Genomic DNA, 57,671 nt, shown 5'->3' on the forward strand with positions numbered 1-57,671 from the left:
CAGAGAAATTTGTGCCGGTAATCGGCTGAATTGGAGTGCCGTTTCATCGCATCGTATTCCATGGACGCCACCCACCCCCCCCGGCGTTGGACCGCTTGGATGTTGTGGGCAAACTGGTCGGAGTCCGTGTCGTCGTAATACTCCGGGTTTTGCCGGTAGTGCGGTTTATACCCCGTGCCGATGTCCCGGTACCCGTAACCCAGTTCCAGTCCGGGAAGCAGGACCCCCGTCGTCCTGGCGGAGGTGCGCCAAAGGTGGCCCCCGGCGCGATAGGCCGGCTCAATGAACCGCGAGAAAACGGGGTTGAACGAGTCGGTGAAGTTGCCCTCGGCGTATTGGACGTAGCTGTTGTAGCCGTAGGTGCCTTCCAGGCGGAGGCGCTCGTCAAACAGCCGCCCCAAGGCGGACAGGTTGTACACCAGGTCCTGGGCCAGCCGTTCCAATTTCAAGGTGTTGGGATCTCCGGCGGGCTGGAGGCTTCCGTTCACGATGGTGGTGGCCGACGGTTGTCTTCCGGTCTGTTCCCAGTAGACCCCGTTGGCTTTCAACTGCCACTGCGGCAGATAGTAAACCCCGCGCCCCCCCAACGAGTAGCTGTTTTGGGAATGTTTCAAAACGAAGGCGTTGTAGTTGAGCCGGTCCACATCTCCTTCCGCCGAAATCCCCTTGAACCCGAACAGCGGGGCCATGACGTCCACGCCGTAATCAATGAATTGGTTCCCGAGGGTTACCAGCGACAGCGCCGGATGGAGGTTGGTGGCGAACACCTGGTAACTGGGGACTTCCATCTTCGCGGGCCGATTATCCGTGGACGTCACCGTGGACCCGACGTAGGCCGACGCCTGCCCATATTCCTGGGACTCCGAAGCGAACTCCACGCGGGCGCTGAAGTTGCCCAATTTCCCGGTGGTGACCAGCTTCACGTTGCTGTTGACCTGGCTTTGCTCTTCCGGGGTGTGAAAATATTCCGTGTAGGCGATCAAGCTGAAATCCAAGTTGCCGGCGCCCAGCCCTTGCGGTGGAGTCGAGGGAGCGGCGGCCGGCGCCACCGGCGGCGCGCCCGCGGGGGCGGGACCCTTGGCGGGAACGATGCCGCTTCCCCGCAACCGTTCCCCCGTCACGAACAGAAGGTCCACCCAGATTCGTCCCCCCCGAGGATTTTGCCCCCGCCGTGGTGCTGGAGGTGGGGCTCACGATCCGCAGTTCGAACGACTTGATGCCGACCAACTTCGGCGCGACACCGCGAGCCTTTTGGTCCGCCAAAGTGAAGTCGCGGATCGGAAACGCCACCAGCGTCCAGCGGTTGCTCGACAAGACCTTTTTATCCGTGTTCTCCCAAACCTGGCCGTCGGCTTGGGTGAACCGGAACCGGAAATAATTATCCGAACCGTCGCCTTTCACCCACACCTTCACCGCGTCCACCCCGGACCAATCCAACGGCTGGGCGGGGGCGCGGAGGGCGGAAACCCAGCTCCCCCAGGAACTCTCCGTCAGAAGCTTGTACTGGATCTCCATGGAATAATCGCCGTCGTAGAGAATACGGGAGGAAGCCAGGTTGATCTGGGAGGCATCGCCGGAGAACGTCCGATAGGCGGTGTCCGGGTTGGTGCGGTCAAAACCGTCGACCACCACCTTGTTGGCCACGTCGCCCGTCACCGGGACCGCCGGGGAACCAACCGCTGTCGGTGCGGCGGAGGGGGCCGCGGCGGCGGGGCTTTCCGGCGCGCCTTCGAAAGCGATGTTGTCGAAGAAAACCCGCCCTTTCAGTTTGGACCCAAAACCCAGGTTCAAATTATCCAAACTCGCCAGGTTCACGCCGGCGAAATCCGCCAGGGGGACGTAGACCCTCTGCCAGGTGGTCGGGGTATCCACATAGAGGGAAATCGCTTTTTTCCGTTCCTGCCCCTGGGTGTCCCGAAGACCGAGCTGAAAAATTTCCCCGCCCTTCTCGCCCCGCAGATCGAAAGCCAGATAACGATATCCAGACACGTTGGCGCCCTTCAACACCAAACCCCAGCCCCCCCAGCCCCCGGCGAGAATATCGTATTTGATCCCGGCGACCTTCCCTTTCTCCGGGTCGGGGTAAGCGCCGCTGGTGTTGAGGAGACTGCCCTTTTCGTCCTTGAACGAAAACACCTCCGGGGTCACCGCGTCAAAGTCGGCCACCACCAGCGAATCCGCCGCCCAGGCGCCGCTTCCGCTCAAAACCAACAACGCCAAAGCCCAGAAGCGAGCGCGATTCATTGCAACACCAACCGACCCACTTTCACGCGGGCCGTGCCCACGCTTCCGATGCTCCAGGTGAGCTTGCATTCCGGCGTTCCATCGAGCAAGTCCCGATCATGAAAAGCCACCGCGAACCCCATGTCACGGTTGACCCCGGGCGTCACCCCGAGGAACGACCAAGCGATGGCCGCTTCCATCACGTTCCCCTTCTTGTTCCAAACCACTTGGGTTTCTTTGTCGGTGGGAGCCCGCCGCTGAAACCAGGCCCAGCGGGCCGGGTTCCCCGCGCTCGACGTCGGGGCGAAACCCAGCTGGAAGGCGGAGGGATCACCCCAGGCGAACTCACGCCCGTTCGGGCTCACGTAGATCTCCACGCAGTCGTCCTTCCACAACCCGTCGCCGATTTCCCGGTTGACCACTTCGTTGTCCTTCAAGGCCACGGCTACATAAAGGTATTGGGCGTCCCAGCGGACCGCCCAGCGGGCCGAGGCGTCGGCCTTTCCGCTCCGGGCCCCCTTTTCCACATACTCACTATCGGAAATGTCCCGCCATCGTTTCCGCGGCCAGTCGTTGATCGCTCCGTCCACGGCGGGGGCTTGGGCGCCGCGCGCGGCCGCGTAGGACTCTTCGGGAATAGAAATATTTTGCTCGGCGGTTTCGGAGAAATAGAAGTCGTCCAGGTAAAGCGTCCCGTCTTTTCGGGTCACGTCGCCCTGGGCGAAAACAAAAACCAGTTCTTTGACGTTGGCCCAATCCTTGATGTCCCTGAATTCACGAAGCGGGACGGCGTAGCGCCGCCATTGATCGGTGATCCCGGTCACCCGATAGCCGGCGTAGGCCGTGTTTTGCCCGTCTTTCAATTCGATTTTGAATGAACGGGTGAACCCCTTGTCCGCATCCCCCTTGACCCAGAAAATCAGGTGAGTGTAGTTCGTCAAATCCTGCGGCGGGAAAAGGGAATAATAGCCGTTGAAGGCCTGGTTGTCTTTGGTGGCCGGATTGGAGACGGAATAGTTGGTGGGCACTTTGACGTTTTCCCGCTGGCTGTCGATTTTATAGTCCAGCCTCAAGCTCCGGCCCGCGGCGCCGAAAAAGACCTTGTCGTCGTAGTCGGCGTTGCAGAATACGCTTTTGTCCTCGGGGTCGAACCACGTGCCGGTGGCCCCCCCCAGGGCGTTGTCTTTCTTGGCTTCGTTAAAGTTGTCCAAAAGGATCGGAGCCGCGCCCGCCGCCAGGGGCAGGAACATCACCGCCGCGCCCGCCAGAATAAGTCGTCTCATTTGCCGAACCTCATGGCCAGGGAAAGGGTTTGGGTGTTGCCCAGTTGGTCCGTGGTGTCCCAGGCATAATCGAAATCAAAGTTTCGGTAGCGGAGCCCCCCGCCCAAGGCCAAGTTCCATTGATCCTGGTCCCCGGACCGGTGCAGGCCCCCGCGGAGGGTGATGGCCTCGCCCAGAAACCGCTGGGCCGCGCCCGCCCGCCAAACGGAGGGCTCGGCGTGGCGTTGGTCGAATTGAAGGGAAAGGTCCGTGGCTTTGGCGAGTTTCCACGCGCCGCCCAAGCGAAGCGTGTAGGGGAGGCTGTCCCGGGCGCCCGTACTCCAGCTGATCCGGGGGCGGTTCAGGTCCTGCCAGGCGAAAGCCAAACGAAGCCGGTCGTTGAACGGGCGGAAAAGAGCCCCCACATCGAACCCCAATCCCGTGCCCTTGACGTCGTCCCCCGTCGCGGCGTAATAGCGCATTCCGACGCCCATACTGAAACAGTCCTGGCAGAACTTCCGGCCGTAGGCCAGGAGGTAGGTGCTCTCCGCGTAATTAAAAAAGGAGGCGTCCCCTTGGGTGTCCAAATGAAGCAGTTGGGCGCTCAACGTTCCCTTCCCCACGTCCGGCTGGGTATAGCCCACGTTCGCGGCGCGGAGGAGATCTAACCCGTAGGGGATTTCGTAGGAAGCGGTGAACTGGCGCGATTTCACTAGGGCCAGCCCCGCCGGGTTCCAATAGGCGGCCGTGCCGTCTTCCGCCAAAGCCACGTAAGCGCCCCCCATGCCCTTGGCGGCCGCCCCGTACCCCATGGGCTCAAAAGCGGCGCCGAAGGCCGACGTCCGCAGAAACAGCGGCATCGCGAGGAAGAAAAGGCCGAGCGCGCGGAGGAGTTTCATCGCATCACCGCCACGACCTGCTTGACCGTGTCTTTCCCGGAAGCGGCGCCTTCCGCTTCCACCACGAAAAAGTAAAGGCCGTTGGCCACGAGCCGCCCGTCGTCGCCGACCCCGTCCCAAGAGAAAGCCCGGCCCCCGGCCGCCTGGGTTCCGCCATCGATGGTTTTGATCGGCACCCCCTGAAGATTGAACACGCGGAGGACCACTCGGGCGGCCTCGCTCAAAGTGAAGTTAAACGCGAAGGTGTCTTTCGTTCCGTCGCCGTTGGGGGAAAAGGGATTGTTGGGGGTTGAATACTGCGTGAGCACGTTCCCCACGCCGGATTTTTCAAGAGCGATATCGGGAACCGACTCCAGGGTGTCCAAAAGGAGAACCCCGGGTTTGGCCTCCCCCCGGGAGATAACGAATTCCACGGCCGTCACACGGCGGAGGTTCAGGAGCGCGTCGCTCCCCACGGCGTTGAAGGAAAATTGATCCACGGGGATGGACGCGGTCTTCCACGTCCCGCCGGTGTCCGTCACGTCGGTCACTTTCTTCACGTAAACCGTCCCGTCGACGTCCACGAGCTTCACCTCCACCGTATTGTTTCCCCCCGTGCCGTTGAACCCGAACCGGACCATGGGCTCGGCCAGAAAGTTGGCGTTCAGAACTCGGACGAACCCGCCGTAGTCGCTTCCGGTCGCCAGGGTGTAGTCCACCCGGCCCACCTGGTTCCCCGAGGAAGCCCCCGGGGCCGTGTTGTCGATTTCGATGGACAAGGGGAAGGGCACGCCGGGATTCTGGGACCATTCCAAATACACCACCTCGTTCTTAGGAAGGGAAAAGGTTTCGAAAGACCGCACAACGTTCCCGCCTCCGTTCACGAACTCAAAGTTGTCGAGAAAAACCGACCCCGTCCCGTCCGAGCCGACCCCGCGGGCCACCACGAAGATAAACTGCGAAATCTCTCGGTTATTGAAGGAACCGTTCCCGGGAAGGCTCCAGGTGGAATTGGTGATGGTGGAGAAAGAAGCCGTAGAGAGGGTGATCGAGCGCCAGACGCCGTCGGCAATCGGGGTAAAAAAAGCTTTGGCTTTGTCACACCCTGCGTCCTGGGCATTGTCCCCATCCACCAGCTCAATTTCCAGTTGCCGGGCCGGTCCCGTCATACGGTATTGGAAGCGGAGGCCGGTCGCCCCCAGGGCGACCAAATCGTAGCCTTTCACCCCCAGGCGGATCCCGGCGAAGGACCCGCCGGTCAAATCGTAGGTGAGTTGAAGGGCGTTTCCATTCATTCCCACCGCGCCGGAGGAAACGATGGTGGCCCCCCCATCTTGAAAAGTCGTTAAAAGGGGAACGTTCTCGAAATCGTGCAAAACGCCGGCATGGAGAGAAGACGCGGCCAGGACCGCCGCGAAGAGCAAGGATCGTCGACACAACACCGTTGTTGGCACCCGTTGCCTCATTGGTTGCGAAGGTTCGCTCGAACCCGGCCCCGCTATTTTAGGGGCCTTGGTTCCTCATCCATGTCCGCGATCAAACGGCTCGCTTTCGCGTGCCAGCCCGCGCGGGCCACCACGCGGCGAAGAGCGTCCTTCGAGAGCGCGTGGTAAAAAAGGTTCTGGTTGAGGGAAAGAGCGCGGCGGTTTAAGACGCCGCCCGTCCGGGGGTCCACGGCGTCCGGAAAAGGCGCCGCCCCCGCGAGGGATGGAGAGGATTGTACGAATTTATGGAAATTTAGCAAGGCCTCCTTTTCTCCGACGGTGGCGAGCAAGGCGACGGCGTAGGGGCTCACGACCTCCGGGTGCGACAACCCGTATTCTTGGTACGTGTCCCCGGGACCGTAACAGGGGGCCCACCCATAGAAGCGAAACCCTCGACGGAACGCGATCCGCCGCGAGGCTTCCACGTAGCGGAGGTGGTGGGCGCCCAGGGTGCAGGGGGCGATCGCCGCCTCGTCGAAATAGATGTTCCCCGCCAGTTCCACAAAGGCCGACAGTTTCCAGCCGTCCGCCACGGTGAGTCCCTCCACCTGGACCGTGTCATAGGTCATCGCCCGCCAAACGTCCGGCGGGATTTTCCCGGCCGCCGTCAGAAAAACGATCAAGAGACGGGCCTCGCTGTTTTTGTTGTCGTAATCGTAGGGCCACGCCTCCGCCACCGAGTCGTCGTCGGCGAGCACCGTGACGCCGTGGCGGAAACGGCGGTTGTCGTCGTGGAGAAAAAGGGAGTAGTCGGCCGCGTCGACCTGTTTTTCCATGGCGCGGGCGAGGGCGGGATCCACGGGGCGAAAATAATGTCCGGCCACGCTGAGCGCGAAGTGGAGCCAGGCGGAATCCACCGAGGAGTAACGGATCCGACCGTCCGCCACGTCCGCCACGGCGCCGTCCTCGTTTAAATGAACGTATTCGGGAAAAATGCCGCGGTGGGTGCGGAGCGTCGAGAGGCCTTGGACGACCCGACGGACATGCTCCAGGCCGAGGAACGGATCCTCTTGCCCTTGTTCCAAGGCGGCCACGGTCGAAAGAAGGTCCAGCCCGATGTTGGTGGATTTCGTGTAGGTCCGGCCGCCCGGGCCCGTGTTGTCGACCGGGAACTCAAACTGGCGGGCGGGAGCCCGGAGAGTCTTCAGTGCCTGGTAGACCGCCGGAGCCATGCGGTCCAACACCCGCCCCGACCGATTCGGGGGAGCGTTCACCAAAATGGAAACCATCAGCAGAACGCCCGCCCAACGCAAGAAATGGAGACGAGCGCCCATGGGGGATCTACTCAAAACGGGGACCGGAGGAGGAGCGGACGATCAATTCGCCCGGAACCCGCACTCGCTCGGGATCGGGCCGTCGGCCGGACCGGATCCACCCCGAAAGCCACTCCCCGGCCAGACGGGCCATGGAGGAAAGAGGCTGGCGGACGGTGGTGAGGCCGGCGGTGGCCGCTTCGGGGATATCGTCGAACCCGGCCAGAAGAACGTCGTCCGGCACCCTCCGCCCTCGTTCGAGAAGGACGTCCCGGGCCCCCAGGGCCATGTGGTCGTTGGCGGCAAAGACGGCGTCCGGGCTCTCCTCCAAAGCGAGAAACCGTTCCATGGCCCACCGGCCCCCGGCCCGCGAGAAATTTCCCGTTTCCACCCGAGCGGGATCCCAGGGGAGGCCCGCTTCCTCCAAAGCCCGCTGGTAGCCGGCCTGGCGGGCCGCGCCGTTGGCCGTTTCCAATTTCCCGTTGATCAAGGCGATCCGACGGCCGCCGTTTTTTAACAGGTGCGACACGACGGCGTGGGCGGCCGCGGCGTTGTCGAGGTCCATGGAAGGAAGCCCCGCTCCCTCGCCGTTTAGGATCACGGCCGGGAGCCCCGTTTCCACCGCCCGCGCGAGACAGGGGTCCTGGGCGCCGGGCGCCAGAAAAAGGAGCCCGCTCACGGGCGTTTCCGTCGATGGATTTAAAAGGAAATGGGGGATCGTCTGCCCCAGGCCGGACAAGGTTTCAGCGAAATAGGGGGCCGAAAGGTCCGGCGCTGGATGCGTGACGACGCCGATCGGATGGATCACATCGCCTCGACTAGAAAAACACCTCGTCCCGAAGGAGGTCCAACTGCTCTTGAATGGGGGGATAGCTCAAGAACCGTTTTTGAATGGCGCCGTTCTTCAAATAATTGACGATGGAAATAAAGGTCATGCTTTGGTCCAGGGCCAGAAACCGCGCGGAGGCCCGACCCGTTCGGACGTTGACGCTGTCGTAAAAACCGTAGGGCCCATAGAGGCCCTTCATGCGGGCCAGACGACGGATGTTTTCGATGGCCTGGGGAGCGTCGACCATTAAGGCCAAAAAACTCACGTGGGGGGTGACCACTCCTTCGTCGGGATATCCCTTGGCGCCTAGATAGGGCACCCCGTATTCCTTATACCCCTGTTGGCTGTCCGGCGTGGCGCAGGGGGACATGCCCCAGGCGGGATAACGCCGCTCCTGCAAAGCGTAATGGATTTGGGCGTTCAACGCGATCAGGTTGTTGGCGCCCAGGCCCCGCTTGGAAAGTTGTTGCTCGTCCAAAACGAGGTTCGGCATGAGGAACTCAAAGAGACTGCCGCCCCAGGAGGGAACGTAGCGGATCCCATTGTGGGAGTAGGTCCCGTAGAACACGTCCTGCCCGCCGATCGTGCGGAGCTGGCCCTGGGGCTTTTGGTTTTGCCAGTCCCATTCGTCCGGAAGAACGCGGAAGAGCCGATACCAGTGTTCCCGAGGAAGGTCGCCCTTGGCGATGCCGATGTAGGAGGCGATGCGGGGTTCGGTGCAGAGGAGCCCGTAATGGTTGGTGGAGGGCTTGTTTTGGGCCGCGTCAAACCCCCCCCACAGCTGGCCGATCTCCGGGTCGTAAAAGCGGGAAAAATCCATTTCCTCCAAAATCCGATCGATATCCTGGGCGAGGGTCGGAAAGGACTGCCGCGCCACAATGAGCCCCGCCGCCAACCAACCGTTGTCGACGGAGGAGGCAAACCGGCGGCTGACATCCAACGTGATGGTCTCGTAATAATTGAAATATTGGCCCCGCCAGTGGTCCAGCTTGTTGAGGGTGAGAAGGACCAAGCGGATCCGGGCCTGAGCCTCTCCGGGAGAAATGAGCCCAAACTCCACGGCGCCCGCCACAGACATCAGGTAGAGCCCGATGTTGGTCGTCGAGGTAAAACTTCCGACGCGGGATTGGGCTCCGGCCACCAAAACGTTATCGATCGGGATGCCGTTCTCCCGGTCCACCAGGTCCCGGAAATAGACCCAGGTATCCTTGGCGATGGCCTCCAACAGGGCGTTGTCGGGCAGGGAGAGGTCCAGCGATTTCGAATCCTCCGGCTTGAACGCCAACAGCCGAGCCTGCTGTTGGGCCTCCGGAATGGGCGGCTTGGCGGCCAAGGCGTGCGCCCATGCCGGCAGGAACGCCAGAAAGAGGAAACATTTCTTAAGGGGGTTCGAATTCATATTTAACGTTTGAAGGCTTCGGGGAGTCTAGCAAATCAACTTCATTCGGGGGAGACCGCGTGTTTCACATAGCGGAATCATTCAGACTGTGGGACGGCGCGGACGCGGGTTCCCTTGGGTCCGTCGCGAGCTTCTCCGATCAGAAAACCGCTCTCTCGCGCCGTTGCCGATCGCTCCCCTGGTGGGATTTCCGGACGGATCTGGACCGACCCCTGAAATTCCCGTAAATTCCCCCCACCCGCGCCCCCAAGCCATCTCGCCTACGTTGCGCTCGTTCCGGATCTTGGTTTTCGCTTGCAGGCGGATCAAGGCCTCGGGTTGGGCCGCTCCTTCCAGGGCCTCGAGCGGGTTTTTGAGCGCTTTCAGGCGAACGGCACCGTGACCGCCGGGTTAAGTTGGTGAAGGAATTCTTCACAGGGGATGCAAAGAATTTTTCCGAACCGTAGTTTCTTGTCGCCACGATAAAGCAAGTACCCTTTCGCCTCCGGATAATCCTCCAGGAAATTCTTGAGCCCCCGGAGGTCTTCGGCCCGGATTCGGTTTGTATTCTTGACTTCAATGCCGAAAAACACGTCGGGCCCATAGACCACGAAATCGACTTCTAATCCCCATCGGGTTTGCCAAAAGAAAAGGTCCGCTCCTCCCCGCCGATAGGCCGCCCACGCTCTCAAATGCTGGGCGACCAAGCCTTCCAACGCCAAGCCGTCGATTTCCTCGGGCCGGTCCAGGGGGCCTCTCTTCCTCAAGGATCGAAAGACTCCCGCATCAAAGTAATAGAATTTGGAGTGGGAAATCAGGTCCCGTTTTGCCCGTTTGGAAAAAATGGGAACCCGAAAAGCCAACAGGAGGTCCTCTAATATTTCCACGAAGGATTCGACCGTCTTTCTTTCAACCCCGCACTCCCGGGAGACGTTGCTGATGTTTAATGGGGAGCCGTGGGAAAAACCAATGGCCTCCATGAATCTAGAAAAATTTCCCGCGTCCCGCACCAGCCCTTCCATTTTGACCTCCTCCTTAAGATAAACCCCTGAGTAGGCGGCCAATGTTTCTTCAGGATGCTTTGAACTCCAGACCATGGGTAGCAAACCTTGATCCAGAGCCTTTTGCATTTTGAAATCCTTACCCAATTCAACGGCCATAAACGGATGAAGGGTGCAATAGAGAGCTCGACCACCAAGGAGGTTGGCCCCCCCGCGTTTCAATTTACGGGCACTGGACCCCGTTAGGATGAACCGTCGGTCTTTTTTTTCCTCGATAAGTAAATGCACCATGTCCAACAACGCGGGAATTTTCTGGACCTCATCAATCACAATGTCTTTGGCTTCGGGGTGGGCGTCAACCCATGGTTTAAGGTTTTCAGGATGGGCCCCGTAGGCATGTTCATTGGCCGCATTCAGGAGGTCGAGCCAAAGGGCCTGGGGAAACATGGATCGAACCCAGGTGGATTTTCCCGTTCCCCTCGGCCCGAAAAGGAAAAAATGTCCGTCGGGAGGCTCAAATAATCGCCGTATCGTTTCCATATAAGCAGGCATTATGGAACAATACGGCCCGAAATGTCAACGCACTCAGGCCGTTGTTGGGTCGGTAAGTCGGCTTACGCTTGCAGGCGGATTAAGGCCTGGGTTTGGGCTTCCCCTTCCAGGACTTGGAGCGGCGTTTTGAGGGCTTTCAAACGGATGTTTTCTCCCTCTTTTTCTCCCAGGCCTTCCCGGCGGGCCATTTCGGCCAGGTCGCCGGTGAGAACCACTTCGGTTTCCACCGTGAGCGCGTTCAGGAAAGCGACCAGGACCGATAAGGTCACCCCGAGCCCGGCCCAGAAGGGGACGCCCTCCCGGTCGGTGATCACTTGGACCCGATGGGTGGAAGAGAGCTCGGCCAGCCTCGCCCGGATGGCGTCTTGGTTTCCGGAGAGGACCTCAAAGCGGGCGCGTTTCATGATGGAAAGGTCCATGCCGCGGCCTGCCAGAACATTTCCCAGAGCCTTCGAAAGGGCCTCGGGGTTCAACAGGCCGTCCGGGGATCCGGAGGGCAATCGAACCTCGACCACCAGACTCTCCGAACGGTCCTGATAATCCCGCCCCAACTGGGCGATCTGGGCCGCGAAGGCCGTGCCGATGGCGGTGGGGATTTCCAAGACGCCATTTTTCACCAGCGCCCGATCCAAATCCAAAACCACGGCGCGGCCGGAAGGCAAATTCGCTTCGTGGCCGAAGAACCCGCCGATCTGGATCGGAAGTTTCGTGGCCGACTCAAAAACCGCCGCGCGAATGGCCGCGCCGATCCCCGCTTGGGTTGGCGTGGCGGCGATCGCCATGCCGAACAACAGGGGCATGGCCAGCTTGGCCGCCCCCACGCCGGTCGCCGCCGCACCGGTGCCGCTGACAACCACCGCCGCCAGCGCCGCCACTCCGAGCGCGATCAAAACGGGCGCCGTTAATAGTTTTTGCGTCGCCCAGGCCCCGACGCCGGTGACCGCTTTCCCGAGCCGGGAGAGGGCGGCCTTCGCCGGACCCCAGTTTTTGACCACCCCCTCCCGCAGGGACGCGTAAGCGCCCGCCAAAACCGAGCGGTTGATCGCCAGGGCCCCGATCAGCGCGAGGGCGCCCAGGGCCGGGTGAAAGAGATAGGCGATGGGCACCGCCGCGAACGTGGTTTGCGCCTGGGGCGCTAGGCGCGTTGCCGCCCCGCCCTGCCCGGCCGCGAACCGCGCCCTTCGCCTCGGCCCATTGATCCCGGGTCAACCCGACCACCGCGAACCGATCCTCGATGTCCGCTTTTGTCATCCGGTCAAACCGGTCTTTTTCCGACAACACCATGAGGCCCGTGATCTCAAAGGCCCCGAAGGTTCGGCCGAAAGCCTCGCTCAGGGCGGGTTCCGTGCGCCGTGGCATCACGACCACGCGGATCCCCTCCGGCCGATGGAAGGCCAGGAAGCTGGCGCCCTTAACGTCCTCCAAGCCCGGCACCGCCGCGTTCATCTTTCCAAGCCCCAACGCCTTTAAAACCTCCGAAATCGCCCGAGCCAAATCCGTCCCGGAAGAATCGGTGGTGATGACGAACCCCGGCGCCGGCCAGTCCGCGAGGGCGGACACCCGGGCGCGCCCCACCCGCCCGAGGAGTTCCGTCGCAGCGTCCTCCACGGGCATCCGCCCCGTCGGAAGAACGGCGCCAAGGGCCGAGAGTGGAACGAGCTGGTTGTGGTCGTGCATCGGAACCGAAGCCCCGGACGACAGAGGGTCGGTCCCCTCGTTGCGAACCACGAGATACCCCGGCGCCGCCGCGATCAACCGCGCCAAATGGGCCACCCCTTTCGGGTCCAATATCTGGTCCTGGGCGGTCAGCGCCACGTCCAACAGGTGCCCGTCGAAGATGGGGTTGTCGTTGCTCCGGAAGAACCTCCCCTCCTCCGCATCCACGATCCGACCCATGGCCGGATTCAAATTCTCAAGCGCCAGGGGGTTCTCCCTGTAATTCTCCGCGCGAGCCTTCGCCCGCCCAGGGTTCCACATCGCCGCGGCCGCAAAGGACCCCAACGGAATCGCGCGGGCCTGAAGACCGGCGTTCACCGACGGGACCAACCCGTGGTTGCGGTCCTGGGCCGCCAGGGCGCCCAACCGGGTTGGGTCATCTGACGGTTTCTTTCTGCGGCCAAATATCCACGGGGCGGTGATGCCAAAAAGGCCAAGACCTTCCAGTCCCTTCCCAGCCAAGGGTGACTGGGGGACCTCCATAAAACTCACGGGTTTCATGGCCGGGAGGGCCTGGGGGGGAAGGAACCCCGGGTCCTCGTCCATTCGTTTCAACTGATCCGAGGCAAAACCATACCATTGCGTCTTCTCGACCAATTCCCGGACTTTCAGATAATTGACGCTTAAGTAGAGAAGGTTGTGGTCCCAGGTGAGGGAATCGCGGTTCAGGACACGCCCCGTTTGCGGGTCCAAGGCCGACGGCGTGGGCCGGCCATCCTGCGGAAGGGATTGAAGCACCTTGGACAAATTGGCCTGCGCACCAGGCTCCCCGGTGGTGGCCAGGAGAGCCGCCCCGTAGGGGGTCACGACGCGCGGTTTATCCAACCCGAATTCCTCATAATGCCCGGCACCCAAAGAGGTCGGGGCGGATCCGTAGAGGTTTTGTCTCAGACGGGCGGACTCGGCCTGGGCGAATTGGACGTAATGGCGATGGCTTCCCCCCAACGTCTTTGGGGCCAGTTTCATTTCATCCATGAAGAGATTTCCCGTCATCTCCACGAAAGCGCTTTGACCGAACCCTTCCGCCACATAATTTTCCCCGCGCCGAACCCATTGGTAGTACATGTTGTTCCAGGCCTCGATCGGCAGTTTTCCCATACCGATAAGCCCCAACACCACCGTGCGCGCTTCGCTGTTTCGGTCGCCGTAGTCGTAGGGCGACAGCGCGAGCACTTTGCCGGTGGTCGCCTCCACCTCAATGCGGTGGTTCATCAACCCCTTGTTCATGAAAACCCCGTAATCCGCCTTTTGAATCAGCGCATCCGCCGACCGGGCAATCCCGTCGTCCACTCCTTTGTAATTGTCGCGCAGAACGGCCAGGGCTTTTGTGTGCAAGAACCCCGAATCAATGGAGGAGTAAAATATTTTCCCGTCCTTGACCTCAGGCCGAACGCCCCCTTCCAGTTTGATGAATTCTGGAAAAATGCCATGGTAGGTGGGCAACGTTTCCAGAACCTGGAGGACCTCCCGGATGTGGGAGCGGGCCGCCTCGGGGGACGCGTGTCCTAATTTCTCCGCCGTCAACGTCGACAGCAAATCCAAGGCGATGTCCGCGGGTTTCACGTAGGTCATTCCAGCGGGCCCCGTGTTATTTCCCACCAAGGGTCCGCCACCGGAGCGCAAAGAAGCCACCCCTTGGTACAAACCTCGGTTGACCGTCTCCGAGAGGACGGCTTCCCCCCCGGACACGGCGGAAGGGAGGACAGCGGCGACGGGAGCTTCCGCCGATGGCGCCGTCAACGCTTTGTATTCCCGGTACATCCAGGGAACGCGGCGAAGGTTGTTTTCCCAACGCTGAATAATCTCCGGGTGGTCCAACTGGGCCGCTTGGTATTGAACGAGCGGAATCACAGGGGCGATAAGTGCCCCCAGAACAAGGAGACGAATCCCATTTTGCCGGACCTGGGCGGCCGAAAACCGACCCAACTCCCTGATCCCCATACGGAACAGGTGTGGAATTTGGGCGAAGGAAGGCGCCAGAGAGTTCCACGTCGCCACGGCAATGCCTATAACCGTGGCGGCCAACCCCAAGGAGACGCCTGTAAAGAGGATGGCGGCGAAAGCCGCAACGAAATACCACAACGTCCGGATTTGTTCCGCCAAGGAGAAAAAGTAGAACCCCGTCGTTCCATCGGACGTGGGAACGGCTCCGCCGGCAAAGACCCCTCCCAAAAACTCCCCGATATACTCGGGGAAGAAAGCGCCGAGGATGATCATGGATAGGGAGAAAACACCCAAACCGATGGTCATAACAAAGACCACCTGGTTTCCCCAATAGGTCGCCCGATCCGCTGGCATTTTTTTAAACCAGTCCCGGGGATTTACTCCCTGCAACCAGGAAAGGGCCGGCATAAAGAGGAAAGACGCAAACACAATGGACGCCGCCCGCAGGATTGTGCCCAACGGCAAAACCGTGTTCAAAAAGGGCGAAAAGAGGCCGAAGCCAAACACCATGACCATCAAGATGGCGCTGGAGGTTAGAATACGCCGTTGGTCTCCCTTCACCAATTTGGCGGCCCAAAGGTCCTTCCATAACACCGACCCAAACTCTCGCCAAAAAACCGGTTTGGCAAGGGCGAGCACGAAGGAGCCAGGAGTCCCCACTTTTTCCTCCGCACCTGCGACAGCCTTGCGGACCACGGCCGTCCACCCCAATTTGTTGTATCCCAAATGGAAGACCCCGCCCAGGAATAACGCCACTCCAGCCGAGGTGTAGGCGACGGCCGCATAGGGCATGAAGTAGGGCAGGATCGTGACCGAAAGAATGGAAAACCCCACCGCAAAGGGCCAGCGGAACCGCCATAAATAGGTGAAATAGCTGGGGTTCTCCCCGCCGACCACGGACGGAATCCAGGGCGCGGCCGGGGCCAAGGCCCCCAGTTCCGGAGAAAGGTCCCGTTGCATGGCCCGCCAGGTGCGCCAGAGCCGCTCCGCGATAAAAAGAGGCTTCTTGACGATATTGATCATCAAGACCATGTTGGAGGCGACCCATTCCGCCATGCCGAGGAGGACAAATCCCCCGGAGTGAAAGGCCCGAACAATCAACTCCCCCTGGGGCCCCCCCGTCCATAAAACAGGGACCAAGAGCAAGAGGGAAATCCCAATGGCCGGCAAGGGGATAACCCCCAAGGCGGGGACGAGAAGTCCCAATCCGGTCAAAAGGACGCCCCCGATGATCATTGTTTTCATGATACCGCCGGTGGTTTCCCTCACCGAGGAATGGAAGTGGGCGCTCAAGAGGGAACGATTCAATTCGCGGAGTTCCGCGGATGACAACGAACCCCCTCGGAACCCCCTGGTATAGAGGTCCGTCATGGTTTCACTGAAACTGCGGGAAAGATGGAAATCCCCGCTAATGACGACCTTCGGCAACAGTTGGTTTAAGATGTCGCGGAGCTGGCCCGCGCTCGCTTTGTTGGGGTCCGTCACCCCCAACTCCTTCAGGGCCCCGAGCACGACCGCATCGATCCCGACCGGCCCCGCCTCCATCGCTTCCGCTAACTGTTGGCGCATCTTGCCCCAACGGACATCTCCCCAGCGAAAATCACGGCCGCCGACCGATTCCACGTCGAACACCTCGCGCCGGGGCGGCATCCGTTTTCCAACGACCAAGGCCTTGATCGCGGGAGAAAACTTCGGCAGGATCATGAGGACGAGGGTGGCGGTGAGCGCCCACTCCAAGGGGAACGGGAAGAGGATCTCGATCCGACCGGGGAAGAACATCGCGTCGAACATGATGAGGAGCTGGAAGAACCACACCAATTCTCCCACCAGGCCGTAGAGCATCAGGTTGGACTCGAATTTGTGGCCGATCCCGAGGGGCGGCGCCCGTTTCAACCCCTCCGCCTCCTGGCGACGCACGAGGGCGCTGATCTTTCGGTAATCGGCCCCAAACAAAAACCACGTGGCGACACCCGCCGCCAGGGTAAGGCCCACGGCGGCGGGCCACTGGGAAAGGAGCGCTTCCAACCCCGGCACGAGCCCGAAGGCAACACTAAGAACCAACGGCAAAACAAAGAACGCCGGAACCAGCCCCGTCAAAACCGCCGCGAGGTTGGGACGATCGCGCACAAGAGGGGTCCAGCGCATGCCCACGATCTGGGGAATGTCGAACACCGGGATCCACTTGGTCTCCGACCGGTTGGTCTCGGAGGGTTGGTTGTACATGGGATCTTCGCTCATCATCACGTTGGCCAGTCCCATCGTCCCCAGGAGGTTCCCCATGATTTCGTCTTCCCCCTTCAACCGGAGGTCCCCGGACTTCTTGAATGTCCCATCCTTGGCCGGCGGCCAAAGTCTCTCGTAGGCCTGGTTCTTGATGATGCGCTCGAACACCGCATCGGATCGATAGCAGTATTTCCCAGGCGCGCGAAGGGTGCCGAAGGTGTAGTACTGGGCCTCCTGGATGTGGGTCAACATATCCTGGGCGAACCACTTCATGAGGAACGCATGTCCCGTTGCATAAAAATCGTTGAACGTCATTTTGGTCCGCCAAATGACGGTGGGATGGCCGTTGGGATCTTTATTCCGATCGTCCAGAACCGTCCCGGCCCACTTCAAGAGACCGTCGTAGGAGAGCATGTTGCCTTGATCGTAAACAGCCATCGCCCGGATGGGATTGGTTCGCTGTTCCAACGGTCGGCTCACATTTTTGTCGCGAAGGCGGCGCAGATCGTCGTCTTCGGCAGGGTTGCCCCCCACCACGCGTCGGATGCCGTTGGTGTAGGGGTTGCCCTGATTGGGACGCATCGCCAGAATCTGGTTGCGGAATTTAACATCTGAGAGGAGCATGTCCATGAGGGCGCTTCGAAGCTCGGGGTTTGCCTCCAGTTGAGCCTTCACCCCATCGCGCGCCTCGTTGTATCTCGATTGGGCGACCACTTTGCCGAACCCCAAGCCCGCGTCGGGATTTAACCTCTCCCACCCTCCATCGCCGATGGCGGACCAAAGAGAGCGTTCCTCCCCCGAACTCTTTTCCTCGGCGAGGGCGAGGACCTTTGAACGCCAATCCTTGTTCAAAAGAGCCAAAGCGGCCGCATCGGTGTTTTGCTCTATGTCGTCCCGGGCCATTTGGATCATCGTGGCGAGCACCTGGGGATCCTCGAGGGCCGGGCGGAGGTCGGGATCCACGTTCACGTCGGGATCGGTTCGGGTGTATTCGCCTTCTCCTTCCATCATGTAGCGAACGAGCTGTAAATGGGTGAACGGTTTGATCAGGGGGCGGTCCCGAAGCATGAAATAGAGCCGGGATTTGATGGCCTTCGCCGCCTCCTGGGCCTCTTGATCCGTGAAGGGCCGACGGAGAAGCGCGCGCAGAGAATCGGGCTTGAGGTTGTCGTCCACGTATTTCTCGAAGTTCTTGGCGACCGCGTCGAAATCCGCGTCGCTCGGATCCCCCCCGTTCTCGTTCCGCACTTGGATCATTAAAGCGTAATAAAGGTTTTGAGAGGCGTTGGGGTCCTTCTCCTTGCTTTCCTGTGTTCGGCGGTAATCCTCGTAGATTTGCGGGATGGCTTGGGCCAAAACGCTTGGCGTCAAGTTGGCGATGTCCTCGTGGGAGAAGTGGAAGGGATTGCCGTCTTTCGGATTGGCGGTGTTCTTGATGAAAAAGGCCATGGTCGCCAGAGTTTTCGTCTCCTGGGTAAACCGCTTGGCCTCCATCATTTCTTCGTTCACGTAAGGCTCTACGAGGGGGTGATCCCGCTTTCCGATTAGACGCCGGGCCCGGCTGTAAGTGTACATGCTGAGGGCCACCACGGGCGAAAGGACGTAGGGACTTATGAAACCAAAATAGTAGAGGATGTAGCTCACCACGATCATGGGGCCGGCGGAAAGAAAGACCGAAAATGTCCAATTAACCCCAAGGAAAAGCAGACCCGCAAAGGTGGCCGCTCCCGCGGATAAGGTCGCGATAAAAAAGATGGACCGCCGGTGGGGACGCGTTTCTTCCTTGACATGGGCTTCTCGGGGAGCATCTCCGGATTTCGGCCGCAGGGTGAACCGGCGCCAAAGGAGCTTCCCCGCTTGGAACGCGGTGATCGAACCCACGATCGCCGCCAGGAAAGGCAACAGGGTGAAACCATTCTGTTGCCTTTGGAAGAAGCGCCATCGATCAAAACCGTTCATGCCCTTCATCCAGATGGAGGGAGGCATCCACTCGTAAAGACGGTCCCGAACCAAGTGGCTGTTCATCGTCACAACGGACCGCATGACCCGTTTTTCCACGAAATCCCTGAATTCGGCAGGGGTGTAGCCGATCATGGGAGCGAAAACTCGGTCCAAGCCCATGTTCACTTTTTGGTTGGGGTTCATGGCATCCAGAACCAGCAAAAGGCCCAGGCGATTGTTTGACTCGGTTTTACTGCCAAAAATGATCGCTCCCAGTTTGAGATCGTAGGTCCCGCGGGGGGTCTTGGTGATCGAATCAACCGATTTGACCTCATCTCTCTCCCGCGCTTCAGCCAACAACTTTTCCGTTTCAAGCACCCGATCCACCAACAATCGCAGACGCACGGGAGAAATGCGCCGCTGAACCATTTGATCAATCAGACGGTCGGTCGCATCCGCCGGCAAAGTGGCGCCGAGCCGCGAGAGCTCCTGTTGGATCGTGTTTTTGAAGGTCTCCCTGGGGAGAGTTTCTTGGAGAATCTCCGACCGGGGGAGTTTGGCCAACCCCAACTTGAAGTTGTCGGCCCAAAAAAGTGTATCCATGACCCGGTCTTCCCCCAGCGTTACCCCGAGCTTTTTGGCTTTTTCCCGAAAGACGGAGGACAAGGAGAGCCACCCGTGGATGTCCTTTAACTCAATCCCGCCGGACTGCGCATTCGAGGCCATCACGAGCGCATCCTGAGGAGTGAGCGCCCAATTCGCCTCCGCGAATAGTTTCGTCAATCGGTCCGCCATCGCATAACGCGCGGTCATTTGCGCGAGGTCCCTTTGGATCGCCGCATCGAGGCCCAACCCCAGTTCTTTTTCCAGGGCGGCGACCTGGACGGGGTCCGTCACACCGTATTTGCGGAACAGCTCCGACGCGTGCGCGCCCACCACGCCCTTCATCTCATCGTTCTGGTTGATCTCCTCCATCGTGCGGCCCGGGTAAATCACCTGGGCCACACGCTGGCTAAGTCCGACGAAGCGCAGGAGAGTCTCCTCCTCCGAGAACCCTTCCGATTGCATTTGACCTAAATAGAACTCGACCTCGCCACGAGAAACGCTCTTCCCATAAAGAGCGTGCGCTTTTCGAACAAGAGATCGGACGACGTCGCCTCTCCGATCCAGGTTTTCCAACTCCGAACGCCAGTATCCCCGGCGGGCCACCCGCTCCGAGGTCCGCTGTTCCTGAAAGGGCTCCAATAGCGTTTGTTCGCGATGTGCGGTGTCCCGAAGCGCCCGCACTCGGTCGATGCGGGCGTCCTGGCCCGCCAAGAAATCCACCAGGAGGGGCGTCGCTGATTCCTCCAACTCCAACAGGGTGGATTTGATCCCCGCCGCCAAATCGACCCCCGGATTCTGGCGGGCCAGATCCGGAAGGATAAGGTCGGTGAAGACTTCGCGGATTTGGGATTGGAGTTCCGCCATTTGGTGCTGGGCCCCGAAGATTTTCCCTTCCTTGACTCCCTCTCCGCGAAGACGGCGACCCAGATCCTCCCAAGCCCGAGCGATTTTTTCCATCCGAGCCCGGTCGGGCACCTCGCCTTGGGTTTCCTGCGTGACCACCATGACCCGGGCGCGAAGCCCCCACGTTTCTCCCTTGGGCATCGTGTAAATGTCCTGCCGTCCCGTCGCCTCGAACCGACGGCGGGCATAGGACTCGAGGTAGTCGTTCATTTTATCCGCTTCTCGCCGGTAAGGAATCACCAGCGCGTTGACGACTTCGGGCGTGAGATATTCGCCGTAGGTGGCCTTGGCGGCTTTTTGGAGCTTGGCCAAATCTTCGAACCAGGCGCGCAGATGGGGTTCACCCTCCCCACGCTCATGAAGGCGGACGGAAAGGCCGAACCGCTGAGCCTCGCTCATCTGGGGAACGCCGGGAAGGCTCTCGATGTTTCGGGCCTCCAATTGCTTCGCCTGGGCGTCGTAGCGGAAGATGCGCGCGATGTCGCTCCGCGTCTGGATCTTGTTCCGAATCAGATTTTGGAAAGCGGCCAAGTCGCCGCGGGCCAGCTCATCTGGGACCGCGGTTTCCTGGTAGATCCGCTGGTACGCCATATGAACGGCCAAAAGGAAAAACCGGTCTCCTTCCTCCCGCACCAACTCCTCCGGTCCCATCCGTCGAAGCCGCATCCACTGAGACGCCATGTAGACGGCGTCTCCGCCGGCCACCTTGCGGGCGTAAAGGGCCTCGCGGCGAGGGGGAAGGACTTTTCCGTCGGAAAGCGTCACGCTCTCCCCTTTTAAAAAATGGAGGACGAGACGCTTTTCGTCCGCCGTCATCCCCGACGGCCAGGCCTTTGCATTGGTCTCCAAGTCCCGGGCCAGCTCCGCCCCCCCCCGAGCCGTCGCCCGGTAGGCCTGGGAAAGGTCGCTAAAGAAAACGTTAATGTCTTCTTGAAGAGTGAGGCGAGGGTCCCGGGCGAAGGGGGCCTCGGGCCGGAGACTGTTCAAAAGCTCAAAAAAGTACTGCCCATCGCCCGCTTCCAAAGGCACGGAATGCTTCCGGGCCGCTTGGTGGATCCACGTCAATTGCTTTAGGCCGGTTTCCAAATCCTCCCCCGTCAATTTCTCGAAGGTCTTTTGTTTCAGCTCCATCGGAAGCCGGAATATGTTTTCCAGCATACGCGTTCGGGCGGCCAATTCCCCCCAAGCCCGAACGCGCTCGATGGGGTTCTCGCTGTCGATGTCCATCTTCCCCGGCAAGCCGATCAATTGAGAATATGCCTCGATGGGTTTCCGAAGGTTCTTGGCGGTGTAAAGAACCCGCTGGAGATGCGCCCGCATTTCAGCGTTGGACCAGTTTTCTCGCGCCCAGTCCACCGAGAGGGAGGCCAGGATTCCTTGGTTGTCCGCTGAAAGCCAGTTGAGCGCGCCTCCTTCCCGGGAACTCCGGGAGAAACGAATGAGTTCGTGGACTTCCGGCATAGCGCTCAGGGCGTACGCATGGTTCATAAAAGCGTCGTAGGCGGATTTCAGGCGCGCGCGGTTCTCCGGTTTGGAAGCCTCGCGGGGGTCGGTGATGCCGAGGTCGCGCATGAACTGGGTGGCCCAGTAGAGAGAGGTGGCCATGACCATCTTATTTTTTTCCACGCTCAGTTCGATGGCGATCTGGGATTCGAGCTCGCGGATTTGGCCGGCCCGTTCCTGCCGGACGCCCTTGTCCTTGGCGGCCGCATACTCGGCGTGGAGGGCGGCCAAACGCTCATTCATGAAGCGCAAGCGAACGGCGTCCGGTTCCTGGGCGAGTTCCGCCATTCCCACCTTTTCCGTGAAACGCCGGACGGCGGGGGCGAAGACGTCGCTCACCAGGTCCATGAAGGGCTCCATCTTCTTGGAATCCAATCCGTTGGCCACGCGTAGGCCACGAAGGCGCTGGTCAACCTTTCCGTATGAATGTCCCCGTAAAGGAACGATTCGGGCGAAGACCCGTCCCCGTTCATGCCGTTCAGTTTGGCGATGGCGGGGAAGGATTTGTTCAACGAGCGTTGAATGGCCGCGCGGATTTCTGTCCGCTCCCCTTCCGGAAACTTCCGGAGGAGGGCGAGAGACATGGTGTCGGTGATATCCTTTTGCCAGAGGATGTGCTCTTTCCGCTCCGCCGGCGTGATGGACCGGTCCCCGTGGCGCTCCCGGATGCCCAAGCGGATCTGCTTTTCGTCGATGGCCAGCCGGGCTTTCAACCACCCCCGTTCCTGTCCGGGCAAGACTTTCCCGCGCGCCCGCTCCCCCTCCAGCCACATGGCATAAAAGAAGGGAAGGACGTAAAACTCCGCCACGAAGTTGCGGTTCGATTGCCGCCCGACCTCGGCGTCCGCCATCAGGGTGCTGTGGTGGGGGAACCGTTTGTTGTAGGCGGCCTCCAACGGGATGGAAAGGAACGTCGGGAGGTCCCGGGGATCGGTGATGTCTTTGAACCGGTTGTAGACCAGCGGAGCCATCCAGGCGTATTCTTTTAAGGCTTCGGGGGAACGGTAGAGGTCGAGGCCGTCCTTCAAGACGAGGGCCACCTCGTCGGCGTTCAAGAGATGGTCGTCGGTCGCCCGAATTCTGGTCTTCGCCAACGCGTCATCGGTTGTTTTTTTGATCTCCCCCGGGCCCGTGAACTTCAGGTGGTCCACCGGGACGGAGTGACCCCGTGGGTCGGCTGGGGTGGAGATGAAATTGACGGTCCGTGCGCCGATGGCGTTCACGACGGGGACCGTCGGTTCATTCCGCACGGGCGTCAGCTTTCGCGCGAGGGTCCAATCGGCGGGAATCGCGGACACGCCGTCCCGGTTCGAGGTGGACATGGATTGGAGGTCGTTCAACAAACTGTCCGTCCCGGACCCCTCGGAAGGAAAGCCCATCGTATCTAAATGTTCCCGCAAGGTCGGCATCCGGACGTTGTAGGCCGCCATTTGCTGGGAGAACGTGAGGTAGAGGAGCCCCGTGCGCATGACCAGGTAAGATCGTTCCGTCGTTAAACGGACCGCTTCCGCGATCTTGGCGATCACGGGCGCGGATTGAATGCCGCCCTTCTTGTATTCTCGGACCAAGACGTCCAGGGACTGGCCGCCGGCCAGGAGCTCTTTCAACTGTTCTTCCACTCGGTTGAGGCGCAAGAGGACCCCTTCGAGGTCCTTTTTGTATTGTTGGGCGAAGGACTCGATGTTGAAGACCGCCTCCTCCTCCAACAAGCGGACCTGTTCCCCTTCCAAGCCGATGATTTTGATCCGCGGGCCCGCGTCCCCGCCGATCAACCTGGAGCTGAGCGTCAAACGCAGGAGCGTCTCTCCCTCCGGCAATTCGACCTCGATTTTCATGTCGGGAATCCATTGTTTCGTCCGCAACTCCGCGGCTTCAAAATTCAAGGACTCTTGTTGCCGTCGGAGGTTTTGGACGATGGGGCTGAAATCAGGGCGGCCGCGCGGGCCTTCCGTTGTCTGGGCGATTTCCTCGATGGCTTTGATGGTTTGGCGGACTCCGGGCACGCGGCCCAGGAGATAATCCACCTGGGTTTCTCCTAAAGTGGAGGCCAAATTCTTCTTTTCCGCCAAAACGGCCGCCCGGGCCTTTTCGGCCTGCTCGCGCAAGGCGCTCTCTTGAAGTTGCGCGATGGAAACGTCGATGTCTTCGCCCTTCGCCCCGGCCGCGCGGCCCAAGCGGTCTCGGCTCACGTTCGCCATCATGTCATACAACAGGGATTGCACCCAGGCTTGCGTGTAATCCCCGCCCTGCTTTTGAATTCGCGCGGCCTGGGTGTCGGCGATCAGGTCCGTCGCCGCCTGGGCGGCGCCCAAACGGGCGCGCTCCGCGTCCACGGCTCGACCCGTCAACGAATTCCCGCGGCTAAAGAGGTCCGCCGACAGGACCGGGTTGGGGCCCCGGGTTTCAAACGTGGTCCGCATACGCCCCAAGTAACTGGACGCCTCAATGTACTTGAGTCGGGAGGCCTCCGTCCCCTCGCGGAGTTTCGCCAGCCGAGTCTCGAAGGCCTTCCGCGCGCCCTCGGACCCTGCCGAGATCGAAAGTTCCTTGGTTCGGTCCGCTTTGGGGACCGCGGGAAGCGCGTCCGGATCCACCCCGAGGAAGAGAAGCTCTTTTTCCACCCGCTCCAGTTCGCCCCGAACCTCCCGCGTTCGGCGCAGGTCGCCCAAATGGTTGGTTTCTTCAAAGTAATACCGGTTCTCCTCCGCCAGCGAAGCGAATTCACGGAGCGGGGGCAATCCGTTCTTGACCCGCTCTTCCATCACCGCGGAAATCCGGCGAAGGGCCTGGACGTAGGCAATGGTGGCGTCCCGGAGGTTCAGCCATTCCATCTCACGCTGACGGGCCGTTTCCAGGTCTTCCAACGCTTTCCGCGTGTTCGTTTCGATGGCGGCGGCGCGGGCTTCCTTGGATTTCAGGTAGGGGATGAGTTCCCGAACCACCCCCTGGAACCCCTTGTCCTTGTCCGGACTCTTCGAATCGAAGAGAGCGGAGTACAACTGATGGAAAGGAGAAAACAATCCCTCCATGACCTTGGCCGGCAAGGGAAGGGCCGTCGCGATTTCGTCCCGGAACGCGTTGGTGAGGGCCTTTCCCCCCTGGCCACCGGCGGCGAAGAGCGTGATGAAATCGATGTTCAGCTTGAGGGGTTCCATTTCGTTGTCGATGACGGATTGGAGCTGGTGGCCCTCGGCGGATTTCAAGGCGATCCGCTGGCTGATGAAAGGGTCGAAGCGGCCCATGAACGTTTTGTCCCAGGCGTCCGCCATCTGGCGGAGGGCGAACCCCTCCGCGGTCTTCCATTTGAGGGCCGGAGTCAGGGAAGCGATCGTGGCCGACAGTCGAACGGAGTGCTCCGAGAGGGCCTGCAAGCCTTCGATGGGGTTTTTCTGGACCGAGATCCGGGTCTCCTCCATCCTCTCCAGGTGATTCTGGATAAGGATCAAGAGCCCCGCGTCCGTGGAGGACGTCTCCCGGCTGAGAGACAAGAGCGCCGCCACGTATTCGCGCACTTTCGGGATTCCGGCCCCCAGATCCTCCAGGTCCCGGCGGCCTGATTCGGTCAGTTCCGCGCCCCGGGCCGTGATTTCCACCGACCGGTCGAACCGCCGGGCTTCGATTTGTTTTTTGAGGCCCTCGGTGGAAAAATTGTCCTCGAACGCCACGATGTCCCGGCTCGTCCCACCCACCAGGTCCTTGATTCGGCCCTTCAAGGACCGAACCCGCGTGTCGATGTTGATTTTCTCGTCTTCCAGCCGGGCCAGCTCGAACCGGACTTTCGCGATTTCCCGCAGCCGGTTTTGGCCATACACTTCGAACCCTTCCGCATTCAGCAAGCGTTTCTCGGCGGCCCGCCGCTCGGCTTCCACCTGGGGCCGTTTGGCCAACTCCCGGCTCAAATCGTGAAGCAAGTCGGCCAGGCTCGAGTAGCCCTCCTGCTCCGCCTGCGCCACCGCGAATTTCGCCTTGTCCAGTTCCATTTCCGCCAACGACCCCTTGAGGAGCGCCGCCGGGTCATGGAGCGTGAAAGCCACCGTCAGGCCCACGGAGAACCGACCCAACCGGCCCAGGTCCTTCGCCTGATCCGCCCCGGACAACCATCGGAAATAGAGCCCTACTTTTGGATCCCCTGCCGCCGCTTGAGCCGCGCGCTTGCTCTCTTGCTCCTCCACGTAGGCCTTTCCCTGGCGAAGCGTGGGGTTCCGGCTCTGCATGAAGGGGAAGAGCTCGTCCGCCGTCCCGTTCTTGACGGAGAAGGGCGTCCGTTCTCCTGGGGGAAGAATTCGGTCCAATTTTTCTTTCCGCAGGGCGTCCAGCTTGGCATCGTCAGAAGCGATCGCCCGGAGGAGGGTGCCCGGGAGGTCCAGGAGAACCGCGAAAATCGACTCGAGAGCGCGGGAACCGGCGGCCGCTCGGTCCGACTCGGTCAGAACCGCCGGGCGGTAGGGCGCCGCGAAGGAAAGGGCTTCCACTTTTTGCCGGGCCTCTTCCCGTTCCGCCTTCGCCAGGTCCCGGGTGGCCTTGGAAGATTCCCGCAAAAGATCCAACCGGTCCCGGGCGGGGCTGAGACCTTGGAGCATGCGCGCCGCCATGGCTTGGTTTTTTTTCTCCAGCTCCGCCGTTTCCCGGCGGAGGTTTTCGGAGCGCATGGACGTAGAAACAACTTGTAGAGCCGACTCCCGGGCCTTGCGGGTTTCGTTGTTCCGGACTTCCTCGGCCTGGATCACCGCCCGCACGTAGGCCCACACCGACGCCTCCCGAACGGCCTCCCGTTCAGGGTCGGAGAGCGTGGCGCGGGCCAGGAATTCGACCACCAACCCCGCCCCCAGCGTGACTTTGTTGCCCAACAGTTTGGCGAGGCTCACCACCCCGCTCAAGGTCGAGTCTTTGCGGAACTGGTCGGGCACGGCCGCCTTCATTTGTTCCACCTTCAAGTCCGCGATCTGACGGACCCGCATGGACCGCTCGCCGACCTTCGTCTCGACGAGCGCGCGCAGGGCCGCCTCGGCGGCGGGCCCCGGCCCCAGATCGAAACGAGTCTCGTCCGGCGATGGGAGGGCCAAACGACGAGCCAAGTCAAAGGTTTGGCTCCGGCGTTTCGACTGGGCGTCTTCCAGATCCCCTTCCAACGTCCGAATGTCCTGGGTGAGCTCCGCCAACACTTTTGGATGTTCGATCCGTTCGGGGATTCGTTTTTGCTCCAAATCTTCCCGGAACGCCTGAAGCACCGCTCTTTCCTTTTCAATCCGGGCGATCGTCTTTTCCGTATCGTTGATGTCCAAAAGTTCCTGGGCGGTTTTGATGGTGAGATCCAGGCGGTAGAGGTCCGCCGCGATCTCCAATTGTTTCGCGGCGTAGACACCGGCCTTGCGTTGGGTGGCTTGGTCGGAATCCGCCATTTGGAGGCGCGCCAAGAACTCCGCCCGGGTTCCGGAGTCGTTGGCGATCTCCTGGGGCGATTTTCCCCGCGAGCGGGCTTCCTGCGCGAGCACGTTGAAATCGAGGACGAAATAGCGCGAGAGAAGTTCATCGACCACCACCCGGCTCTTCTTGGCGTCCAGATCCTTCAACCGAACGCTCGCGGAACGGTCGCTCTGTTCCATCACCGTTTTCAAATCCACCCGCTCGGCGGCGTCCGCTCCGACCCCTCCGATTGAAAAATGGGCGTCCCCGGGCGCAACCGAATCGTTGACGGCCAAGAGGATAGGTTTTTCTTTTTCCGCCAGGAAGTCCAAGGGACTGAGCCGCGCCAACATGGGGTTCAGAAGGCCGGTCGGTCCCCGCACTTCCACGTGGGCGTGGGGATGGCCTTGGGCGTCCCCGGAATCCCCGGTTGTGCCCACGATGGCGCCGGCGGGGAGCTCCTCGCCGGCCTTGTAGGGGAATTGGTCGGACGTGTGGAAGAACCGGTAGCTGTAGCCGGCGCGGTCCCGGAGCTCCAACCCGTATCCGGCTCTCGCCCCGAAGTCGCCGACGCGAACGACCCGCATGGGTTCAGGAGCGCGAATCGGAGTCCCCATGGGAACCGGAACGTCGACCCCGGCGTGGGCGTACCCCTCGCCGAGATCATTGACCCGCGGCGCCCCGAATTCGCCGCCGATCGGGACCCGCGCGAGATTGGCCGCCGAGGCTTTCAGTTCGGAGGAAAGGTTGGGGGTTGCGCGGGACTCAACGGCCCGACGAACCTGAGCGGCCACGCGCTCCACCGGATCGGCGGGGGCGAGGAACCGGACCGAAACCCATTTTCCTTCGCCGATCCGGGCCCAGTCTCCTGATCGTTCAAAAACCGTGACGGGGTCGCCCTTGGCGAGCGAGGCCACCCAAGGAGCGTCCTTGCCCGGCGCCCCGCGCACATTGAGCCCGGAAGAGCGGGTGGCGACGACCCACGACCGAGAAACGGACGGCGCCTCCGAAGATTCGATGGCGGGAACGGAAGAGACGGGGGGTGAGGCCGATTCGGGTGGAGGCGTTGGGGCCGCGAGGGCCACCACCATGGTCGCGCCAGGTTCGTCGGCCCTCGCCGAAGGGATGAACCAATCAAGAACTTGTTCGAGTAACGGTTTCGGCCCCCGGGTTAACTCGAGGGTGTGCGGAACGATGGGACCGTTCTTGGCTTCGAAAGCGTGGACGGCCTTCGCCCGCGCCCGAACGAACTGGACGGCTTCCCCGTGGGACGTCGCGCGATCCATGACGGAAGGGGTCCGTTGGGCTTCCACTATCTCCGGGAGGTAGCGGACCTGGAAATACCAATCCCCGACGCCAGGGATTGACTCGATGGCGTTTTGCACGGTCGACGCCAGATGGTTGAACACGCCCAACATGCCGCCCCACCGCTCGGCGAACTGGCCCATGAAATCGTCGGGGCCGTAGAGGCGCCAGCCCGTCCGGGCCACGCCGTGGCCGTCTTGGGGATGGGCGCCTTCGATGGGCTGGAAGAGCTGTTCGACGAAGTGGATTTCAACCGGCTGTGGGGAAAGGGCCGAGGCGAACCGCGACAGCCAACTGTCGAACCAGGCCCCTTGAGCCAGAACGGCGGAAACTTCGGTGTTGACGAACCACATGGAGAACCAGCCGGAAGGCAGGACCTGGCGCCAGAACCGGGGGTCCTGAAAAACCTGCCGGCGGGACGCGCGCCCCTCGGTGCGGAGGGACTGAAGAACCGTTTTGGCGTCTTTCTCCAACATCGGCCCCGCCCGCGCCTCCAACCCCTCCAGCAGTTTCCGGATCTGGAGCTTTTGCAACTCGGTTCCCCGGAGAACCCGGCCGTAAACCCTATTTAAGGAAGCGTCGTGGAGGAGAACCGCGCCGATTTTCGCAATGGCTTGCCCGGCGTCCGCGGGGGAAAGCGACGGGGTGTTTTGAAGCGATTCCAAATAACGGATCACGGCGGCTCCGTCCCACGACCAAAGGCGGGCTTCCCCTTTCCCGGCGTCGGCGGGCGGCCGATAGGCCAGAACCGGGACCGTTCCCGGACCCTCCGCTTCCACCATCGCCCCGGCCTCGGACCGCTTGAACCGAATGGGTTCAACCAGCGGCGGCGCCAGCGCCGTCGACTGGTCCAACCGTTGATTTTTAACCGATGCCACCTGCCGCGCGTAGGACCGAATGAACACCGTGGCGAGAGGGCTCAATATCCCAGCGATGGCGAAACTTTGGATGAAGGTCCCCAGCACGGGGACTTTTAAGTACCCCTCAAGACCAAAAATCTGGAGGAGCGGGTTGAACCGGAGGAAATCCACCCCGAAGCTTCCGGCCAAGGCGTAAAGGGCCAACCCCAGCACCGGGATCGCCAGCATTCGCATATAATGGGCCCGCCGCGCGCTGGTCCCGCCTAGGCCGAAAAGTTTGGGAATGAGGGCCCCTTTCTCCGGGGCGTAGCGCGCCAGCGCGTACAGGTAAAAGGCCCCCGGTAAGAGGATCAGAAGGGGGACGGCGGCCATGAGTGAAATCCCGCTACCTACAATCACCGTGCTGACCAGCCAGAGCCTCCCCCGCTCGGTGAGGAAGCGCAGGTGCGCGGCCACCGTGGTCACCTCGGCCCCCCAACGCGCGGCGCCCAGGGCCCGGTCTAAAACGTGCCGGAGGCCGGCGAAGGATCCCGAACGAACGTTCTGCTGGCGAAGGATCTCATCCAGGGTCAGGCGGTCCACCTGGTCGGCCGTCAGGTAATTTTTTCCGCCCGCGCCGCGAATGTTTAAATGGTATCGGAGGGCACTTTCCGGGTGGCGCAGATAGAACCCGCGAAACAGGTGCAGGGCGAACCGGTAGAGAGCGAAGGAACCCACCGTCCACGCCGCCCGAACCTGAAGGCTCCCGGCCTCCCGGCGGGCCTGTTGCCACATTTCTTTGAAATTGATGTCGGCGGCGTCGCCTTTAAAGTTCGTCTCGCGGTAGGCGGCGTAGTTGAGGCCCTCCAACGACCGCTCCACCAAGGACCAATCCGTCGCCTGGCCGAGCACGTTCGCGATTTCTTTTTCCGAAAGCCCCTGTTTCGCCAAGGAACCCCGGAACCGTTCCCGGCGATCCGCCGCGGCGGCCGGTTCGTCATATTTTCGAGGCATCGTTTTTGGCGCCGACCCCACCGCGGGAGCCTTCGTTCCAAAACCCAAAATACCCGCCGCGGGCTGGTAGCTTTGCCACAGCACCACCGCCCCCATCGCGACGACCATCCAGCCCACCATCAAAGAGGACAACCCGACGGAGGTGAGCGCCGCCGCTCCGCCGGCCGCGTGGGCCGCGCCGATGCCCGCTCCCATCAACGCGACGGATTTTCCCGCGAAAACCAGACCCCGTTTTCCGGCGGCGACCAGGGAGGGAACGGCCCCCGCGAGCCGGGAACGGAAGTTCCGCGCCGCAACGGGAACGGCGCCTTCGGCCTGATCAATGATTTTTTGTCCTTCCGCCGCCGACGACGTCGCCGGAACTTGGATCGCCCTGGCGGCCTGTTGCACCCCTGAAAGAGCCTGAGCCCGGAGGGAGGCCAACTGCTCGCTCTTCAACGGGATTCTGGCCGACCGGATCGATTGGAGAACCGCCCAGAACGATTTCAAACCTTCCCCCACCGTTCCGACCAGGCTGGGAGCGGCCAGGAGCGCACCCAACTTCTTGTTCAGGGAGGTCTCCGAACCGGAAGCGTAGCTTTCAGAAACGAAGGAGATGGACTCCCTCTCGTCCAGGCTTTGGGCGATGATGAAAAGTTCTCCGTTGAAAGAACCGTAGAGAACGAGAGCCTGCTTTCCGCCTTCGTCCAAACTCACCACCGCGCGGCGGATTTCGCTCTTAATTCCAACCGACTTCATGACGCCCGCGAAAACCTCCAACTTCCGTTCAATCTCGGCCGCCTGCTTGTTGCCCGGCTGGACCATCCCTTTGATGGCGTAGGAGAACATGCTCAGCGCCATTCGCCCGGTCAGGCTTTGTTTCAAGGACGGGAGGGGCGAGCCCGGCGCCGGCCAGGTCGCCAGGTTGGCCTCACGAACGGAGTGCGCAAAGGCGTCGGGAGCCTGAGAAATGGTGAGGTCTTCGGACGAAGGGGCGGCCTCGTCGGTCTCAAACCGGGGCTGGATCACGGCGTAGCCGACGTCGGACTGCCGGAAAAGGCGGGTCAGACCCGGCGTGTGGAACCCGCCCGCAATCAGGACGCCGCGTTGGGCGCCGGTCCGAGCCATGTCCGCCAGGGCATTCTTGACCAAGGACGCGTCCCGTTCCAGGGCGAGCTCGTAGTACGCCCGCACCTCGGGGAGCGAGCGGGTCCAAGCCAGCGGGTCGAGGAGCGCCGGGACCGCGCTCGCTGAAACGCTCAGGCCCAGAGACGCTTCTTGGAGGGCGATGTATTTTTCCACCTCCGCCCAATCCAGGGGCCCCGCCTGCCGGAAAGCGGCGTATTGGTCCGGGGTCATTTCCTGCTTCCAAAGCAACCGTTCCAGGGCGACCCGCCGATCGGTGTCGACGAGGCGCCACACCCGGTCGTCACCGGAGTATTTTTCGAACAATCGGGCGCGCCATTGCTCGGCCTCCACCAACAGTTCATCATGGCGGAGGGAATCCGAAAGCCTCAAGTATCCGACATACCTCCGAAGTTCACGGGTGGGAAGGTCCTCGCCCTGCCGCTTAAGCTGGGTCGCCATGGACAGGAGGGCCTGGTAGAAATCCCCCTGGGTGAGGCGGCCTTCCCGGACATCGATCGCCTTCGCGGCCAAGTCCTTCACCGCGTCGACGGAGAGCGAGGCCGCCATTTTACGCACCAAGAGATCCCGTTCCTCCGCCAACGCCCGAGGATCCATTTCGGTTTCCAGTTTGGTGAGCCGAAGGAGGGCGTCCAAATTCGGGTAGTCCGCCGCGCGGAGAGGGTCCGGGGACAAGGCCCGAATATAGTCGATGAACGTGAGGGTTTGGTTCGTGTAGGCTTGAAACGGCTGGTCGAGTTTCAGGAGCGAAGGGGGATACACCTTGGTTTTGATCGCGCTCAGGCGGGCCTGGATCCGGCCGATGTGGGCGTCCGCGGCGGCGCGGGCCTGGGCTGTTTCGTGCCGCGCGGCCAGGTTCTGTTTGTAGAGGTCTTGGTTTTCAACGCCCAGGAGGCGGAAGGTTCCGGACGAGGAAACGATCGCGCGGTATTCCTCTCCGGTGAGCTCTTTCTGACGAAGGTGAACCCGGGCCACGCGCTCCTTGATATCGTCGAAAGGAAAGGCCGACAGCCAATCGAGGTTAGCCGGTCCCGCCCCGCCTTCCTGATAGACGGGCACGGCCCCCGCGCCATTCCACCCCGCGCGAAAGAGCCCGTCCAAAATTTTCGACGCGTTGAGTTGTGCGCCGTAGAGCCCGTGGGCGTCTTGCATGTGGAGGAGAACCGGCGCCCCGGGCCGGGGAACACGGGTCTCGACCACGGTGCCGAGCGATGAGGGAAGACGATAGGCGCCGAGGATCGGGTTGAGGGATTCTTTGGGCCAGGAAATGGAGGAAAGGAGGTTCCGGGCATCGCCCTCCCCGCTGTTCGGCCGGGAGTGGGACCGGGCCGTTTGGCGGTCCGCCCAGAATGTGGATTGGGCGAAGGGTTCCCCAACCGTGGTGAAAAAGAAAGCACCCGCCACGAAACCCGTGACGACCTTTTTCAGCGTCATTGACGACAGCCGAATTATCATTTTTCCCCTAGACTTAGGACCGACCGATCTCTGGCGTGCATACACCCGCGCACGGATATCAATGTATCAGAGTTACTCCGAATTTCGCCTTAAGGAATTGTAAATTTTCTGTAAACGCTTTCGCCCGAAATGAAGAGGCCCGGCCAGGGGGAAATCCAATGGCCCTCAGATATTTCGCGTTTTCGCGGCCCCTTATTCGGACCGCCACTCCCAGGCGCTTCGGTGTTCTCCGTGGGCTTGGACGTAATCAAGGAACGCCTCGTAAAAACGATGTCTTCCAATGGTGGCGGAGTCGCCCACCACGACCAGGAGGCGCCGCGCCCGCGTCATGGCCACGTTCATCCGGCGGGTGTCGGAGAGGAACCCCACTTCGCCCGTTTCGTTGGAACGGACAAGCGAAAGGAGGATGACTTCCTTTTCGCGGCCCTGAAAACCGTCCACGGTGCCCACCTCCAACCCCCGCGGCACTTGATGGCGGAGGAGCCGCACCTGGGCCGAATAGGGGCTGATGAGGGCGGCCCAATGGGGTTTCACCCCGGCCTCCGCCAGTTCCCTCCAAAGTTTCAATAAAAGGCCGGCTTCGCCTTCGTTCTCGCGGCTGTCCAAAAGCTCGTTCCAGGTTTCCGTGAAGTTCGTCCCCGCCGTGTCCACGAAAATCAGGCGGCCGCCCGTGAGCCCCGTCGGGGCGACGTTCGGAATGTCGAGCAGGGTGTGGTTCCGCACGGACTCGTGGGCGATCAGTTTCCCTCCGTAAAAACGCTCGGAGGAGAAACCCATGATCTGTTCGTTCATCCGGTACTGGACCCGCAGGAGGGTCTGAAGGTTTTCCGGCAGGTCCGGCTGGAGCCGTTCCATGAGCGTGACCTTCAAGCCCCGCTCCGCGGCTTCGGGCGAATGGATCGTGGGCGGCAACTGCAGGGGGTCCCCGGCCATGACGATCTTGTCCGCCAGCAGGATCGGCACCCAAGAGAGGGGCTCCGCCGCCTGGCTGGCCTCGTCCAAGCAGACCAGGTCGAATTTCTCCGAGGCCAACAAATGCCCGATCCCGCCGTGGGTGGCGAGGACCACTTCCGCCTGTTGCACGATCCGTTTCGAAATGGATTTCTCCATGGCGCGGGCCTCTTTCCAGAGAGCCTTGATTTCCCTCTTCAGCGCCTTGTCCTCTTCCGGGGTCAACCGGCCCCGCTCGCGTTGCAGGACCATCCGTTCCCGGTCGTGGTCCATAATGCGGATGACCTTCTGGTCCGGGTGGTCGTCCAGCTGAGCCAAGAGGGTGGCGTGGCGGAGGTTTTCCAAGATGCGGGCGGGATGGCCCAGCCGGACCACGTTTAACCCGGCGTCCAAGAGTTTCTCCAGCATGTTGTCCACGGCGATGTTGGAGGGGGCCGTGGCCAACACCGACTTCCCCTGGAGGACGGCCTGGCGGATGAGCTCGACCAAAACCGTGGTCTTGCCCGTGCCCGGCGGCCCGTGGATCAGGGCCACATCCCGGGCCGCCAGGGACGACCGCACGGCGTCCCGCTGGAATTCGTTCAACCGCTCGTTAAAAAAAACCAGCTCGGGGAGGGGGTCCGCCTGGGGCGGTTCATGGCCCAAGAGGATTTTCCGCAGTTCCCCCAACCGCCCGCCCTGGCGGCTGGCGATGTCCAGGGCGCGGCGCATGCGCTTGTAGGTCGCGTCCGACCCCAGGAGGTCGATGCGGCACTTTCCGACGGGCTCCTCCCCCAACTCCTGGTTGAGGGCCACCGTGACGCGGTATTCCTCCACGTCGTAGAGAGTCCCTTCCCGCGAAAACTCCCCGTTGACGAAGGTGACCCGGACCAGGTCGCCGGAATCCATGGCGTGGAACGGCGAAATGGTTTCGCCCTGGGGAGAACGCGACAGGATGAGGAGGGGCAGGCCGCCGACGCCCACGTCCCGCCGTTCGATGACGAGGCGGGTGACGGTCTTGCCCAACTGTTCCCGCATCTCCACGGGCCAGCGGTCCAGGGCGCGTTTGTTTTCCTCTTTTTCGGCTTCCCGCTCGATCTCGAGCAGGTCCAGGAGGGTATGAAAATGGTTTTCGGGGTCCAGCACGACGGGGATTCTAGCAGTTTGACGTCGGGGAATGGAGCCGGCGATTACGATCGGTGGGGCGGCTTGGAGCGGGGAGAGCGGGCGACGGATTCTTCGAGAACGAAATCCAGCTGTCGTTTTTCGGTGTTGGCGGCGGCCAGACGAACGCGGACGGGTTGGCCGAAACGGTAGATGTGGCCGGTGCGGCGGCCGCGGAGTTGGGCGCGGAGCTCATCGTATTGATAGTAGTCGTCCCCCAGCTCCGCCATGGGGACCAGGCCTTCCACGAAAACGGCGGTGGGTTGGACGAACATGCCGAAACTGGTGACCCCCGTGACGATGGCGTCGAAGGTTTCCCCCACCCGACGGGTCATGAGCTGGGCGCGCTTCAGATCCAAAAATTCCCGCTCTGCCTCCACCGCCACGCGTTCCCGGGTGGAGGCGTCCAGGGTCAGGTCCGGCAGGCGCCCTTTCCATTCCGCTTGGCGGCTGGGCGTCAGGAGGCCGTTCTCTTTTTCCTTGGCCAGGCGGTGGACCAGGAGGTCGGGATAACGCCGGATGGGCGAGGTGAAATGGGTGTAGGCCGTGGAGGCCAGACCGAAATGGCCGGCGTTTTTGGGGGAATAAACCGCCTGTTTCAGGCTCCGCAGGATCATCATGTGGACCATGGGCTCCACGGGTTTTCCGCGGACGCCGGCCATGACCTTCTGGAGGGAGGCGGGTTTGCCGTCGTGGAGACCCGCGGGGATCGCCACGCCCACGGCGCGCAGGGTTTTCTCCAGCGCCTCCATCTTGGCCGGGTCGGGCTTTTCGTGAACGCGGTACAGGAAAGGCACGGCGGCCATGCCCCGGGCCACGGTCTCATTGGCCAGGAGCATGAACTCTTCGATCAACTTGTGGCTTTCCCCCCGCTCGCGCCGACGGGCGTCCAGGGGCCAGCCCTGGTCGTCCACGACAATATAGGGTTCGGGGAAATCGAAATCCAAGGAACCGCGCCCGAAGCGTTTCTCCCGCAGGAGGCGGGCCAGGGCGCCCATGCGGGAAACGGCCGCTTGAACGGGGGGGGAAACGTCGATGGCGGTCTCGCCTTTCAGAAGGCTCTCCACCTCTTCGTAGGTGAACCGGCGGACGCTCCGGATGGCGCTTTCAAAAATTTGATGGCTCGTGACGTCGCCCGCCTGGTTCAGTTCCATGAGGCAGGTGAGGGTGAGTCGCGGCACGTGGGGCCGGAGCGAACAGAGATTGTCGGAAAGGGGAAAGGGAAGCATGGGGACCACGGCCCCCGAAAGATAAACGCTGGTGCTCCGGCGGCGGGCCTCCTCGTCCAAGGCGCTTCCCTCCCGCACGTAATGGGATACGTCCGCGATGTGAACGCCCAGCCGCCAACCGCCCCCGGCCAGCTCTTCCAGGGATACCGCGTCGTCGAAATCTTTCGCGTCGGCGCCGTCGATGGTGAAGACGGGGATGTCGAAAAAGGTTTTCCGCCCCTGCCAAGCGGAGGCGGGGACATCGTCGCCGAAAGAGGCCGCCTCCCGTTCCACCTCGGCGGGAAAGGCCTCGGCGATGCCGTATTTGCGGAGGAGGAACTTCAGGTCCACGGCCGGATCGTTCCGCCGGCCCAAAATCTCGGTGAGGACGCCGGCCGCGGATTCTTTGGGGGTGGGCCAGCGGGTCACGCGCAGAACGCAGAGGTCCCCCGCGGCGGGAGTCAACCCGCCCAGGTCCAGGATCGACACGGGATCTCCCGCGCCTTCCGGAGCCAAGGCGGGGCGCGCCCCGGCCACGAACGAACCCACCAACGTCGTTCGCGCCCGGGAAACCACGGAAAGGATTTCCCCCTCCGGCCGGTCGCCCGAACGAAGGACGCGGGCGGAAACCCGATCCCCGTTCATGGCGAGCTTAAGCGTGGGCCCCGTGACAAAAAGGTCGGGTTTTCCCGTGGTTCCCGACAAAACGAAACCGAAACGTCCCTTCAGCTGAAGAACGCCCTCCAGAACGGAAGAGGCCCCCGAAGCGGCGGGAGGCGGCGGAGGGCCCCGTCGAATGGGGCCGGCGGGAGCTGGAACGGGCTTCCTTTTTTCGTGGGTCCGGTGGGGATGTGAATCACGCCGGGACGGCGTGGAGGGGGGGCCCTTGGGGCCCTGGGGCCGCGATCCTTGGGGACCGGACGGGGCCCCGTGGGGTGGATGCCCCCCGGAACGACGGTTTTTTCCATGCGAATTTCGAGCCATGGGGTCAGTCTACCATTTTACCCCGGAGTTACCTAAAAGAACCGGGGCGAGGGCCTTTTGGGCGGCGGGAGGAAAGGGCAGGGACTGGGCGGCGGCCCGGCCGGCGGGAGACATCTTTTTCCAGGTTTTCCCCAGGATCTCGCCCATTTTTTCCTCCGTCGTCTTGACTAAAAGGTTTGGGAAGAGGGTTTCCAGGAAGACCAGGCACAGCGCGTCTTCCAGAACCACTCCTTCGGGATCCCCGGCCCGGTGGGCGGCCTTGGTGATCAACGCGGCCACGCGAGAAATCTCCTCCGGCCCGTAACCCGCCCGCTCCATCGCTTCCCCCGTCCGACGGGCGTGGAACGCCTTCAGATCTTCCCGCCAACGCAGGTACCCGGCCCGACCCTCGGGATAGGCGGTTCGCGGCGAGGTCCAACGTTCGATGTGTTGGCCGCGGGCGGCGATCCGCAGAAGGTCCGAAGCGTCGGGTTTCAATCGCAGGACCCAGGCCGTCAAACGGTCCGCATGGTCGATTTCCATCGGCTGACCCTCAGGGGTCAGGCGCGGGTCGGCCCTGTTGGCGGCATCCAGGGCGGCGAGGGCGACGGGGAAACGCGGATCGCTCAAGAAAATTTGATGCCCCGGATGGTGACTCGGCCCCGCCCCCCCTGATCGCCGCGCCTTTTGGATACGGCGAAGGAAATCCGGCGAACGTGCCGCCAATCCAACAAAGGATCGCCACCATAGAGGTACAGGAGATCGGCCAGCGGAAGGTCGACCACGGTCCAGCCGGTTTTTCCCGTGCGTTGGGGCCAATCGACGCCGACGTTGGTCCCATCCAAATCCACGACCTTGAACTCCAGCGTGTTGTTGGATCCGTCTCCCATAAAGAGGAATTGCACTCGGGAAAAGCTTCTAAAATCTTCCTTGACCTCCAGGAAACACTGAGCCCATTCCCCCCTGGAAAGATCGTAATTCAACCGGATCGCCCGCTCCCCCACCGCCTCCGAGGAGGCGGCGTTGAGCTTCGCCCCTCGGTCCACCAAAATTTTCAAAGGCCCCCCGTCCTGCGGGATCTGGAAGGCTCGGCCTTTGGGTTCCGGCGCCCGGAGGACCGGCGGCCGCTCCCGTTTTGGCTCGGGGGCAGGGTCGGGCGATGCAGGAAGAGGAAAAGGAGAGTCGGCGGGCGGCGGTTCAGGAACGACGGGCGCGGTCTCCGGAACCGAGGGCCGGAATATCAAAGAAGGTTCCTCCTGCGGGAGCGCGACCACGGAGGTCTTCTCGCCACCCGCCGGGGCCGGGACAATCCTTTGGCGGAGGTAAAGCCCGACGAACACGAAGGCCGTGACCCCGGCCGAGAACATCATCAGCGTCAAGAGGAACCACGCCAGGTCGGTCTTTCGTCGAAAAGACAAGAGGGCGCGCTTCCTGTGGGCGTTCAGTTTTTTCTGCGGGGAAAGGTCGCTGGGCGGCAAGTTCATAGGGTTCCTCTCGTCATTCCTTTAAGCGGCCTGGGCCGAAACGGGACCGGATTCCGATAGACGGCGTCGCATCCCCTCCGCCTCCTCGCCACGGTCCTGGGTCTCATACGAAATCATCAAATTCGTGAGCGCTGCCCGGACCATCGGGTGGCGCGGATGGTAGGAACGCTCCGCGGCCCGGAGCAAATGAGTTAAAAGCCGATCCGCTTCCTCGTAACAGGCCCGTTCAAAATAAAGAGCGGCCAACCCGCTTTGGGTGCGGAAGAGGTCCGGCGATTCCGGGCCGTAGGTCCGCTCGTAAATTTCCCAAGCCCGAAGAAATCCAGCCTCCGCCCGCTCGAAGCGATGGATCGCGGCGTGGGCCTCCGCCAGCGGCCCGAGCGTTTCCGCCACCTGGGGGTGGCCGGGCCCCAGGAGGTTTTCACGAATGGCCAACGCTCTTTCCAAGGCTTTGAGCGCTCGCCTCGGACGCCCCTCCGCCAAATAGAGGACCCCCAGATGAAGAAGGTCGAAGGCCGCACTGAGACCCCACGCCCCTTCGGTCCGCTCATGGACACCCAACGCCCGCTGATAGAGAGATTCTGCCTCAATGGCGCGTCCTTGGGCCTTTTCCAAATGACCGAGGCGCACCCAAACGGTGGCGGTTTCCGCATGGCGTTCGCCCAGGGACCGTCGAAAAATATCCAGCGCTTTCTCGAAATGGGCCCGCGCGGCCGCCGGGCGGCCGCCGGCCGTCTCCAGGTCCCCCTGAGCCAAGAGAACCCGGCCCATGGACGCGTTGTCTTCCCCGAACACGATGCGCGTGATCTTGCGCGCGCGCTTCATGTGAATGTCCGCCTCTTCGGCGCGCCCGCGCCGGGCGATGATCCGGGCCAACGACTCCAAATCCTGGGCCACCTGCACGCTGTTTTGGACCGCGTCCCGCTCGTGAATCTTGAGCGCCAACAGCAAAACCGCTTCCGCTTCGGCGAAGCGACCCATGGTTTCGTAGTCCCGGGAAAGGCCTGCCATGGGATGAGCGAGACACTGGTGTTCCGGCCCGTAAATTTTTTCTTTGGCGGCGAGAAACTGCAACCGAAGGGGTTCGGCCTCCAAGAGCCGGCCTTGCTGGACATAGAAATCGGCCAACGCTTCCAGAGCGTCCATCCGCCGATGGTTGAAACGGCCCAACCGCTCGGCCGTTTGCACGGCCGCTTTCAATTGATCTTCAATTTTCTCGGATGCGGCGGGCGAAGGCATAGATGAGTCCCAGGCTCCTATTTTACTATAGCGGCGGCCAAGAGGGGAACTTTCCCACAACCCAAACGTTCCCTAAAGCGGAGGAAAAACCATGACCACCCCCCGCGACCTGTTTCCAGATTGGATTTCGGACGAGACGTACCCGCCGCCCCCAACAGACATGGAGGCCATGGACGCCTATTCCCGGGCGGTGGGCGGCGCCGTGGACCGCGTGGGGCCGGCTGTGGTTCAAGTGGAGGTGACGCGGTCCGCGGGGCCTAACGCGTGGCCGGGAGGGACCCTGCGAGGGGCGGGGTCCGGACTGCTCTTTACGCCGGACGGGTTTCTGGTGACCAACAGCCACGTGGTGCGGGAAGCCCAGCGAACCGATGTGACGCTGGCCGACGGGCAGAAATTCGAGGCGGAGATTGTCGGCGACGACCCGCACACGGACCTCGCCGTCCTCCGCATTCACGGCACGAAACTCCCCGCCGCGCGTTTTGGAAATTCCAACCGCCTCCGGCCCGGTCAGCTGGTCGTGGCCATCGGCAACCCCCTGGGGTTTCAGGCGACGGTCACCGCCGGAGTGGTGAGCGCCTTGGGGCGGTCCCTGCGGAGCCAAACCGGACGGCTGATCGAGAACGTTATTCAAACGGACGCGGCGCTCAATCCTGGAAATTCGGGAGGCCCGCTCGTCACCGCCTCGGCCGAGGTGGTGGGCATCAACACCGCCATCATCCGCCAGGCCCAGGGCATCTGCTTCGCCATCCCCTCCGACACGGTTCAGTGGGTGGCCGCGAGGCTCCTTCAATTCGGGAGGGTGGCGCGCGCCTTCCTGGGCGTCCAGGCCCAGGACCGGGCCGTGCCCCTTCCCCTGGCGCGGCTCCATCGCCTCGCGGAACCCCGGGGCGTGGGCGTGCTGGGCGTCGAACCCTTCAGCCCCGCCAACCTCGCCGGACTTCGCCGCGGCGACATTCTGGTGGGCTGGAACGAAAGCCCCCTGACCACCACGAACAGCCTCCTCCGTCTGTTGACCGAAGAGGCCATCGGCCGGGAACACACCCTGTCCGTGCTCCGGGGAACCGATCGGATCAGGATCCCCATCTCCCCTTCCCCCGAAACCGTTCGGGAATCCCGCTAACGGGAGAGGTGCGGCGGAAGAGAATGGAGACGTGCCCCTATGGGGAGCGGAAACGAAAATTCAACGGGGAAGTTAACCGATTACGGACGAACGTCCGCGCCGGGGCGGGGGACCATGGTGATGGCGTCCCAGGGACAAATCTTGAGACAGAGAGTGCACCCCGTGCAAACGTCGGGCTGGACGTCACAGACGACCAACCCCGTCGGAAGGGTGATGTCTTGGGACACCTTGACGATGCAGGTGTCGTGGGGGGCGACCGCGATGCAGGCTTCGCAACCGGTACAACGGTCGGCCGAAATGTACGCGATGGTGCGGGACTTGCGGGTGGGGGTGGCCATGGGGAGAGAGTGTACCCCCTCCAACGGCCGCCTGTCAATTTTTTCGTGACGGTTCGTCGACCGCTCTCAAGCTCCGGGAAAGCGCCGGGCGGACCCCGCCTCCCCGGCATTTGACAGAGCCCCCGATCTCAGGGTAGAATGCGTTATTATGCCTAAGCGAACCTTTCAACCTCACAAACGTCGGCGCAAGAAAACCATCGGTTTTCGCGCGCGGATGGCTACGCCCGGCGGACAGCGCGTTCTCAAACGGCGCCGTCAAAAGGGCCGTTGGAAATTGAACCCATAGTCGATCCCCGACTCATCCCGCACGTGCCTTCCTGAGCCGACGATCTCGTTTTTCTTTTGAAAAACCGGATTTTGGCCGGGGGTTCGTCGGAACAGCGGCAGGAGGATCGGATGACGGATTCCCCAGCGGCCGTGGGTAATTTTTCATTTCAGCGCCACGAACGGCTGACGGGCCCGGATTTTAAACGGGCCCAACGGCAAGGACGGCGACGGGTGGGAAAACTCCTGACGCTCTGGGCCTTCCGCCGCCCGGGCGCGCCGGCGCGAGCCGCCCGGCTGGGGATCGTCGTGGGGCGCCGCCACGGCGGGGCCGTTCAGCGAAACCTGTTCAAACGCCGGACGAGGGAAGCCTTTCGAAACAACAAACCTTGGCCCCGGGGTTGGGATTTGGTGGTGGCGCCCAAAACACCCGGGCCTTTCCCCCCCGCCTTCGCTCCCCTGCGGGACGACCTGCTGGAAACCACCCGGAAATTGGGGGTTTTTAAAGAACATGTTTGATCGTGGTTTGAGTGTGATGCTCTCTTTTCTGGTTCGACTGTACCAGGCCGCCGGGTTTTTCTGGAAACCCCGGTGCCGGTACTGGCCCACCTGCTCGGAATATTCCCGGGAAGCCCTGGAACGGCACGGCGCCCGGCGCGGCGTTCTTCTAACCGCCCGACGTCTCGCCCGTTGCCGCCCTTGGGGCGGCCACGGCTATGACCCGGTACCTCAACTACAAAAGGCCCTCTCATGAAGAAAAATTATGTTTTGGCGTTCGCTCTTTCTTTCGCGGTATTGATGTCCTGGCAATACATGATGGGCCGCCACAAGCCCCCCGCGGGGGAGCCGGACGCGCCCGCCTCCATGGGCGCCCCGTCCCCGGAAAAAATCGACCGCGTGGTTTCCCCGTCGGCCGGAGCGAAGGCCCCGGACATCCGCCGGGAAAACGCGGTGGTCTTTGAGATCGGCGACAACCGCGTCACGGTGAACCGCTGGGGCGGCGCCGTGGCCCAATGGGAGATCAAAGAAGCCAAAGAAGACGCCCAATGGCTGACCCTGTCCCCGGTTAAGGAATTTGCGGTCCAACCCTTGGCCACCTTTCCCGACCTTCCCTTCGAAGTCCGCCGCGAGGGGGATCGACTGCTTTTAACCGCCAAACGGGACGACGGGCTCTTGATTGAAAAATCGATCCTCGTGTCCCCCCACAGCCATCTGCACCAGGTGTCGGTGACTTTGACCAACCGGGGCAAGGCCCCCCTTTCTCCGACTTACGAGATCGGTTGGGGGCCGGGCGTTGAAGCGGGCGATGAGAAGGGAAAAGACGGTCGGGAGGCCAAAGGGTTTCAACGAGCTCTTGCCTTCGAGGCCCCCAAGCTCGTTCACCTGAAACCCGGGACTACGACGAGACCCTATCGTTGGTGGGGCGTGGACGGCCACTACTTCCTTGCGGCCTTCATCACCCCGACGGGTCGAGAAACCGCCGACGTCAAATTGCATGTCGAAAAAGAAGAACATTACTTTTCCGTCCACCGAGTCGTTTCCGCTCAAATGGAACCCGGCGCCACCCAGGAAGAAACCGCCGCCTTCTACCTGGGCCCCAAGGGATACCAAAACCTCAAGAGCCTGGGGTTCGGATTGGAACGGTCCGTCGACTTCGGGTATTTCGCCCCCTTCGGGAAAGTGATCCACCGGGCCCTCTTCACCTTCCACAAGGTCACGCGGAATTACGGCTGGGCCATCATCGTCCTGACGGTCATCATTCAAATCCTGGTCCTCCCCCTCACCATCAAAAGTTTCCAGCACGGCCAAAAAATGAAGTTGATTCAACCCCAGATGAAACGGCTTCAAGAACTCTATAAGAACGACGCCCGTCGGTTAAACAGCGAGATGTTGGCGCTCTATCAACGGCACGGCATGCGGTTCATGGGGATGGAGGGATGCGTGCCCATGTTGATCCAATTGCCGGTCTTCTGGGCGCTCTTCTCCACTCTCCGGAACACCTACGAGCTCCGCCACGCCCCCTGGTTCGGCTGGGTGAAGGACCTCTCGGCCCACGATCCGTTTTACGTCCTGCCGGTCCTGATGGGCGCCGGCATGTTCTTCCAGCAGAAAATGTCCATGAGTTCCGTGGACCCCTCCCAGAGGCAGATCATGTACATGATGCCGATCGTCTTCACCTTCATCTTCCTCAAAATGCCGGCGGGCCTCGTGATTTACTGGCTGACCAACAGTCTCGTGACCATCGGGGTTCAGTTGATCCTCATGCGGCGGGCCGCCGCCACCGCGGCCGCGCGATGAAAGATTGGACGGGAGAGGGAAAAACCGCCGAAGCCGCGGTGGCCCGGGGCCTGAAAAAACTGGGGCTCACGGCGGAACAGGTCGACGTTAAAGTTTTGGGCGAACGGGCCAGCGGGCTCCTAAGCCTGTTCGGGTTCAAGCGGGTGAAAGTGCGGTTGGTCGAAAAAGTCCGTCGGTCCGATCGGGCCGATCGGGCGGAGATCCCCGAGCGGGAGTTCCGCCGCACGGGTCCACGGGGCCGGCGGGACGAACGAACGCGAGAAGACAAACCGCCGCGCTCCGATGAAAATGGTCGCCGAGGCCGGTCTCCCGAACCCCGTCCGGAGAAGCGGGCGCCCCAACGGCCGGAGGGACGACGCCACGAGCCACGTCCGCCGGTTCGAGAGGAACGCCCGGAACGCGGGAGGAATCCGTCGCGGGACCGCCGGGGGGAACGCCCGGGCCCCCAAAGCGGACCGAACCCCGCCTCTCGGCCTCCTGAAAGGATTCCTGAACCCCCGACGGAAAAGAACCGCGACCGATCGGCGCCCCCTCCGGAGGCTTCGACCCGGGGATCGTTTCACCCGTCCATCCCGCCGGAATCTCTTCTCGCCCAGTGGCGGGATCTGTTGGGCTGGGAAGACCTGGCGTGGGAGTTTCACCCCGCGGAAAACCGGCGGCTTCCGGTGGATTTGAAAACCTCCCGCGGCCAAACCCTGGCCGGGAGCGGGGGAAAGGTATTGGAAGCGTTTGAATATTTGTTCAACCTGGTTTCCTCGGGCGGGGACCGGGAGAAACCCTGGGTGTCTTTCCGCGTGGCGGGCTTTCCATCGGCGGATGAATCCCGTCTGGTGGACCAAGCGCTTTTCGCCGCCTTTCAGGTCCGGCGCACGGGCAAGATGTTCCGCATGGACCCCATGCCTCCGGCCCACCGCCGCGCCGTCCATCAAACGCTGGCTAACCATCCCGACGTCGAAACTTTTTCGGAAGGGGAGGGGCCGCTCCGCCTCGTCGTCGTTAAACCCAAAGAGAAAAAAGAATAGGCGGCCCGGGCGCCCTGACTTGAACCTGGACGACACCATCGTGGCCATCGCCACGCCGTTGGGCGCCGGGGGTCTGGGCGTGGTGCGGCTCTCCGGATCGGCGTCCCTTCGCTTGGCCCAGGGTCTGTTTCGCGGCGCGACACCGCTGGACCAGGCCCCCTCCCACACCCTGCACCACGGCCTCCTGCGGTACGGCGAAGAAATTTTGGACGAGGCGGTGGCCGGCATTTTCCGCGCTCCCCGATCCTACACGGGGGAAGATGTGGTGGAATTTTCCTGCCACGGCGGGACCCACATCCTCCACCGCGTCCTTGAGAGTTGTCTTCGCGAGGGGGCTCGGCTGGCGGACCCCGGCGAATTCACGCGCCGCGCGTATCTGAACGGCAAAATGGACCTGGCCCAATCGGAAGCGGTGGCCGATTTGATCGCCGCCCACACCGACGCCCAACGCCGCCTCGCCCTGGAAACCCTTCGGGGAGGTCTTTCCCACCGACTCCGGCCCACGCGGGAAAAATGTTTGGGCCTTCTGGCCCACCTGGAAGCCAACCTGGATTTTGTGGAAGATGAAGTTCCAGGACTTTCCCGAAAGGACCTGGGGACCTCCCTGGAGTCCCTGGAGACGGAAATGGCCGCTCTCATGGGACCGCCTGGGCAAGGACGGCTCTGGCGGGAGGGGATCCGGGTCGCCATCGTCGGCCGACCGAATACCGGAAAATCCTCCCTCTTTAACGCCCTCCTGGACCGGAACCGGGCCATCGTCGCCGACGCGCCGGGAACCACGCGGGACACGCTGGAGGAGTCTTTGGTGTGGAACGGACTGCCTGTGACTTTGGTGGACACGGCGGGCCTGCGGGACACCGACGACGCCGTGGAACGGGAAGGCGCCGAACGGGCCCGCCAATCGTTGGAAGGCGCGGACCTGGCGCTTCTCGTGGTGGAGGCGGGTTCGGACCCTCGCCCGGAGGACCGGACCGCGGCACGGGAAGCGGGGGCGCGCCCCACCGTTCTCGTGCTGAACAAATCGGATCTGGCCGCTCCGGCCACGGCCCCCCAGCGGGAGATCCGCTGGAAAACGGAACTGGGGTTGTTCAAATCGCCCGCCGTGCACGTCTCCGCTCGAACGGGCGAAGGACTCCAGGGACTCCGCCGGGAAGCGCTCGGGCTGGCCGGGAACGGGGAAGAACCGAAAGAGCCGGGGATGGTTTTAAACGCCCGGCAGGAACAACGACTGCGCGAGGTCTTGGAAGCCCTCACGCGGGCCCGCGCGGCCTGCGGCGACGCGCCGGAAGAAACACTGGCCATGGAATTGCGACTCGCCCTGACGGGCCTCGACGCCGTTACGGGCCAGGGCGCACCGGAGGAGGTCTTGGATGCGATTTTTTCGCGCTTCTGCGTGGGCAAGTAGTCTCACCGCGTGGGTTCTAATAGGGGCGGGCCTGGCGCCGGGCCACGCCGGGGGCACCCCCGAGTTCCGCGTGGATCCCTCCACCGTCACAGCGGGCCGCACCCTGGCCGTTCTATGCCGCACGGGTAAACCCTTGAAGGAGGGGCGGGTCCTCGTGGGGGCCGCCGAAGCCCATTTTTATAAGACCGGCTGGAAACGCTGGAGGGCCTTGGTGGGAATCCCCGCCACCGAACCGGCGGGACCCCACACCGCGATCCTCACCGGCACGCTCGGATCCGAGGAATTTCGCTCGGAAATCGATTTCTTCGTGGCGGAGGGATCCTACCCCGTGAGCCTGATCCAGCTGGCTCCCGCCAAAGACGCCCTTTTCACGAACGGGTCCGTGGACCGGGATGCGGAACGGCTGGCGTCTTTTTTCAGCGAACCCGGATCGCCGAAAAAACTCTGGGACGGCGCGTTCCTTTGGCCCTCCACCGGCGTCGTCTCCTCGGTGTTCGGCGCCCGGCGCAGTTACGGCGGCCGCCCGGCCACGGGGTCCCATTCAGGGGTGGACCTGGCCAACGCCGCCGGGACGCCCGTCCTGTGCCCCGCCCGCGGCCGCGTGGTATTGGCCGAATGGCTGGAGAGTTTCGGGAACGTGGTCATGCTGGACCACGGGCAGGGCGTTTACTCCTATTACCTCCACATGCAATCCTCCGCCGTCAGCGTGGGCCAAACCGTCAACCGCGACCGGTGTCTCGGACGGATGGGCCAGGAAGGGATCGCCACAGGCCCCCACGTCCACTGGTCGGTGGCCGTGGCCGGGGTGCGCGTCGATCCCATGGAATGGGTGGAAAGGTCCGTCCCATGACCCCCGCGCACCAGCACGCGGAAACCGGGCGGGCCCGATTTCCACTCCTGTTCGCGGCGGGCGTGACCGCCGTCATTTTCGGCTTGGAACTCTGGGGGGGGCTCCACAGCCGATCCCTGGCGCTCCTCTCCGACGCCGGGCACATGCTGATGGATCTCACGGGGATCCTGCTCACGCTGTTCGCCGTCCAGTTGTCGTCCAGGCCGGTGTCTCACCGTCGAACCTTCGGTCTCCACCGCCTGGAAGTGTTGGCGGCTTTTGGAAACGGGATTTTAATCTCCATGGTGGCGGTTGGAATTCTGTGGGAATCGGCGCGCCGAATGGGATCTCCGGAAATGCCGCGGCTGGGGACCATGATGGGAGTCGGAACGGCGGGGCTCGCGGCCAACCTTTGGGTCGCCTGGACCTTGCGCCGGTTCGCCGGAGGGGACATCAACCTGCGGGGGGCTTTTCTCCACGCGGCTTCCGACGCGCTCGCGAGCGTGGGCGTCATCGCGGGGGGGGCGGCCATGGCGCTCACGGGTTGGCCCCTCATCGATCCGCTGGTCGGGGTCGGCATCGCCGTCATCATTTTGTGGAACGCTTTGCGCCTTCTAAAAGAGGCCCTGAACCTTCTCTTGGAGGGGGTCCCCCGCACCCTTCGGCTGGACCACGTGCTCGCGGCCCTCACCGCGACACCGGGAGTGGTGCGCGTGACCGACGCCCATCTCTGGGGCCTCTGCTCTCACCTGGTCTCCTTGTCCGCCCACATCCTCCTCGCCCCCGACCGCTGGGCGGACCAGCGCGCCGTTCTCCATCAGCTCGGAGAAATGTTGCGTTCCCGTTTCGGGATCCACCACGTCACGCTCCAGCTGGAGTCGTCGGCCTGGCGGGAGTCTCCCCCGAAGGAATGATCGCCGCTCCGCGGAAAAGATTTATTTTTGGTTGTGGAGACGGGTCTGCTGAACCAGATGGCGCACGGAGAGTTGTCCCGGGGCCAAGGGTTTTCGGACGAAACCGTAGGTCATCGCCGAACCGGATGAAAAGCCTTGCTCGCGTGCCGTTCGGCCCAGGGGACCCAGGGGAATAAACACCCGTCGCCGGAAAGAAGCTTCCTCGCAAAAAGACATAAATCTTTCCACATCCTTTTGCCGAAGGGGGCGCGCCGCCACCTTCAAAATGTCGCCGCCCAACCGGCGGGCCTTCCGAACGAAACCCGACAGAACGGCGTTGGTGGGCGTGCGTTTAAAGTCGTGGGTCGAGAGAACCACGAAGCGTCCCCGTTTGTGGGCTTCGAAGACGACGTGGCGGTTGATCTCGTCGGCGGCCAGCTCCACGTCCACTCCGTCCACTTCCGCCAGCGCCGCCCGGAAAAGGTTCAGCCGGTCCACCTCGCGGAACTTGACGGAAAGGCCTCCCCCCTCTTCTCCCATGCGAAGCGTCAGCAGGATGGGCCGACGGGTTTCCCGGCGAAGAGATCGCAGGGTTCGTTGGAGCTGTTCGGGTTTAAGTTGTTGTTTGGGGAAGAGATCCGCCCGCACTTCGAGGACGTCCGCACCCTCTTTGAGCGCCCGGCGCCCGTCGGCGGCCAGATGGGAAGCGTCCGGTAAAGACGCCACGATGAGGGCCCGGCGGCCCAGACCGGAGGGAAGTTTCGCTCGTCCCATTCTTTTAGAAGGAAAAACGGAAACCGTAGCGGAGAGAGTCGCCCAGGGCTCCGTAAGGCGCCCAGGACACATCGAGGCCCCAGCGGGAAAAACCGAGCCCCGCCCCGAGCGTCAGGCCCGTTCCGCCCGCGGTGCCGGCGGCGGAATCGTATCCCCACGGAGAGAGCTCCGGTGCCGTCTTTGAAAAGACGGGGAGCGTATTCACACCCCAGGCCGAAACTCGCGTCCTGGTCTCGAACCGAACGGGCGTCCAGCGCGAGAGCTAGACGATCTTTTAGAAAACGGGCGGCGGCGCCGACCGACGCAGTCATGGGCAAAGGGTCTCCTTCCTCATTGAACGTGATGTCGCCCCCTATGTTACGAAGGCTGGCCCCCAGGGTCAAGAAGGAAAATGGCGTTTTCCATTGGGCGCCCAGGGAAGCGGCGGGGGCCGCCGCGGAAGATCCGTCCAAGGTTCGGCGAATATACTGGGCGGAGAGGCCCAGGGCCCAATGGGTTCCCACGGTCCGGCCGTACCCCAGTGAATAGGCCGCGTCCCGCGAATCGAAGGTCCCATCCGCCGCGTCGGTGTCCGTCAACCGTTTCGGAATATCCGGAACCGAGAGGGTGACGGCGCCCACCGCCAGGGTGCCCCACCGCGTGGGAATGGCGCCGGCCAGAAAATCGTGATCCGCGTTCTGGAGCCATTGGGTGTGGGTGGCGGCCAGTTCCCCGCGCTGAACGCGGGCCAAACCGGCGGGGTTCCACATCAGAGACGAAGCGTCATCCGCGAGGGCCGTATACGCCCCCCCCAAGGCCGCCGCCCGCGCCCCGGCGGCGATCTGGAGGAAGGGGGCCCCGTTCGTTCCGGCTTTGCCTCCGGCGAAGAGCGAGGAAGGACCGAAAAGGGCGAACCCGGCGACCAACGTCGCCCAAAGGTTTCCCCCCGGACTCCGACATTCTCGCTTCATTTGACCACCACCATTTTAAAGAACCGCTCGTCGCCGCCATTGACCGTCAAGCGGCCCAGATAAACCCCCGAAGCCACCTTCTTCCCGTTTCCGTTCCGGCCGTCCCACTCGATGTAGGAGTAAGTCCCTCCGGCGGCGGTTTCGGTCATCTCCCGAACGAGAGCTCCGGCCACATCAAAGATTTCAATGGTCAGCGTCCCGGACTTCCCCGCCGGAAGGGCCACTTTGATCAGCGTTCCATCGGTGGTGCGGTCCGTGGTGCTCCCCCCGTTCACCAGAGAAACCAGTTTCGAGTCCAGGTTGAACGGATTGGGCACGTTGTGGACCAAAATGTCGCTTCCCGCGAAGGCCCCCCCTTGCACGATGGACGCTTGGCTCGGCAGAACCACGAACGTGGACAAATGGCTGACGCCCACCGTGATGGTTTTGTTCACGTCGTCGATGGTTCGACCGCTTTTTTCCAGGAGGAACACGTTGTTCTGGGGGTCAAAGTAGTAGACGTTGATCTTGGAAGGATCGGTCACATCGTCCGCGTATTTCAACGTCAGTTGGGCTTCCTTTTTGAGCGCCCGGCGGACCCCGGCCGGAAGGAAAACGTCGTAGAAGGCGCTGAAAGGATTCACATCGGCGGCCGCCGACACCGCGGCGAAGAGCCCCCCCGCGGGAAAGGCGGCGGGGCCCAGGCGCCGCGCGGCCGAGGAAAGCGCGGGACCCCGCGCGATTCGCGGCGCCGTGTGGGGAAGCGTTTCTCCGTCCGCCGTTTCGGCGCTTAAAATTCCGACCTCAATGGTGGAGGAAGAAGCCACGTCGAAGGCCCCGGAGGGAAAACTCGCGCCCGTGGCCACGCCTTCCAACGTGCAGTCGCCGCCCGTGACGTTCGGAATGCCCACGGACCGGCGCAACCCGATGCCCGTGTAGAACGTGAAGGTTTGGGTAAATCGGTAATCCGCTCCCGTCGGGTCGTCCGGGTCCACGGTGTCGGTGTAGAAGGCCAGATCGAGCCCGAAGGAACTGGCCGCGGGGTTCGCGTCAAAGGTGACGGTCAGGGAATCCCTCGACGCGCTCAGGCTTCGCGCCGTGATGGCCCCGCTGGTTCCTGACGATTCCATCACGATCTGCTCCAATTGATTGTCCGCCGCCGCGGTGTTGCGGAGCGGTTGGCTGGAGAAGAACCGGAGGGTGTACGTGTTTCCCGAACGGGTTTGGTTGACGAACACCTTGGGGGGCGCCGGCCGAAAGATCAGGGGCACGACCTTCGTTTCGGTGGAGCTCTCAAAGGTCACGTTGGAGGCCGCTTCCACGATGTCGCTGGTTTTGGAGAGGATCAGGATCGAATAGGGTTTTCCCACCGAAAATCCACTTAGCTCGTAACCGGTGACGAGGCCCGTGTCGCTGTCCGCATCGACGCGGCCGAAAACAAAATCTTTGAAATCGTCGTCCACCCCGACCACCGCATCCACGTCGGCCCGGCTGGGCGAACTTCCGTCGGGCTTGACGATCGTTCCCGACACGGAGGCCCCTTTCCCTAAGACGATCGTGCCCGCGTTGGCGGTGGCTCCGTTCGACAGAACCGCTCCCCGGATCGCGGTGGCGTAGCCCAGGGCGATGGCTCGGATCGTGTAGCCGCCCGGCCGGAGACCGTCGATGCGGAAAGTCCCGTCGGCGGCGGAACGCTCTTCAATTTCCCCCAGAGGGTCGTCCCCCAAAGGAGCGCCGTCGCGGTGGAGCACCAGGTCGGCCCCGCGCACTCCCGCCTGGTTCTGGAGGTCGCCAAAGACAGGGATCAGGGGGCCGCCGTCATTGGGGACCACGCGGCCCACCAAACTCGCGTTGGCCTCCTCTAAGGAAAAGGAGATTCCCGTCGTCTTCAGGGGGTCGTTGACGTTCAACATCCGCACCCGTTCTTCCCCGTAGCGCTTTCCCGACAATTGGGAAAAGGTTTCCCCCTGTTGGAATCGAGGCGACGCCACCACGTCGTAGAATTTCTGCGAACGATCGATCCCGTCGATTTGGAAAATCCCGTTGCCGTCGGTGAATGTTTCCACCATAAACTTGGTGCGGTCGGAATGGTTCGACACCGAAGGCAGGGCCTGGACGCGAATGTTTGGAAGCGCCTGGCCGGCCTTATTCCGAACCGTGCCCGAAAGGGCTCCCCCCTGGTTTAAATCGATGGTTCCCAGGTCCAAAACCTCGCCCGACTGCACGCGAACCCCCGACAGGACCGTCGGTGCATACGTCCGCCGGCCCTGGGCGCGGGCCTCTTCGCCCAGAGACTCATGTCCTCTCAAGAAAACGTTGTAGGAGGTGTCAGGAATCAGGCGCGGAATGGAAATCACCCCCGTCTGAGCATCGAAGGCGTACCCCCCGTTGGTCATGTCTCGTTCGGCCTGGGCCCACCCCCCGGGGACCCAGGGCACGGCCTCCGCGGCGATTTCAAAGGAATCGGATAGGAACTGTCGCGCGTTCTCAGCCGTCAGCAACGTTCCCGTATCCGCGTCCCGGAGGAGGGCGATAATCGTGCCTCCGGCGACCAAAGTCACGTTTTGGGTCACGTCCGCGTTGGCGATCCGGACCGACGTGGAGGCCGCGGCGTATTTCGGCGGCCGGGCATCGTCGACCACCTCCAGGATGTAATCGCCGGAGGCCAGGTGGGAGAAGCGGTAGTCCGCCGTTCCCGTGCCGGAGGTGTTGGTTTCGGTTTGCCAGAGCGACAAATTGTCGGCCCTCCGGAGCCGCAAAACGAGGTGCCGGGATTCCTGGGACGCGTCCCCCGCGGGCCGCTGGATGACTCCGGAAAGGGTGGCCCCGTTCGTCACGGTCAGAGGGATCCCGGCCACGTTAGAGGTTCCGATGAACACCACCTGGCCGGAACTGGCCAGCTCCGGCAGGCCGGGGGTTCGGCACCCGCCGCAGTTCGCGGGCGGAGTCGGCGGATTCGCGTCCTCTGTCAGGCGGAGGAAATATCCACCGGGGGTCAACCCCGTGACCAGAAAGCTCCCGGAACTGACGTGGGGAAAGATGGGCACTTGCCTCAAGGGGGTCAAGCGTTCGTCGAAATAGTTGGGAAGCGGATAGGCGTAGACGGCCAATTCGGGGCGAACCCCAGCCGCGTCCAGACCGGAAACCGAGCTCACCGTGACGTTCCAGGTGGAACCCAAAACGACGTTGCCTTGGACGTCCACCGATCCGCCGATGGCGAAGGTGGGAACCGTCATGTCCACGGTGACGGAAGAGACGGAACCGTTGGTCACGGCCACGGGAACCGTCCGGATCAATCCTCTTCCGGGTTTCGTGTTGGTGACGGTCAACCGATAGAGGCCGGTGCCCAATCCGGAAATGGACGCGTTGGCGGTGGGGGAACCGGAAAAAACTCCGGACCGTTGGATGGGATCCGGCCCTTCCTTGTTGAGTTGATAGGTGATCCACGCCCCCAAATCCCCCGCGGGAATATTGGCGACCACATCCAACCGTCCGGTCAATGCCTTCAGAAGAAGGTCTTTGCGGCCAACCCCGCCCGTCACCGTGACTTGTTGGGACCCCGCCGGCCACATTTGAAATCCCGGGAGGAAGACGTTCAGGTCGTAGGTTTCGTTTTTGAGCCCGGTGATCTGAAAGGAGGCGGAGGTCGATGTCAGGGACGTGGGCACGCACTGTTGCCAATAGGCGTTGGTGAAACTGGTCCGGGAAAAGGCATTGATGAACAGAGAGAATTGGTTGGCCGGACATCCGCCCCCGCCGCCGATGCCCAGAGCGGAGGAGTTTCCGGTCACGGTGATGGTGCCGGTGGCGATACCGCCTGTTCCGAAGACGGGGAAATCGAGGTTGAACAGATCGCCCGCGCCCACCGTGACCGTCTGGGTGCTGGTGGCAAACCCTCGGACGGAGGCCCGGAGAATGTACGTCCCGGCGTCCATTCCAAACAAATGAAACGTTCCGGTGCTGAGTCCGTTCGGTACGCCGGCGCCCCCCCAGGCCACCGGTCGCGTCGGGGCGGTGGACAACGCCGCGTCCACGGAAACCCATTCCCCGTTGTACGGGGTGTTCAGAGCCGCCGGGAAAACCACCAGGCCGGACAGGTTGGCTTTCCGCACGAGCGACGTGGAGATATCCACGGAACTTCCGGCGGGCGGGGCCGTCAACGTCCCCAAATTCACATGCCCGTATTCCGGCAGATCCACCTCGATCGTGTAATCCAGGTTCGGCAGAACGCTCAAAACGGTGAAAGTGCTGAAGAGCGGGTCGGCGATGGGGAACCCGTTATCGGTGAGTATGGAACCGGGGCCCAGGTGGAGGTTCCCGTTGGCGCTATGCGTGGCGGTGCTGGCGCGGACGGAGGCCCGCCCGTAAATATCGCGGGACGGTCCGGAGCTGACGCTCACTGAACAGTGAAACTCGGCGCCCGGATCCACGTCCAACACGCCCAAGTCCAGAGTGGCGGTGTTGGTCTGGGTGGAGAGCGACAATTGGGCGAACCCCGGCCTCGAAAGTTGTACCGCATAGGTTTGGTTCGGGGCCAAACCGCTGACAAAAAAGGATCCATCCGCCGCGGACAATCCGTAACCGCCGCCCCGTTGTCCGAAGACGTTCACCGTCACGTTGGCCAATGGACTCAAGGTGTTGCTGTTGCGCACGAAACCCTTTAAAGATGCGGCCTGAACCGTCACGGTGACGGTGGACGAGACAAGCCCCAACCCCTCGGTTTGGAACCGCGCATAGTAGAGGCCGTTGGGCACGGTACGGCCTTCCCAACCGTCTCCGGACCAGTAGACATCGTTTTGGCCCTGCCCATAAAATCGCCGCACGACGCCCGGGCCGAAGGAGGTTTCCGAAGAGATCACCGCTTCCCAAAACGTCACTCCGGCGGGGGGGTCGACGGAAAGGACGGCGGTGTCGTCCGCCCCGTCCCGGTCGGGTGAAATCGTGACAGCCGTGGCCGTGGCGGTGGAGGGTTGGGACGTGGTCCGCGCGTTCAACGACGAGAAGCCGGCTCCCTCGCCCAGCACGTCGAAACTATAATAAGCGTATCGGTCCAAACCAAAGGCGGGAAAATTAACGGCGTGGGCCTGGAGCGTGACCGTGCCGGTGGAGCGGTGCAAGAATTGAAACGGAGGCGACAGGGATTGCCCCACCCACCAGAAGGCCCGCCAGGGGCGAGCCGGTGTCGTCCAGCGGCGTGAACGGACCCGTGGACCCGTAGGCCGAAAAAACGACGGACACCGACGCCGCCGATTGGGTCAGGGAGTCATTGAAGTCGCGTATTGAAATTTGGAGCGGGGCCGAGGCCGACCCCGAGGAAATGACTTGACGCCAACTGTTGCCAGGGCCCACAATCCGAATGTGGTCGGGAGAACCGCTCACCGCCCCGGGTTGGATCAATAGATTCGCGGGCTGGGAGACCCCGGCGGTGATGGCGAAGGGGCCTTGATAGGCCTTGTCTTCAAAAGGATCCGGATTGTAGCTCCCGTTCTCCCCGTCCCATTGGGTGTCCACAAAGGCCTCGGCCAGGTAATCGACGCCGGGGAGCAAACCGCCCAAACTGTAGGCCCCGCCGGGTCCCGTGGACAAGGCCACGCGTTGCATCTTGTCCGGGTCAAAAGGCACGGGAGTGGCCTGAAGCACCAACCGTCGTCCGGGCTGATTGCTGGAATTGGTGAGGGTGCCACTGATCTCCCCCCGTTCGAACAAAGAGAAAGAAACGGAAGGAAAAACAGCGCTCGCGGTGGAAGCCGTGACTTTGGCCGAAAGGGCGCTGTAGGGGAAAGGTCCATATCCGCCCATGGGTTCGGTGTGGTTCGGAACGTTGTCTAAATTAGCGTCCCGGAAGGAATACAAATAGTAATCCGTTGAGCCGCCAAAGAAGGGCAGTCCCGTGAAACTGTAAGGACCAACGGAAACGAGCGACACCGACGCGCTGGCGATGAACACCGCTGGGTCCAGAGCGTGTAGCGGATCCTTGACGGGCGCCGTGGTGACGACCACGGCCACAAAACTGGGCACGGTCCCGCCTCCGGACTGGGTGAGCGTTCCCGAAATATCCACCGCCCCGAGGCGGGGAACGAGGCCGGCGAGGAACAACGCGGGCAAGATCCGTCGGAATGGGTTAGAAGTCATAGGAGAACCCCACCAAATAGTTGGCCATGCGATAGTTATAGGTGTAGACCTTTTCGTAATCGGTATTGGCGTCGCCCCACCCCAGGGAGGTTTGGAACCGGAAACGAAGGTGTTTGGACAGGACCCGGGTGACCCCCAACTGAGTCGTCAAGGTGGAGACCTTGAGCTTCGCCGCCAAATAGTCGCCGTTGGCGTCCTGGGCCGGGCGCTCGCCGTAACTTCGCTCATCGTACATCCCAACCAAGGAGACCCACCAGGCGCCGCCGTCTAAAACAGCCGTCACGCTGGGCGCCAGGCGCCATTGGGTGTAATCGTAATAGTCCGCCACGAAAACCGCTTTTCGCGCGTCGTAATGGTTCTGGTTGGACGATTGGACGTTGTAACCCAATCCCAGTTCCCCCAGAAAACGGATGTCCGCCGGACCCCGGAAAGGCCGCGAAAGGGAGGCCATGAGTGAAACCACGGTGTCTTTCCGGTCCGTGGCCGTCAAATCCCCGGACGGGGCCACCACCGGCTGGTCGTCGTATCCTCGCTGGTCGTAAAAAGCGTTCAAATCAACACTCCCCCGGGCGGGCAAGGGCGACCAATAGCCCAGGGTCATCATATGGTTGCGGTTGTCCAAGACTTTTTCCCCCACCAGCTCCCGCGACAAGGTGGGATCCTGGGCCGACTCCAGCGAGCGATAATTGGGGAACGCCAATTGATAATAATCATAGGCCAATCGAGCGCCGGCCCTCTGGGAAAACGAGCGTTCCACCTCGAGACCCGCGCTCCCCTTACGATAGTCGAACAATCCCTCTCCCCAATCTTCATCCTTGGTTTCCCGCAACCATTCCATACGGCCCCCCACCGAGGGCTTTATTTTCCAGGATCCCACGGTGTGAACGCTCTTCACCAAAAGGTTTTGCGACGTGGAGTCTTGGAACAGGGTCCCCCCGCCCGCCAGCTCCTGAATGTCGCGGTTCCCTTGGTAGGTCCCCTGGTAGGTGGGGAAGAGGCTCCAGCGGTCTGAAAACTTAACCACGGGCGTCACCGAAACGTTCACGTCCGCCGCCAAATCCGAGGCCGTCCCCTCCAAAAAATGTTGGCCCCCCATAAAACCAAAGGTCCCTATTGTCGTCACCTCGGCGGCCCGCGCCGCCGTTCCCATCACGATGAAAAGGAGACCCCAGGGTTTCATGGGATGAGCCCGGACCGGATGAGGATTTTGGGGTTCCACCACCAGGTCGATCGTACGGCCGTCGAATTCGCTGGCCGTGAGAATCTGCTGATAATTCCATTTGAGTAGTTCGTTCTTGAACGCCGTGCCGCTGGTGAGCCCCGCGAAAGCGGACAGGGATCCGATCTGGCCGTCATCTGAAATAATGTAGGTGTCGGCGGATTCGAAGGTCCCGTCTCGGTAAAAAAGCGTGACCCGGTTGTGAAGCGCGTCTTCCCCCGACGGCGTTTCATTGATCGCCACGACGGTATCGTTGGTGGGGTCCGAGGGATCCGTGGGAAAGGTAAAGGTCGCGTCTTGGTCCAAAGCCAGGATGGTGGTTACTCCCACGGTGGGAAGGTAGGATTGTTTGGTGAAAGCGGGCTTCCCCTCCCCCAACACCAAATGCGCGTAACTATCAAAAGAGGTTCGGTAATAGATGTCGTTGCTGGCCATGGGACGGAATACGTCATTCGCCCCGTCATAAACCGCCACCTGGCCCCCGCCGGCCTGGAACTGGGCATCCGTCACTGTCACGAACCGATCGCCCACCGGGTCATAGAGCTTGTGTAAAAGTTCACCGTTCGCGGTGGAGACCTCGTCGGCCAGGATGATCCGGGTGTGGGCCAGTGGATCGTCCGGGG

Annotated in this window: 30 protein-coding genes (1 of these 30 only partly in view); 9 read left to right on the forward strand and 21 right to left on the reverse strand. The window is 62.3% G+C overall.

The features are described 5' to 3' along the window. Positions 1-801 precede the first annotated feature (801 nt). The 15 genes from IPP35_06715 to IPP35_06785 form a co-directional block, all read right to left on the reverse strand. Positions 802-2,244 carry a CIA30 family protein gene (locus IPP35_06715; protein ID MBL0058789.1) on the reverse strand — a complete coding sequence of 481 codons (1,443 nt, stop codon included), beginning with the start codon at positions 2,242-2,244 and terminating at the stop codon, positions 802-804. Beyond that, positions 2,241-3,506 (reverse strand): hypothetical protein, encoded by a 1,266-nt coding sequence (locus IPP35_06720; GenBank protein MBL0058790.1) that lies wholly within the window; start codon positions 3,504-3,506, stop codon positions 2,241-2,243. The genes IPP35_06715 and IPP35_06720 overlap by 4 nt, the downstream gene beginning before the upstream one ends. Next, positions 3,503-4,384: a PorV/PorQ family protein gene (locus IPP35_06725; GenBank protein MBL0058791.1), complete on the reverse strand. Its 882-nt coding sequence runs from the start codon at positions 4,382-4,384 to the stop codon at positions 3,503-3,505. Before IPP35_06725 ends, IPP35_06720 begins: the two co-directional genes overlap by 4 nt. After that, positions 4,381-5,817, reverse strand: a complete 1,437-nt coding sequence (locus tag IPP35_06730; GenBank protein ID MBL0058792.1) for a gliding motility-associated C-terminal domain-containing protein — start codon at positions 5,815-5,817, stop codon at positions 4,381-4,383. The genes IPP35_06725 and IPP35_06730 overlap by 4 nt, the downstream gene beginning before the upstream one ends. A 44-nt stretch (positions 5,818-5,861) precedes the next feature. Then, positions 5,862-7,121: a hypothetical protein gene (locus IPP35_06735; protein ID MBL0058793.1), complete on the reverse strand. Its 1,260-nt coding sequence runs from the start codon at positions 7,119-7,121 to the stop codon at positions 5,862-5,864. Between the two features lie 7 nt (positions 7,122-7,128). Continuing rightward, complete coding sequence (locus IPP35_06740; GenBank protein ID MBL0058794.1) at positions 7,129-7,908, reverse strand: substrate-binding domain-containing protein; 780 nt, start codon at positions 7,906-7,908, stop codon at positions 7,129-7,131. A gap of 10 nt (positions 7,909-7,918) precedes the next feature. Further along, on the reverse strand, positions 7,919-9,328 hold the full coding sequence (locus IPP35_06745; protein ID MBL0058795.1) for a DUF3131 domain-containing protein: 1,410 nt from the start codon (positions 9,326-9,328) through the stop codon (positions 7,919-7,921). Between the two features lie 362 nt (positions 9,329-9,690). Then, positions 9,691-10,848 (reverse strand): ATP-binding protein, encoded by a 1,158-nt coding sequence (locus IPP35_06750; protein ID MBL0058796.1) that lies wholly within the window; start codon positions 10,846-10,848, stop codon positions 9,691-9,693. A 729-nt stretch (positions 10,849-11,577) separates the two neighbouring features. Then, positions 11,578-22,044, reverse strand: coding sequence for a hypothetical protein (locus IPP35_06755; protein ID MBL0058797.1), 10,467 nt, complete (start codon positions 22,042-22,044; stop codon positions 11,578-11,580). Further along, on the reverse strand, positions 22,032-32,816 hold the full coding sequence (locus IPP35_06760; GenBank protein ID MBL0058798.1) for a peptidoglycan DD-metalloendopeptidase family protein: 10,785 nt from the start codon (positions 32,814-32,816) through the stop codon (positions 22,032-22,034). The genes IPP35_06755 and IPP35_06760 overlap by 13 nt, the downstream gene beginning before the upstream one ends. A 213-nt stretch (positions 32,817-33,029) precedes the next feature. Next, positions 33,030-34,913, reverse strand: coding sequence for an AAA family ATPase (locus IPP35_06765; GenBank protein ID MBL0058799.1), 1,884 nt, complete (start codon positions 34,911-34,913; stop codon positions 33,030-33,032). Between the two features lie 44 nt (positions 34,914-34,957). Next, a complete protein-coding gene (gene rnr, locus IPP35_06770) occupies positions 34,958-37,123 on the reverse strand; it encodes a ribonuclease R (GenBank protein MBL0058800.1) in 2,166 nt (721 codons plus the stop codon). A gap of 9 nt (positions 37,124-37,132) precedes the next feature. Beyond that, on the reverse strand, positions 37,133-37,738 hold the full coding sequence (locus IPP35_06775) for a DUF4202 domain-containing protein (protein ID MBL0058801.1): 606 nt from the start codon (positions 37,736-37,738) through the stop codon (positions 37,133-37,135). After that, positions 37,729-38,586: a hypothetical protein gene (locus tag IPP35_06780; GenBank protein MBL0058802.1), complete on the reverse strand. Its 858-nt coding sequence runs from the start codon at positions 38,584-38,586 to the stop codon at positions 37,729-37,731. The genes IPP35_06775 and IPP35_06780 overlap by 10 nt, the downstream gene beginning before the upstream one ends. 21 nt (positions 38,587-38,607) lie before the next feature. After that, entirely contained in the window at positions 38,608-39,786 is a 1,179-nt protein-coding gene (locus tag IPP35_06785) for a tetratricopeptide repeat protein (protein MBL0058803.1), read from the reverse strand. Positions 39,787-39,916: 130 nt separating this feature from the next. On the opposite strand from IPP35_06785, the gene IPP35_06790 reads away from it, so the two are divergent. Beyond that, on the forward strand, positions 39,917-40,945 hold the full coding sequence (locus IPP35_06790) for a trypsin-like peptidase domain-containing protein (GenBank protein MBL0058804.1): 1,029 nt from the start codon (positions 39,917-39,919) through the stop codon (positions 40,943-40,945). Between the two features lie 80 nt (positions 40,946-41,025). On the opposite strand, the gene IPP35_06795 is transcribed toward IPP35_06790, so the two are convergent. Next, complete coding sequence (locus IPP35_06795; protein MBL0058805.1) at positions 41,026-41,283, reverse strand: 4Fe-4S dicluster domain-containing protein; 258 nt, start codon at positions 41,281-41,283, stop codon at positions 41,026-41,028. A 148-nt stretch (positions 41,284-41,431) separates the two neighbouring features. Here IPP35_06795 and rpmH point away from each other — a divergent pair, with 148 nt between their 5' ends. From rpmH to IPP35_06835, 8 genes are all read left to right on the forward strand, one after another. Further along, positions 41,432-41,569: a 50S ribosomal protein L34 gene (gene rpmH / locus IPP35_06800; protein ID MBL0058806.1), complete on the forward strand. Its 138-nt coding sequence runs from the start codon at positions 41,432-41,434 to the stop codon at positions 41,567-41,569. A 110-nt stretch (positions 41,570-41,679) separates the two neighbouring features. Next, on the forward strand, positions 41,680-42,066 hold the full coding sequence (gene rnpA / locus IPP35_06805) for a ribonuclease P protein component (protein MBL0058807.1): 387 nt from the start codon (positions 41,680-41,682) through the stop codon (positions 42,064-42,066). After that, on the forward strand, positions 42,059-42,301 hold the full coding sequence (yidD, locus tag IPP35_06810; protein MBL0058808.1) for a membrane protein insertion efficiency factor YidD: 243 nt from the start codon (positions 42,059-42,061) through the stop codon (positions 42,299-42,301). Before rnpA ends, yidD begins: the two co-directional genes overlap by 8 nt. Then, a complete protein-coding gene (yidC, locus tag IPP35_06815; protein MBL0058809.1) occupies positions 42,298-43,845 on the forward strand; it encodes a membrane protein insertase YidC in 1,548 nt (515 codons plus the stop codon). Before yidD ends, yidC begins: the two co-directional genes overlap by 4 nt. After that, on the forward strand, positions 43,842-44,867 hold the full coding sequence (locus IPP35_06820; protein ID MBL0058810.1) for a Jag N-terminal domain-containing protein: 1,026 nt from the start codon (positions 43,842-43,844) through the stop codon (positions 44,865-44,867). Before yidC ends, IPP35_06820 begins: the two co-directional genes overlap by 4 nt. A gap of 19 nt (positions 44,868-44,886) precedes the next feature. Next, positions 44,887-46,272: a tRNA uridine-5-carboxymethylaminomethyl(34) synthesis GTPase MnmE gene (gene mnmE / locus IPP35_06825; protein MBL0058811.1), complete on the forward strand. Its 1,386-nt coding sequence runs from the start codon at positions 44,887-44,889 to the stop codon at positions 46,270-46,272. Further along, positions 46,238-47,122 carry a M23 family metallopeptidase gene (locus IPP35_06830; protein ID MBL0058812.1) on the forward strand — a complete coding sequence of 295 codons (885 nt, stop codon included), beginning with the start codon at positions 46,238-46,240 and terminating at the stop codon, positions 47,120-47,122. Before mnmE ends, IPP35_06830 begins: the two co-directional genes overlap by 35 nt. Continuing rightward, a complete protein-coding gene (locus IPP35_06835) occupies positions 47,119-48,015 on the forward strand; it encodes a cation transporter (GenBank protein MBL0058813.1) in 897 nt (298 codons plus the stop codon). Before IPP35_06830 ends, IPP35_06835 begins: the two co-directional genes overlap by 4 nt. Positions 48,016-48,036: 21 nt before the next feature. Here the strand turns inward: IPP35_06835 and IPP35_06840 are convergent, their stop codons facing one another. The 5 genes in view from IPP35_06840 to IPP35_06860 are tightly spaced (each overlapping or abutting the next) and all read right to left on the reverse strand, a layout consistent with a single transcriptional unit that may run on beyond the window. Beyond that, the gene (locus tag IPP35_06840; protein ID MBL0058814.1) at positions 48,037-48,642 is read right to left on the reverse strand and encodes a type I 3-dehydroquinate dehydratase; all 606 of its coding nucleotides are present in this window, start codon (positions 48,640-48,642) and stop codon (positions 48,037-48,039) included. Beyond that, positions 48,543-49,718, reverse strand: coding sequence for a PorV/PorQ family protein (locus IPP35_06845; GenBank protein MBL0058815.1), 1,176 nt, complete (start codon positions 49,716-49,718; stop codon positions 48,543-48,545). Before IPP35_06845 ends, IPP35_06840 begins: the two co-directional genes overlap by 100 nt. Further along, a complete protein-coding gene (locus IPP35_06850) occupies positions 49,715-54,847 on the reverse strand; it encodes a hypothetical protein (GenBank protein MBL0058816.1) in 5,133 nt (1,710 codons plus the stop codon). Before IPP35_06850 ends, IPP35_06845 begins: the two co-directional genes overlap by 4 nt. After that, entirely contained in the window at positions 54,768-55,829 is a 1,062-nt protein-coding gene (locus IPP35_06855; GenBank protein ID MBL0058817.1) for a hypothetical protein, read from the reverse strand. Before IPP35_06855 ends, IPP35_06850 begins: the two co-directional genes overlap by 80 nt. Beyond that, positions 55,819-57,671, reverse strand: partial view of a hypothetical protein gene (locus IPP35_06860; GenBank protein ID MBL0058818.1) — the 3' portion only. Its footprint extends 163 nt past the window's final position; the window shows 1,853 of its 2,016 coding nt (coding positions 164-2,016); the start codon falls outside the window, past its right edge; its stop codon occupies positions 55,819-55,821. The genes IPP35_06855 and IPP35_06860 overlap by 11 nt, the downstream gene beginning before the upstream one ends.

This window comes from Elusimicrobiota bacterium (genome assembly GCA_016721625.1).
In the GTDB taxonomy this organism is placed as follows: Bacteria; Elusimicrobiota; Elusimicrobia; order FEN-1173; family FEN-1173; genus JADKHR01.

Coding starts and splice junctions, on each gene's coding strand:
- rpmH (MBL0058806.1), top strand. CDS start 41,432: ATGCCTAAGCGAACCTTTCAACCTCACAAACGTCGGCGCAAGAAAACC.
- IPP35_06820 (MBL0058810.1), top strand. CDS start 43,842: ATGAAAGATTGGACGGGAGAGGGAAAAACCGCCGAAGCCGCGGTGGCC.
- IPP35_06735 (MBL0058793.1), bottom strand. CDS start 7,121: ATGGGCGCTCGTCTCCATTTCTTGCGTTGGGCGGGCGTTCTGCTGATG.
- IPP35_06780 (MBL0058802.1), bottom strand. CDS start 38,586: ATGAACTTGCCGCCCAGCGACCTTTCCCCGCAGAAAAAACTGAACGCC.
- rnpA (MBL0058807.1), top strand. CDS start 41,680: ATGACGGATTCCCCAGCGGCCGTGGGTAATTTTTCATTTCAGCGCCAC.
- IPP35_06855 (MBL0058817.1), bottom strand. CDS start 55,829: ATGACTTCTAACCCATTCCGACGGATCTTGCCCGCGTTGTTCCTCGCC.
- IPP35_06760 (MBL0058798.1), bottom strand. CDS start 32,816: ATGACGCTGAAAAAGGTCGTCACGGGTTTCGTGGCGGGTGCTTTCTTT.
- yidD (MBL0058808.1), top strand. CDS start 42,059: ATGTTTGATCGTGGTTTGAGTGTGATGCTCTCTTTTCTGGTTCGACTG.
- IPP35_06725 (MBL0058791.1), bottom strand. CDS start 4,384: ATGAAACTCCTCCGCGCGCTCGGCCTTTTCTTCCTCGCGATGCCGCTG.
- IPP35_06795 (MBL0058805.1), bottom strand. CDS start 41,283: ATGGCCACCCCCACCCGCAAGTCCCGCACCATCGCGTACATTTCGGCC.
- IPP35_06830 (MBL0058812.1), top strand. CDS start 46,238: ATGCGATTTTTTCGCGCTTCTGCGTGGGCAAGTAGTCTCACCGCGTGG.
- IPP35_06720 (MBL0058790.1), bottom strand. CDS start 3,506: ATGAGACGACTTATTCTGGCGGGCGCGGCGGTGATGTTCCTGCCCCTG.
- rnr (MBL0058800.1), bottom strand. CDS start 37,123: ATGGCTCGAAATTCGCATGGAAAAAACCGTCGTTCCGGGGGGCATCCA.
- IPP35_06790 (MBL0058804.1), top strand. CDS start 39,917: ATGACCACCCCCCGCGACCTGTTTCCAGATTGGATTTCGGACGAGACG.
- IPP35_06845 (MBL0058815.1), bottom strand. CDS start 49,718: ATGAAGCGAGAATGTCGGAGTCCGGGGGGAAACCTTTGGGCGACGTTG.
- IPP35_06750 (MBL0058796.1), bottom strand. CDS start 10,848: ATGGAAACGATACGGCGATTATTTGAGCCTCCCGACGGACATTTTTTC.
- yidC (MBL0058809.1), top strand. CDS start 42,298: ATGAAGAAAAATTATGTTTTGGCGTTCGCTCTTTCTTTCGCGGTATTG.
- IPP35_06755 (MBL0058797.1), bottom strand. CDS start 22,044: ATGGACCTGGTGAGCGACGTCTTCGCCCCCGCCGTCCGGCGTTTCACG.
- IPP35_06835 (MBL0058813.1), top strand. CDS start 47,119: ATGACCCCCGCGCACCAGCACGCGGAAACCGGGCGGGCCCGATTTCCA.
- IPP35_06715 (MBL0058789.1), bottom strand. CDS start 2,244: ATGAATCGCGCTCGCTTCTGGGCTTTGGCGTTGTTGGTTTTGAGCGGA.
- IPP35_06745 (MBL0058795.1), bottom strand. CDS start 9,328: ATGAATTCGAACCCCCTTAAGAAATGTTTCCTCTTTCTGGCGTTCCTG.